Source organism: Parapedobacter tibetensis (assembly GCF_024704835.1).
Lineage (GTDB): Bacteria > Bacteroidota > Bacteroidia > Sphingobacteriales > Sphingobacteriaceae > Parapedobacter > Parapedobacter tibetensis.
On sequence record NZ_JAMXBE010000006.1, the window covers coordinates 1 to 57,671 of the forward strand.

Genomic DNA, 57,671 nt, shown 5'->3' on the forward strand with positions numbered 1-57,671 from the left:
TCCGCTGGCTTTCACCTCGGTATGCCTGGCACAGACCAATTTTTTCCCGCCAAATGGAAACGTAGGGATAGGTGTTGCTGACCCACAGGAAAAATTAGAGGTCAACGGATCGATAAAACTCGGCGGTGCGGCCGAAGTCAAACTCACCCACAGCCTCAATGTCAGTTCACTTAACCCGGGGGTCACCCAACTGGCTGCATCCATCACCGGAAGAATGTGGGGCCATTTTTTGATAGATATCTACGGTAATGATGCTAAAGATGCCTTTGCTGTAAGGACCGACTCTGATAGTGATGGCGTCTTGGACAATATCCCTTTTTTGGTAAACAACTTAGGCAACGTAGGCATCGGCACCATCACGCCGGTTGATAAACTCTCCGTGAACGGCCGCATCCGCGCAAAGGAGGTCAAAGTGGAGACAGCCAACTGGCCGGACTATGTGTTCCACGAGGATTATGCACTACAGCCGTTGCCCGACTTGGAAGCCTATATCAAGCAGCACGGCCGTCTGCNGGAGGTCAAAGTGGAGATAGCCAACTGGCCGGACTATGTGTTCCACGAGGATTATGCACTACAGCCGTTGCCCGACTTGGAAGCCTATATCAAGCAGCACGGCCGTCTGCCCGGTATGCCGAGTGCGGAGGAAGCGGAAGCCGAAGGCATCGATCTGGGTGAAATGAACCGGAGGCTCCTGGAGAAGGTGGAAGAATTGAGCCTGTATGTCATCGAGCTGCGGAAGGAGATCGATGTATTGAGAACAGGGTCAGAGAATATACATTCCCATCAAAATTCAAAATAGGAAATAGACCAATTTTATGGAAAACTTAGAAAACCAGATATGACGAATGCAAGATACATTTTCCTGGTGTGCGGTTTGCTTGCGGACCTTGCGACGCATGCCCAATACGACGGTTCCGTTCCCCAGGTAACCACCGTTACGCCTAATGCGGCAGCTCTGTTCAAGGTGACCCAGCGGCCGCAGGGAAGTTATACCGGCACCACCCCCATCCAGATACCCTTATACCAGGTGACCGCCGGAAGCCTCAGCGTACCGGTGACGCTGAGCTATGCCAATGGCGGTATCCGGGTCGAGGAAATCGCCAGTTGGGTTGGGCTGGGGTTCAGTATTTCGGCAGGCGGGCGCATCACCCGCGTGATGAACGGCGTACCGGATGATGATATCACTAACGGCGGTATGCTCCATGCTTCTTTGAAACCATCCGGTTTTCCGGGAAATCCTCAAGTGTCCAATCTGTCGGATGTTGTCGCGGGGAATTTGGATATGGAACCCGACATGTACTATTTTGACTGCAACGGGATAAGCGGTAAATTTTTCTTTGATGAATCAGGTGAACCCCATATTGTCAGTCAGCAACCGATTAAGATTGAGAAGAAAATGATGAATAATGTCATTAAGGGTTGGATTATTACGGATCAAAGCGGCAATAAATACTATTTTGGAATGAATGGTGAACAAACCGTCAATTATGTAGATTATACTAACCTCTTATATACCAGTGCTTTAGGATATTCTATTCCTAACCCATCCCCAGTATACATCTCTTCATGGCATTTAGCTGAAATCAAGGACATGAGTAGCGAAAATGCCATAAAGTTTACTTACGTGTCCAGTTGGTCCAGTTTCTACACACTGTCTTCCGCTTATAAGCCAATTTCGGGGGTGTGGGGCCTTGATTGTTCTCCGAACGAAGGCTTCGGAGATGAAATTTTCGTTACGAACGAGACGAATGAATATATTCTCACTAAAATCGAAGGGGGAGTGGACTCGATAATATTCCGCTCGTCCTCAAATCGCCTAGACTTTTCTGGTGGCCGTAAGTTGGATGAGGTTTCCCTTTATGCAAGAAATAACCAATTTATAAAGGCACATAAATTTCATTACGGATACTTTAGTAAACCGGGTGAATCTGGTGGAGACAATCAGGTTAAACGTCTCAAACTATCCAAGTTAGTGGAAGTGGGCGACGTCTTAGAGGATAGCCTCACCCACACCTTTGAATATATTGAATCGGTGAATTTACCCCGGAGAGATTCTCGAGCAGTAGACTATTGGGGATATTATAATGGCAAAGACAATAATTCGACATTCATGCCCAACGGTAAATATTATTACTTAGATGCCACATATCAAATTGATAACTTGGCTGATCGTCGGGCATTTCCGCAATTTAGTATTGCCAATACGTTAAAAAAAATCATCTATCCAACGGGTGGTTACCGGGAGTTTATATATGAAGGAAATCAAGTTTTATTAAGAGAGGATTCGCAGATAGGTTCCGATGATTCCAATGTTACCTTTGCAGGTTTTTCTGAAGAGGCTGTACCTTTTGTTAACAGTTACACCCCTGTTATAAACAAGACCTTTACCATAGATAGTGACGAAGGTACTGCCAGTTTTACCTTTTTCTTGCATTTTAATTCCATAATAGGTAATATGGATGTTACCGTTAAGATAATTCGGGTATACGCGGTTGGCGACTATGAGATTATGAGTTTCTATGGGCAAGAGATCGGTGACTGGATTCTTGATAACGGAAATTATCGGATTGAGGTGTATCAAGGTAATGATACGGAGGTTGCCGTTGTTCAATGTCATTGGCCGGAATTGCACCAATCTGATAATTTGATAGGCAGATATGGAGGAGCTTATCGAGCCAATAACAATAATGCAGGAGGGGTCCGCGTGAAATCGGTAAGTGATTATGATCCCATATCGGGAAAAACCAATACGACAAGTTATTTATATAATTTGTTTTCAGATCCATCATTGACAAGTGGCCTGCTGGTTAGTCCCGTGCGTATGGCTAATATTGGAGGATGTGATAATCGGGATTGCAGATATCTTAAACTCAGCGGGCAAAGCACCTACCCATTGGCAGCACAGAACGGCTCTTATGTCGTCTATTCCGAGGTACGCACGATCGAAGAAGGAAATGGCTACGCGGATCGTACATATACTTTTGCGCTTGATGGCTTTCCAGTTGGGGGATATATGTATGATTTTCCGATTACGCCCCAACTTGATGCGAGCTGGAAGCGTGGAAAGCTACAGGAGGAAAAAGTATATAACAACGATGGTCAACTCTTAAAGGAAACTTATTATGACGGGAATGGGTGGAGTATAGATTCAAGTAATGGACCGTATAATGAAAACAGCCAAATCGGATGGAAAGTAGTGGGTTATTTTCAACCCAATGTGGTGTTTTGCTATAGGGATTACATTCTGACGAGTCAGTTCACCAATGTCGAAATTATGCGCGAACGTATATATGACCCGGTTACCGGTACATTCCAGGAGCGGTTGACGGAATATGACTACCATATCGACAATGGATATCCTCTATTAAAGGAAGAAAAGGTTATGCTGAATAACGGTACGGTAAGGAGTACGAACTACCGCTATGCGTTCAATGCTGTTGGTGATTTTACTTTCGGCCTTATCGCTAGCGAGCAGTCTATAAAAAACACGCTAAATGCTCGGCACTATTGGCAGCCGCTGGAAATCGTTGTAACGGAAACGCCAGACGGCGGTACTACCAAGGTCACTGGCGGCGCGAAATATGCATTCGGTATTTTCGCAGGTTCGAAGATACACTTGGCTAACTTGAAGCAATTTACTTCGGCAACGGATTACCGTGAGACCATCTTCTCCTCGTACGATAGCCGGGGCAACCTGCAGGAGAAATACCAGGTGGGAGGCCCACGGGAAGTCTACCTTTGGGGCTACTACGGTACCTATCCCGTGGCGAAGATACTTGGCAGCAGCTACACCACGGTGAGTGCTTGGGTGACGTCCTCCATACTGAACAACCCCGCCAGCGACGCGACCTTGCGTACCCATTTAAATGCCATACGAACCAACCTCAATAGCGGATCGGTACCCGCTCAGGTAAGCACATACACGTATAAACCACTGGTGGGCATGACCAGCGAAACCGATGCCAAGGGCCTTATCCGTTATTACGAATACGACCATTTCCACCGGTTAAACGCCGAAAAGGACAACAACGGCAACCTGGTCAGGAGTATCCAATACCATTACAAACAATAACTTTACAGGCCATGAAGACATTACTGATTAGCATACTGGTGATAGCCGCAGGCTTGCAAACCCGGGCACAGGTACGGGAAGGCCAACGCGACAAGCAACATCCGGACAGCCTGCACCTGCAAGCCGAGCGGATACGCAGCCACACGTTCACCACCGCCGATACCGCCAAGCTGGGTGCCATACAGGATATCCTCCGCGTGTATCAGCTGGCCAAGGAAAAGCTGTCCATCAGCGCGGATATCACCGAACCCCAACGCCTGCAATGGCAGCGGCTTGCGGCCGAGCGGGACATTGCCCTGAGTAAGGTGTTGACATATGATGAGCTCCGGGTGCTTGTGCAGTCGCTCGAACGGGTGCCACCCGCCAGGCGGCCGCTGCCCCCGAAACCGCAGGAAGAAAAAGACAAAACCATTGATCCGAAGCTATGAGAAGTCCCTTCAGTATCCGGAAATACCTCTTTGTGGTCACCGCCGCGTTGTGTTGGTGCCTGCCGTCCAATGCGCAGCTCACGCTCAACCAGCCCAACACAACGGGCACCTATACCGATCCGGTGAGCATCACCCTCGCTCCGGGCTTCCACAGCACGGGTAATTTCCATGCGTTCATCGGTACATCCAGCTCGGGCGTGCTGAGCAACTACAACTACATCCATGCCATCACGTACAAAACGGCAAGCACCACCGTCCCTTCCTCCTTTACCACGGCCAATTCCATACAGGAAGTGCAGTACTTCGATGGGCTGGGAAGGCCGATGCAGTCCATCGTGATCAACGGCTCGGCTGGTACCAAGGACCTGGTGACCCACCAGACCTATGACGATCTCGGGCGCCCTTACCGCCAGTACTTGCCATACGTGGCGTCCACGGTGGGTGGGGCCTATAAGACTGACGGTGCCACTGCTGCGGTAAGCTATTATCAGGGCACCCATGCCGGGGTGGTGCAGACCCCGTATCCCTACAGCCAGCCGGTATACGAGCCCTCGCCGCTGAACCGCATCGCCCAGCAGGGCGCACCCGGCGCGGCATGGCAGCCGTATAATACCGGCATCAGCGGATCGGGCCATACCCAGAAAGCAGACTACGCCACCAATGCGGCCAGCACAATCCGGCTGTGGACGCTGACGGGCAACGGCGCCAGCGGTACGGCGTACTATCCGGCGGGCGACCTGCTGCTCACGGTGAGCAAGGACGAGAACTGGACCACCGGAAAGATCGGCACCGCCGAGGAATATACCGACAAGCGCGGGGCGGTGGTGGCCAAGCGTGTGTGGCAGACCGAGAGCACCGCGCGCATCACCTATTATGTATACGATGCCTGGGGCGGCCTGCTGTACGTGATCCCGCCGGGCTTCACGGCCACCAGCTTCACGGAGGCCGATGCAAACTTCAGCCGGTACATCTACGCCTACAAATACGACGGCCTGCGGCGGGTGACCGAGAAGAAGATACCCGGCAAGGGCTGGGAGGAAATGGTGTACAACAAACTTGACCAGCTGGTGCTGAGCCGGGATGCAAAAATGAAGGCGGCAAACCAATGGCTGTTCAGCAAGTACGATACGCTGGGCCGCACGGTGGTGACGGGGCTGATCAGCAGCAGCGCAACGCGGGCATCGTGGCAAACTATGTTCAATGGCCAGACCCAGAACTGCGAGGCGCGCGACAACGGCAATGCCAGCGGCACAGGTATGGGCTACACGAACAACGTGCATCCCAAGACAGGCATCAGCGCCTACTACACAATCACCTACTACGACGACTACGCATTCCATAGCAACACGCACGGCAACCCCACGGGCAGCCAGCGCACGCAGGTACGGGGGTTGCAGACAGGCGTACGGGTGAACACGCTGGGCACCTCCACGCGCCTGCTGACCAATACCTACTACGATACGGAGGGCCGTGTGGTGCAGACCAAGACCCAGAACCACCTGGGCGGCACGGATGTGGTGACGACGACCTATAATTTCCCGGGGGATGTGGTGAAAACCAGCCGCACGCATACGATGTCCAGCGTATCCACCTTGGTGGAGACCCGCTACGACTACGACCACCTGCGGCGGCGGACGGACACCTACCAGAAGACGGGCAATGCATCGAGCACGGAGGTGTTGCTGTCCCGTCAGGAATACAATGGAGTGGGGCAATTGTACCAGCGCAAACTGCACCGGCTGAGCGGCAGCACGTTCGCGCAGACGGTGACGCACGGTTACAACGAGCGGGGCTGGCTCCGCACGGGCAATGCGGGTTTGTTCCTCCAGTTGGAGCTCCGTTACAACACGGGCACCACGCCGCAATACAACGGCAACGTCGCCAACCAGCTGTGGACAACAGCAGGCCAGACGGCCAAGAGCTACACGTACACGTATGACAGGCTGAACCGGCTGACGGCGGCCACGGCAGGAACGGGTACGCCCGCTTCCTACACCGAGAACGGCATCACCTACGATGCGATGGGCAACATCACTGCATTGAAGCGGGGCAGCGCAGCCGTTCAGACCTACAGCTACACGGACGGCAACCGGCTCACCAGCGTGAGCGGGGGCATCACGCGGAGCTATACGTATGACGTAAACGGCAACGCGCTCACGGACGGCACGAATACCTTCACCTACAATGTGCTGAACCTGCCCGCTACGGTGACGGGCACGAACGCATCCACCTACACCTACGATGCCACGGGGAAAAAACTCACAAGGACGAAGGGCGGCATCGCCACACACTACGCGGACGGTATCCGGTACACGGGCAATACGATCGATTTCGTGCAGACCGAGGCGGGCATCGCAAGGCGGGTGAACGCCACGACCTATGCCTACGAGTACAACCTGACGGACCACCTGGGCAACGTAAGGGTTACGTTTGACATCGATGGCACCACGGCAAGGCGCATCCAATCGGACGACTACCATGCTTTCGGGAAAAGAATCAGCGTGGGGGCAATCTCGGGAACAGAAAATCACTACCTTTATAACGGGAAAGAGCTGCAGGCAGGGCTTGACAGGTACGACTACGGCGCGAGGCTGTATGACCCAGTGATTGGACGATGGGGAAGCGTGGATCCAATGGCAGACAAGTATTATACATTATCACCCTTTACGTATGTTGCGAATAATCCAATTAATGCAATAGACCCAGACGGTAAACGTATCTTCTGGGTCGGAGGTGCAGGTAACGACCAGATAGGTTGGAATTATACAAGTATGTGGCAACGGGCTGTAACTGATGGAGGAATTGGAGGTTTTACCCGTATCAATGCGTCTCATGATAATCCTATATCTTTAAGGAATGGTAGTACACCTACTGGTGATATATACTTTACCTCTTCTGCACGAAGTTCTTCGTATCAACTAACTCCAATTTACAATAGAAGCGATCCATTAGGAAGTGCGCGGGGGATATATAATAAACGTATCCCTGTTCAAGACGCGCAAATAGACAAGGCATATGGAGCTATTTTGAGTAACATACAAGATTCGCCATTAGCTGAGGGAGAGCAATTCAATTTGATGGGGTATAGTTATGGAGCGGTTTTGCAGGCACATGTTGCCCTTAGACTAGCCAACGCTGGACATAAAATAGATAACTTGGTTTTAATCGGCAGTCCAATATCGACAAAGTCTGAACTTTATAAGTCTTTAACGAGTAATAAGAATATAAGACAAGTATTGCGATATGATATTCCGGGAGATAAATTAAGTAATCCAAAAAATATTCTGGAGTTCATACAAGGTAGCCGCCAAAACAGCGACCCAAATAACACGGGCGAGGGACCTCATTATGATTTGGCAAGACCGGGTGATGATACTTATGACAGGATAAGAAATGTTGTGGTAGAATGGTTAAGACAACAAGGAGTACAATAGATGAAAAACAGAATAGCTCTTAAAATATCGCTCATATTCTTCTTGATCTACGGGATGGTTTCAACATTCGGTTCCATATTTTTGGTTAGTTGGGGCGGAAACAGTTATTTCAAAAAAGTTTTGCTGTTTTTTTCCTCGTATCCTGTAAATTGGAACGAATTGATAGATTTGTCTTTGTGGTTCCTGCTGTTGAATATAATCTTTTGGTCTGTGGTCGTTTATCTGCTGGTGTTCTTTGTCATGAGTTTAGTAGCAAAAGCAAGGATTTTTAGGCATAGACAGAGAGTTGAATAACTCGATATACGATTACGGGGACAGGCTATACGACCCCGAAGTGGGTAGGTGGAATGTTTCCGACCCTGCTGCTGAAATGTTCCTTAGCCATAGTCCGTACGTGTACAGCTTCAATAACCCGGTAAATTATGAGGATTTTAACGGAACGGCTCCGGAGCAGGCAAGCAGCACAGACCCGATTAAGTTATTCGGGAAGCAAGTTGACATGTCCAATGCACCCGGGAGCAAAATCAACGCCGCAGGGCATCCCCGAAATGGGGCTTGGTTTTGGCGGCAAATGCTAGATAAGTACCCAGAAATGTTTAGTTCGGATAATGTTCAAAAGATAAGGACAAGAGGCACCCCCACTGTTGATGACCAGTGGATAAAATACAACAAAACCCATGCTGACTATAAGGGCGGGAAATTAATCCACCACCATATAGACCAAGGGAAGATGGCTACAGGCATACCTGAAGCTGCCCACCGGAAATATTTTTCTGACCTTCACCAAAATAGGGGAGGTCGGGCAAGGGGATTAGGTAAAGCCGGTAACGCTTTGGGGATCTTTGGTTTGGCATTGGATATTTTCAGCAGCTTGAGCGGAAACCCACATTCCATTGGCATGCAGTTTACCGCGGGACGGGATTTGAATACGCTATATTTCGACAGTGATACTGAACAATATTTTGAAGTGACAGGCCGTTCCGACGTAAAAGACGATAAAGGAAATGGCGTAGGGACAAAAATCACGTACAATACTTATGGAGGATATCGCTATAACAAGTCCACAGGCAAATACGAAGGGGTTGGCAAAACTGGCACCTATACTGCCATCCGATATGAGGATGAGGAAGATATACGGAGAATTCACCATCAGTTAATGAATGAATTATAGCAATATGACAGCAACCGAATTTGTAACCGCATTGAGAGGAATTCCGATAGAAGCCGACTTATTAAAAGCAAAGGGAGTATCGGACGCTTATATCGAAGACCTGAAAAAGGGCTTCAACGTATTGCCAAAAATGGATGTGTCAAGCTTTTCAACAAATCCGGTATTGGAATTAGTTGAGCGCTACGATTGCTCTATGTTAAGTATCGGAATGATCGAATTTAATACAGCAATAGAAGAAACGGAGGACTATTTTATTTTTGGAAGGTTTGAAGTAGATGAACTAGCAGTTTACCGATTATCTGAAGAAATTGTCATGCTTGAGCTCGGTTCCGAAAATGTCATCTGTTGTTGTGCTTGTAATGGTTCAAGCTTTTTAGATGCCATATCGATAGCCGCTGTGTTTTTCCAAAAAAGTGGACTGGACGATAAAATATATTACGACGAGCAATTAAACATCCAAATGGCCGAAGAATGCGGAGATGCGGCCGGCGGAGAGAAGTACGCTGATTTTTACCGGATGATGTTTGGGGTATAATCCTGTCAGTGTCTCACATTTGCAGGGGGCACCATTGTAATTGAGGATGCCTCTCGATATTCGGAAGCCATGGGGGCGATATTGAATGACGATGGTTACCGACCGACGAGCTTCGATGGCGCTCGTGTTTTTGTTTCTTGGGAAAACCCTTCCGGTATAGGAGCTGTCCACAGTGGGATAAAAAACAAAGATGGAAGTTTCTCCGCTGACTACGGATATGGTTTACCAACGTTGAATGTAGATTTCGATACTGCCCTTGGTTTCAGCAAGGAAGCCCCTAGACAGGGATTCTACGGTCGAGCCGGCAGCGACAAACAACTTTGGCCACGGAATGTTTATTTTTGGCCCCCTAGAACCGTTTGGAAATGCCCAGCTACCGTTTGGAAAAGGCTTATAATAATACGGTTCTGGTGCTTCGGCATACGCCGGCGGGTTATTTCCGTACGGAAATGGCGCATTTCCGTATGGTTTTGGTCTGGAACCGTATGGTTAAGGAGCCCGGTGGGTACCCGGGGGTTATTTCCGTACGGAAATGAAGCGTTTCCGTACGGCTTTAGGCTATAACCATATGGTTTTAGGTTGTAACGGTACGGTGAAGGCGCTGCGGCGTTCGGCTATATGCCTCCGGCATACGGTTTTGGACCGTTTCCGTATGTCAATAACCCGGAACCGTTTTATTCCAGGGTCCCGGCATACGACAATGCCTTCCCGGCGTATGGTTACCGTATATTTCCATACGCCGATGGCTTGGAATAGGATGGTTATGGCGCTCCGGCATACGGTTTTACACCCGCGGCGTTTGGTAATACCCCATTGCCGTATGCCTTTAACCCGAAACCGTTTTATGCTGCCTTACTACCGTATGGTTACCTCCATTTTCCGTACGGTTTGGCATATTTTCCGTACGGTTTGACGCCATATACAAACGGTTCCGGCCCATTTCCAAACGCCGCAGCCCTTAAGACAAACGATTCCAATGCATTTATATGCCCTCTTTCTCTGTGCAGCTATGAAGAGATTTGATGTAGTTGCAACCAAAAAGTTGAGGTCACACTTTACGAAGATACTGTGCGCAATTTCCGAAGCATAATACTTTAAGTTTCTTTTGTCAAATTGATTTTTTTCTTGCTTGCGTGAAAATATATTGTAAATTTAAAGTCTTATATTTATTTCACTAACCATTAAATAATTATGAAAAACTTAAACAAACTCAAATTCATCGCGCTATTATTAACTGCGCTGTTTGTGAATTTTTCTTGTAATAAAGGTGATTTACACGATGAACAAAATTTACAAGAGTCTGAGAACTTCGTCTCTAAAGAAAAAGCACTTGATGTCGTTTCTAAGTTTAGTTGGAGTAAGACTACCGTCCAAAAACAATCAAGTGTAAGCACCCCGCGTAAAAAGATAAAAGAGGTATCTCCCATTATGGACGAAAACTCCGAAGCAGCTTTTTATATTATAAATTACGAAAACGGGGGGTTTGTTATTCTGTCTGCGGATAATAGGGTTTCACCCATCCTTGCTTACTCTGAAACGAATAGTTTTAGAACAAATAATGCCGAATATTTTCCTGGATTAGTCAACTGGCTCGATGTTCACAAAGACTATGTAAAAGCTGTGAGAGAGAAGAACATTGAACAAACACCGGACATAAAAAAACTGTGGGAAAATCCGTCTCTTCTTGTTAATAATGATGTACATCCCCTTGGCGAAGGAGAAGGGCCAGGGCCCCAACCAGCTTGTGAAGACCATGTCGAAGAATATGGCCCACTTTTATTAACGAATTGGAATCAGGATTGCGGCTATAACGACCAAATGCCAGTAGTATCCTGTACTAATACCCCCTGTCTTTTTAATAATAGAGCCTATGCAGGATGTGTTCCGGTTGCAATTGCGCAGGTAATGAGGTACCACAACTATCCTACAAGCTATGACTGGTCTAATATGCCAACAGATAATGGTACTGCTGCTACAGCACAGCTTATCCGAGATATATGGGATACTATACCAAGCCATCTAAGATCGATAGATTGCAACGGTACAGGAGTAAGTAGCAGCCATAATACGGGAGGTGTTTTCTATCATTTTGGTTACTCTTCGGCAACCAAGGCTAATTACAGCTTTGCAACTGTTTTTTCCTCGATAAAAAATAACAGACCGGTAATATTGTCTGGTGCATCAGGAGGGTTTGGACATATGTGGGTAGCAGATGGCGCTATTGAATATTGGCAACAGGTTGGTGTGTGTCCTAATCCTGTTTGGATGGTTTTTAAATATTTGTATATGAATTGGGGTTGGGGCGGTCACGAAAATGGATGGTATTCTGATGGAAACTTTAATCCAGGCATATATAACTTTAACGACAATAGACAAATGGTTACAAGTATTGCACCTTAAATTATTACCACTTATGAAAACTTTCCCCCCCATATTCTAATTATAATGACCGTGTTTGGCTGTAAGAAAACGATAATGGTGATGGTAATTCGGTTGTAATCAATAATTCTATCGAATTGAGTTTAATTGACTCTGGTGGAATGAATCCTTATTCTTATAATATTGTGTAAGTTCTCGCTGCTTCAGGTAAAGGTAAGCTGCGGCTGTTTGCGACTGGACGAAAGCCCTTTCAGAATTTTTTCCCTATTTTTGGGGCATTGCCTATCTCTTGATATTAAATTATTATTAGCTTCCTCATAGCAAAATTGGGCTTTGTCTCCGAAGAGGCAAAGCCCAATATTTATTCATCGCAATGGCCAATCAATACCCAGGATTCTGTTGGCTTTCGATCCCGGGGTTAGCGTCAATCTCTCCCTGTGAGATGGGCAGTATTGTTTTATAGAAACTCCGGTCTATCGTTTTTTCCCGGTGAGGTATAGATATTCCGGCAAAATCATCGTTGAAGGTAATCGATTTATTCAGGCGTATCATATCGAAAAAGCGATGGCCCTCGGCAAACAGCTCTTTGCCTCGTTCATCCAGAATCATATCCAGCGTAATGGTAGCTGCTGTGGCTGGTAGCAGATTAGGTGACCGCTTGCGGATTTCATTCAGGTAACCCGCTGCCGCTGCTGGATTTGTTGGCAAGGCCGCTTCGGCCGCGATCAGATAGATTTCTGATAGGCGGATTACCTTAATGTTTACCGCTGTGCTGTTTTCTGGTTTACCGTCACCTTCCAATGCTACGCTTCCACTGTACTTATAGCAAGACCCCAACCGAGGCGTTTCGGATTCATCTTGGGCCATCACACCCCAGCGCACATCGTCTTCATCTTCCCCGAGCCGGTCAAGGAAATAGTCGCTGGCCATGAACCACCCGGCGGCTGTGGGGCTGTCGCCACGGCGTCTCAAATAGAAGCCCAACGAGCCAGAACCTAAATCTCCTTCGTTCGGAAAAATACCCAATTCAAAGATGGACTCGGTGCCAAACTGTGTTTTCCAGGAGTCAACCCACGCATTGTTGGCGTATAAGGAATAAACACCATCGTTGATGATTTCTTCCGCAGCACTCAATGCCTCGGCATGGTGGCCCATATACAGGTGCACACGAGCCTGTAAGGCTTTGTTTGCATAGTAATTCATGTATCCATTGGATTTTTGCTTTGAAAGCAGTGGAGCGGCAGTGGTCAGGTCGGCCAATATCTGCATGTAGTTTTCCTCTACACTAGCGCGTAATGGCTGCGCGGTATCTTCCAGAGGTTCAGTCACATTCGGAACACCGTACGATGCCTTGTCATCGGTATAAGCCTTGCCGTAGAGCCTTACCAAATCGAAATAGATAAGTGCCCTGGCCGTTAGCGCTCGTCCCTTAGCATTGTCGAAATCTTCAATAGTTCCCTCTTGTTCCAACTTTTCAATGTTTTCAAGCAGGTTGTTCATTTGCAGGATGCCCTCATATAAATGGGACCAATACGTGCCGTAATTATTAGCGGATTGCGTATGGTTAAAAGTGTACAGCGCATCCAACCCCCGCCCTTGAGAAAAGATAGTCAAATCCCCGCCCTTGGCATCACCATACATGACGAAATTACGGCCGTAGTAGTATTGATGGGTCATTCTCCTCATTAGGCCATTGATCACCACCTGCGCATCTGCGGCGGTCTTGATAGACGTGTTGGCATCACCGGCATTGCTGGGTTCTACGTCAAGAAAACCCTCACAGGAAGAGCAAACAACTATCAGCAGCACTATCCATATCATGTTTATCGTTTTCATCGTATTCATGTTTTAATTGTTAGAAGCTAAGTTCGACACCAAACGTATAAATCTTCGCATACGGGGTTTCCCAGCCCCGGGTGCCGAAATGGTTTACCTCCGGATCAGCAATCTTGTATTTGGAAAAAGTCAGTAGGTTTGTGCCGTTGAAGTATATGCGGGCATTTGTCACCCCGATTTTATTCACCACTTGCATGGGAATGGCATAGGCCAGATTGATATTCTTCAAACGGAGGAAGCTGGCATCGTGCATTTGGCGGCTGCTGTACTGCATGGGGTCAGTCAGGTCGTTGCCGTCCAACCGGGGGAGTGAGCCGCCAGTATTCGAGTCGGTCCACCGATTGTCATAATAATATTGCGCACGGATACGCTCCCAATAATATCCATCATCGGCCACATCCTTGAATGCACCATCATAGAGGTGTCCGCCAATTTTATAAATAAAATTGAGGCCAAGCGAGAAGCCTTTATAGGAAACATCCGTGTTGAAGCCCCCGGCTACTTTCGGTAGGGCCGAGCCCAGTATGGTGCGGTACGCACTCGAATAGGTATATGTGGCTCCCCGCCCATTGTAAATGAAATCACCGGCGTTGGGATCTGTCGGATCGTTTACATACCAAACGTTCCTGCCGTTTTCCGAATTTACACCGGCCCATTCAAATCCATAAAAACTCAACATGGATTCGCCTTCACGATAGATAAACTGCGCTCGGGCATCATTACCAGTCGGGTCATTCCAGATTACACCATTGTCCGTGGTCGATTCTTCATTGGCATATAGTTTGGTTACGTTAGACCGGATGAATGAACCATTGATATTTGCACTCCATTTCCAATCACCGGACCGTAAAATGTCGTACCCCAATTCAATCTCAACACCACGGTTGTTTACTTCACCGATATTCTTCAGAATGTCTCCGAATCCTGTTACCATGGAGATGCGTACATCCTGCAACAGTCTTTTGGAATCGCGGTTGAAGTATTCCACGGTACCATATAACCTGTTGTTGAGTAATCCAAATTCCAAGGCCAAGTTTGTCGTATAATTAGCCTCCCAGGCGAGTTCGGGATTGCCCAACGCGGTGATGCGACCACCTGGGGCCCCCATGTAACCATCCTCATAGTAAATCAATGAACGCCAGCCATAATTATCGGTAGGCTGCGTGCCGTTTGCTCCATAAGAAGCGCGCAGGCGTAAGTTGCTGAGGTAATCCATCCCATCCATGAATTGCTCATTGCTTAGGGTCCATGCCGCACCTATTGACCAAAAGTCGCTCCAGCGTCCGTTTGGCGCCAAACGGGAAGAACCATCGCGACGATAGGAAGTCGAAAAGTTGTATTTTTGACCGTAGTTATATTCCGCCCGGGACAGTACAGACATCATGTTGTAGCCCCAATAGTAGGCGTTGGCGTCCAGATCTCCAGCAGTGCTCACTGAAGGCAATGTGCTAGAGGGCAGGTTTGTGCCAGTTGAACGCTGAAAATCCGTTTGGTTTTTCTCCACCTCAAAGCCAGCAAGCAAATTTACGCCGTGCAAGCCGAATTGTTTGCTGTAATTGGCTGTATTGGATGATACCAGTTTCTTATAAGTGGTACTGATTTCATGTATGCTACCTTTATCAGTGACTCCACTGTAATGATTTGAGCTATAATACAAGTGTTCTTTTACCTCATTATTCTCATAAGAAAATACCGATTTTATGTTCAGTTCAGGAAGTATCTGGATATTCAGTGTTTCATTGACGGATAGTCGCAACGACTTTGATTGGTTGTCCCATTCGTTTTCGTAATAGTCAGCATTATAAGCATAGCTGCCATACCTTGCTGTCCAGGGTTCACCGGTTTTGTAGTCGGTGGGCCAGTAGAGTGGCCATAGAAGATTCCGGGTTTGCAGATAATAATTTCCACCGAGGTTACGTGTATCATTATAACCTTCCTGCTGGTTGTTGGATACGCTGACATTCGAAATAAACTCAATATGTTTTCCCACCTTTTGCGACAGGTTTACACGGCCAGCAATGCGATCATATTCATTAAGCACCACCCTGTTTTTGTCTTTGGTGTATGAAAGGGAAGTATAGTATTTGGTGTCTTCAGTACCACCACTTACCGATAGGTCGTTGGTTTGGTACATGCCTGTCCGGAAAAGAAGGTCTTTCCAATCGAAATATGTGCCTTCTCGGTTTACTAAACCATCCGTCATTCCCTTGATTTGCACGTTTTCGTATAGTCCGGCACCATTGGTTTCGAAACGGTAGCCATGACGGTTAAACCGGCTGTTGAGCATGCCGAGTGCCGAGGTATTGGCTTGATCTTCAGTCATCCCACTAGTTGTACGGTAATCATGGAATACCTGATAAAGCATATTCACCTGTTCCTGCACGCCGGCTGGTTCATAATTATCGGTAGCCCAACTTGGCGTAAAGCCAATAGATGTCCGGAAATTAATGGTTGGTTTTCCCAATTTCCCTTTTTTGGTCGTGATGAGCACCACACCATTGGCGGCTCGTGAGCCATATAGGGAAGAAGCAGCGGCATCTTTCAAGACCGTGACAGATTCGATGTCAGCGGGATTTAGTGCGTTTAGTACATTATTTGATGTATACAGGTAGTCTCCCATCTGGCCACCACTTCCCGATACCACGGGAACCCCATCAATGACATACAAGGGTTCGTTGGAAGCATTCATGGAACCGATGCCACGGATACGGATGCTGGGTGCCGAGCCGGCCTGCCCAGATGTGTTAGTAATCTGTATGCCCGGCATTTTACCAAGCAATGCACTTTCAAACGAAACCGTTGAAGCATCCTTGAGCTCCTCACCCCCGATTACCGATGCCGAGCCTGTATAGGTTCCCTTCGTTGTCGTGCCATAGGCTACTACGATCACCTCGTCCAGATTTCGTTTTGTGGATTCAAGCTGCACAGGAATGACAGTGCTGCTGCCTACTCGAATTTCTTGGGTAGCATAACCAATCATTTGGAAGACCAACACAGCATCGCCGCTCGGCACATTAATGCTGTAATTGCCATTTCCATCAGTGGCTGTTGCCGTGTTGGTGCCCTTCACCGTCACGGTGACACCCGAAAGCGGGGTGCCATCGGTAGCGTCCGTCACCCTGCCGGTGACGGCAGATTGCCTGGCCAACGTAGTGGAAACCAATCCACAGCACATCAGCCAAACGGCTAAAAGTAGTCGCTTCTTCATAGTTGTTTAGTTTTTGTTAGTACTTTGGTTAATTATTAAGTGTTGCTTAATTGCGTTATCCCAATCCCCGCCTTGTCTGACAATACTACCTTGCCGTCGACCACCGCCATGCCTTGGTACACGTCGTTGCTGATGAGTAAGGCGCCATCCAAATCCGCCCAATCTACAATGGGCGACAATTGTGCGGCGGCCGATATGGCACATGATGTTTCGGTCATGCAGCCGAGCATCACCTTCATGTCGAGTGCGCGGGCCAATTCGGCCATTTTGTGTGCCTCCCGCATGCCCGTACATTTCATCAGTTTGATGTTGATGCCACTGTATACACCATGGGCTTTTCGTACATCATCCAAACGTTGCACGGCTTCGTCGCCAATGGTGGGAATGGGGCTGTTTTCAGTGAGCCAAGTGTTGTCATCTATCTGCTCCTTGGGCATGGGTTGTTCCAAGAAAACAACACCTCGTTCGGCCAGCCAATGGCTCATCTCCAGGGCTTCGTCCCGTTGTTTCCATCCTTGGTTCACATCCACGCAGAGCGGTTTGTCCGTCACCTCACGGATGGCCTCGATCATCATTTTGTCTGTATCGAGCCCTAGTTTTACCTTAAGTAACTGATAAGGCTCGGCTTCGCTCACTTTCTGCCTCACTTTCTCAGCGGTATCAATACCGATGGTAAAGGAGGTATTAGGTGTGGTTGCCGGATTATAACCCCATATGCGGTGCCAAGGCTGCTGCATAGTCTTGCCCAATAGGTCATGCAGGGCGATATCTAAGGAAGCTTTGGCCGCCGTGTTTTTTAAGGCGATTGCATCTACATATTCCAGTATATGCTCGGTGAGAAATGGGTCATTGAAACCAGTGAGGTCTACCTTGTCTAAAAAAGCCAAGACACTTTCGTGCGATTCGCCCAAATATGGGGGCATGGAAGCCTCGCCGTAACCGACAATACCATCAAATTCGAGCGCAGTAAGCACCACGGGAGTAGTGCTGCGTGAACCAGCGGCGATGGTAAACACGTGTCTCATTTCCAACGTATAGGGTCGGTAACGCAGTGTGAATCTACCCGTTTTCCGCGTGATGGTATTGGCAGTGTTAAAAAGACTGGTCGGTGTATTCGATGCGATTTCAGCGGTCATTGTTATGGGGCTTGGAATTGTCTGTTGGGGTTATTTGCTGGCCATCGGGACTGGCATAGGCCGGGTGTAGCGCAATGGGTCGCAGGGCTATATCTACCTGTCCGAGATACCTGCGTGCCGCCACCAATGTACGCGATTGGAAGTCATCGTAGTTGGGAGCTTGGCTAAGCATGCTATTGATGCGTACCGTGCCCGCTGCATGGATGAACTCGCCATTACCCAGGTAAAGCGCCACATGTGTGATCCTGGCATCGGGAGCGCGGTTTTCCCCTGAAGCGAAAAAGAGTAAATCGGCAGGTTGCAAATTTTTGAGCGCCTTCGCTGTATCCAACGTATCTGCGGAGAGGATGTCGACAGGCTGCCCAGCCAATACCTGCTGCGAGGCATCCCTGGGAATGATTACACCATTCATGTAATATGCCGTTTTGGTGAAACCGCTGCAATCCACTCCTTTTACCGAGGTACCCCCCCAAAGATAAGGGAGTCCCATCATGGTTTTGGCTGTTGCTAATATGTTTTCGGGTGTTGGGTTAAGGGTGCCAAGCCATTCATCAAATGGCCGTGCCTGCTCGTTCTTGATATAGGCCATGCGCCCATCTGGGTAGCCTACCTTCACAAAACCAGCTGATTCATCTTCTAGGGTAAGGATGTTTCCCATCACTAAATCGGAAACCCGGAGGGATTTTTCATCTGGTTCTACATAGGAATGTCCAAAATCAGCCGTAAATATCACTTTTCTGGCTGTTTTCCATTGATGAAGTTCAGATTTGGATTTCGGGGTAATGGAGGATGCGCTTACCCACGAGATGTAGCCTTCAGGTGTGCGAATCCGGAAATACCCATCCTTTTTTTGTAGCAAGTCTACCGGTGTGCCAAGTAACACTTGAGTGGCCAATTCGGCTTGGTTCCGCGGTGTTGTGCGAAGGTTTGCCACAGAGAGGTTTACGATTCCTATAACATTCCCGTTGACACTGCTATCTGGCAAAAGTTTTATAGTTACCTTTGAGGCAGGAATGTGATTTTCTGATAGCAGTTGCCTGAAGTGTTCTTTAGCTTTTGGTTCGGTTGTTTCAATCTGGTAGCTATGAGTAAATTTATCCAAAGCCTGTAATTCAAAAATGGCGGTACGTTTGTCCGGTGCGTATACCTTAATAACTTCTTCGACTATATGCGTGATTTTTTGATATACAGCAGAATCCGGCAAAGTTATTTGGGCATAACTTTTTATACCGAAAACAATACAAAATAGTATTAATATGACCTTACGGTAGGTTTCCATAAAGGGTAAGTTTCCGTCTAAGGTAATATATAATTAATAGGTGTGCAATATTTTTTACGATTAATTCATGGAAACACTAAAATTCATGCATAAACACGTATGCCAAAAAATGATTTTGATTGATTTCGGTTTTTTTTACTCAAATAATAACGTAAAATTTGCGCCTTGAAGCCAAGTAATGAAGAAGTAGATGATTAATAGGAGAAAATTTATTAAAACGGGAGCCATGGGGGCATCAGTGCTTTCTGCAAGCGGGTTATTGGTTGCCTGTGCCAACCGGAGTGGGGGAACTGCCATGGACAACAAACCTATTGTGGTTTCAACATGGGATTTTGGAGTTGTGGCCAACCAGGCAGCTTGGAAAGTGTTGAATGCGAATGGACGCGCGTTGGATGCGGTGGAAGCAGGAGTGCGGGTAGCGGAAGCCGATTTGACCAATATGACAGTGGGCAAAGGAGGATATCCCGATAGGGACGGGCACGTCACCCTGGATGCCTGTATCATGGACGAAGCGGGGAATTGCGGTTCCGTCGCCGCCATACAACATATTGCACATCCCATTTCGGTGGCGCGTATGGTGATGGAAAAGACGCCTCATGTCATGCTCGTAGGGGAAGGGGCTTTACAGTTTGCGCTGGAAAATGGCTTTGAAAAGGAGGAGCTGCTTACGCCGGAAGGCGAGAAAGCTTGGAAGGAATGGCTCAAAGAAAAGAAATATGAACCGGTCATCAATATTGAGAATAAGTCATTCGCCACAGCGAAACTGCCCGGCAATCAATATAACCACGATACCATTGGGATGCTCGCAATGGATATGAATGGCAACCTTTCGGGTGCATGTACCACCAGCGGTATGGCCTTCAAGATGTACGGTCGGGTAGGCGATAGCCCCATCATTGGTGCTGGGCTGTATGTTGATAATGAGATTGGCGCAGCTACAGCCACTGGGGTGGGTGAAGAAGTGATTCGTACGGTGGGTAGTTTCTTGGTGGTGGAGCTGATGCGGCAAGGGCTTTCGCCTCAAGATGCCTGCCGGGAGGCGGTGGAACGCATCATCAAAAAGAAACCGGATACAGCCAAGGAAATACAGGTTGGATTCTTGGCCATGAACAAACAAGGCGAATACGGAGCGTTTTCCTTGCAACAGGGCTTTTCGTACGCCGTATGCGGTAAGGATAAGCAGGATTTGTTGGTGAAAGGGGAGAGCGTGTACTAATTTACGATTTTAGATTGTAGATTTACGATTGTAGATTTACGATTGTAGATTTACGATTTTAGATTTACGATTGTAGATTGATGATTTTAGCATTAGTTTTGCGCGGAAAATAACCAATGGAAAGAAACCGAGGTGTAAATAATATTGACACACAGGGCAATGATTATTTACATCGAGCTCTCATCAACCGATAAAAGAAAAATAATTAGATGAAATTGTAACTTAAAAATTAAGCATTACTTATATGGATAAACAAAATGACAAGCCTCAACTCTCTGGAGTGAAGGAGATAGCGCGTAGAGCTAATGTCTCCATAGCTACTGTCGACCGGGTTATACATAACCGGAAGGGAGTTTCGGAAAATACACGAAAAAAGATTAATGAGATTATTGAAGAAATCGGGTTTCAACCCAACATCCTTGCCAGTCGCCTAGCCTCAAAGAAGGTGAATCGTTTTGTGGTGCTCATTCCTGAATCCCAGGAGACGGATTATTGGGAGTCCCCTTTACGTGGTATAGGACGCGCAGAAGATGAGATAAAACAGTATGGAGTCAGTATCGTACGTTACTTTTATGACCTCAATGACAAAACGACGTTCTCCAAAGCAGCTGAAAAAATCCTGGCTGGCAATTTTGACGGTGTGCTACTTGCTCCTTCATTCATCAGTGAATCTTTGGAGTTTACTGCGACATGCCGTCAACGGGGTCTTCCATATGTGTTTATCAATTCAGACATTCCAGCGCAGCATAGTTTATGTTATATTGGCCCACACCTATATCAGAGCGGTTACCAAGCTGCACACCTGATTAGTTTTGGGTTGAAAGAAGGAAAAATTCTCATTGTGAATATCTCTAAGGAAATTGATAGTTATCATCACCTACTTAGGAAAGAAGAGGGATTTAGGGCCTTTTTCAGTGAAAACGATAAAGTCCTAAACAAGCTAGTCAAGATTGATATCAGGAACACGAGTGAGGCCTCCATCGACGCCGATTTAGATTGGGCTTTTGAAGTACACCATGATATTGATGCTGTTTTCGTAACAAATTCCCGGGTGCAATCGGTTGCCCATTACTTCGAAAAGAAAAATATACAGGATAAAATTTTAGTGGGGTATGATTTCCTTAGCGAGAATATCGAATACTTGAAGCGGGGTATCATTGATTTCTTGATTTGCCAAAAGCCCGAAGAGCAAGGATACATCGGTATTATGTCATTGTTTCAGCATATTGTTATGGGAACTGCCATTGAAAAGGAAAAATTTATGCCAATTGATATCATAACAAAAGAGAACTATGAATTTTATAGCAATTGATAAGCCGGGAATGATGCTTGGGCCTACGATTAGAAAAAATACAGGAATATATTTGGAAGTGTAATTATTATTTCATTATTTAGCGGGTACGTTACCGGTTATAAAATTGTAAATCATTATTTAATGAGTGCTTTTGGGAAAGAGATAGGTATTATGTGCTCCTAACTATTTTCGTGTACGTGCACGTTTTTATAGTAACAATGAAATAACCTAGGTTGGCTATTCATTAAAAAATCAGAAACCATGACAGCGAAAAATTACTCAAGGCGTGATTTCATTGCGAAAAGTTCCCTGCTCGGAGCTGGAATAGCGGTGGCACCTCATGTTTTTTCCTCCACCTTAGCTATCGGTAGTAAACCGGCCATATTGGGTGGTCGCGGGATATGGGCTGATAAACAATGGCCAAAGTGGCCTAGATGGGTGCCTGAAACCGATGAAAAAAAATTGCTTGAGGTGGTCAGGAGTGGAATATGGTCGCGTGCCTCCGTAACAGCCGAATTTGAGAGTGAATGGGCCCGCACGCTTGGTGCAAAAAGGTGTTTATCTGTGGTAAACGGCACCAACGCATTAATCACAGCGCTCAGCCAGTTTCATATTGGCGCGGGCGACGAAGTGATTGTACCACCATACACCTTCATTGCATCGGTGACATCGGTGCTACTTAATGGTGCCATGCCTGTTTTTGTGGATATTGATCCGGAAACCTTCCAGATTGATCCAACGAAAATCGAAGCAAAAATAACGTCGCGCACCAAAGCCATCATGCCAGTACATATCCTGGGCTTACCCGTTGATATGGATCGTATCATGGCCATCGCCAAAAAATATAACCTCTTTGTTATTGAGGATGCATGCCAGGCACATTTGGCTGAATATAATCATAAAAAAGTTGGAACCATCGGCCATGCAGGATGTTTTAGTTTCCAAAACTCAAAGAACTTGCCCATAGGTGAGGGCGGGGCGGTGGTGAGTAACGATGATCAGTTTATTGATCGTTGTTTTTCATACCATAATCTGGGGATTCCCTATGGTACCGCGGTGGGCACTGTTTCGTCGGGGAGTGTCATTATGGGGACTAAGGTGCGTTTTACGGAGTATCAGGCAGCCATTGGCTTGGCCATGCTGAAAAGACTCGATGCAGAGACTACCACTAGGAATGAAAACGCAGCTTATTTAAGTTCGTTACTTCAGCAAATACCGGGCATTGTTCCGTATAAACTGTACGATAAAGTAACACGCGCGGCGTTTCACCTATACCCGTTCCGGTTTATGAAAGAAGCTTTTGGCGGGTTGACTAGAACGAGTTTTATCAAGGCGATGCGGGCAGAGGGTGTGCCATGTTCGAGCGGTTATACGTTGTTAACCGACAAACCTTACCTAAACGATGCGTTCCAATCGGCTGCTTTTAAAGCAATTTATCCGCCCGAAATGCTTGATTTTGATGCGTATGTGGCCGCCAATAGATGCCCTAAAAATGAGCAGTTATGCAATGAAGAGGCGGTTTGGTTAACACAAAATATGCTGCTGGGGCCACGTACTGATATGGATGAGATCGCCGGTGCCATCTCAAGAATTCATAAAAATGCAGCAAGCATTGCAAAACTACATGGCTAAATGGGGACAAGGAGTTTGATTCATAGTAAAGTGGGACAGGTGATTGTATGGTTGCTTGTTGGCATGAGCCCTGTTTTTGCCGATTTTCAGCAAGACCAACCAAAAGGGGTTTGGAATGTAGGCGTAGCAACCACCATCATCACGCCCAAAGAGGCAACATGGCTTGCCGGTTATGCGAGCAGAACTCATGCTGCAGAAGGGAAACTGCATGACCTATGGGCAAAGGCTCTTGTGTTAGAGGACAACGATGGTAACATGGCGGTTATCGTTACGACCGACCTCTTGGGGCTTCCCCGCAACATGTCGAGACGGATCCGGGGTGCGCTTTCCGCGCAGTTGGGCTTGTCGAAAGCCGAAATCATATTAAACAGTTCACATACCCACTCGGGCCCGGTACTGGTAGAATCGCTACGAGACATTTATCCGGTTAAGCCGGAAGATCTGGAACGCATACAACGCTACTCCATATGGTTGGAAGAACAGCTTGTGAAGTTGGTAACGACGGCAGTTAAGCAGATGGAAACGGCTATACTAACATCGGGACAGGGGGTGACACGCTTTCAGGTAAACCGGCGGAATAATGACCAAAAGAATTTAGAGAAGTTAACGGAACTAAAAGGGCCTATTGATCATTCCGTTCCTGTATTAAAAGTGACCACCCCTTCGGGAAAATTAAAAGCCATACTCTTTGGGTATGCCTGTCACCCTACCGTACTGGATGGCTATCAGTATTCGGGTGACTATGTTGGATTTGCCCAGTTGGAATTGGAGCAACGTTATCCAGGTGCCGTTGCCTTGTTTTTTCAAGGAGCCGGAGGCGATCAGAACCCACTACCTAGGCGTAGCATCCCATTGGCTAAACAATACGGCAAGGAACTGGCTGCTGCGGTGGAGCGTGTTTTGGAGGAGGATGATCTAAAAATGCTCGAACCACGGCTGAGAACGGCCTACCAGGAAGTGGAATTGCCATTGGAAGATCCGCCAACAGCGGAAGATTTAAAACAGATACTAGGGAAAGAGGGGCAGATTCCCTATGTGTTGGCATGGGCTGAAAGGATGCTTGAGCGACTGCAAAATGGGGAGCGGTTGGAAAGAAGCTACGCATATCCCATTCAGGCTTGGCAACTGGGCGATCAGCTTCTGGTTAGTTTGGGTGGTGAACTTGTGGTGGAGTATGCCATTAAGCTGAAAGCAAAGTACGGACAGGATACCTTTGTGATGGGGTATTGCAATGACGTGATGGGGTATATTCCGTCGGCCACCATTTTAAGGGAGGGTGGTTACGAAGGGGATACCGCTCAGAAAGTGTACGGGCTTCCAGCAAAGTGGGGTGTTACGATTGAGCAGCTAATCGATGAAGGCTGTGACCGGGTGATTGGGCAACTTTAACATGTTAATTTTACGAATGATTCAGGAAAAAATACTTACAGCAAAGCGCTATTACTCCGGGTTCAAGCTGGCGCACGATACGTATAATGCCATTTCTGTGGCCAGCGATGGAAAAGTTTACTATGTACTGTCGTCGGAATCGTATGATATTGGAGGTCAGATTTATGTGTATGACCCACAAACAGACAAAACATCGTTTTTGGCTGACTTGACTGAAATTTGTGGCGAAAATGGTAGGAAAACGATCCCGCAGGGGAAAAGCCATGTCAGGTTTTATGAATTTGAAGGCAAACTATACTTTGCCACCCATGTGGGTGTGTATGATATGCGCGATGATATGGAGCGACTGCATGAGGTTGCCCCTAGTGGTTACGCGCTTTATCCGGGAGGGCATTTGCTTTCGTACGATCTAGCTTCGGGCACTTTTGATGATTTGGCTATTACCCCTGAGGGAGAAGGGATTTTGACGATGACGATTGATGGGGGCAGGGGACACATCTACGCCCTCACTTGGCCCATGGGATGTCTCCTTCATTACGACATGAAAACCCGAACCATAAAGAAAATAGGGTTGCCATGTGGAGCGGGAGAGGCTGGCAAAGTGGGCGACGATTACCGGGTGATTTGTCGCTCCATGTTTGTTGATCCCCAGACGGGCACACTTTACTTTTCCACAGCGGAGGGAGATATAATGACCTATCGCGCCGGAGAACCTTCTTTTTCTATATTGGAAGGGGTTGATATGCGGCTGGACTACTTTGGGAAATATGACCCAACTCGACCAGGCAGCATGGGATACAATTGGCGCAAAATTTTTTGGCATGCGCCGGAACAGGTAGCGTATGGGGTGCATGGCAATTCGGGGTATTTATTCCGGTTTGACCCGGCGACGCCTTCGTTGGAGATTGTTAGGCGCATAACCTCAGTGCCATCTCAACGCAGTGGCATGTTTGATCAGTTTAGTTACGGCTATCTGGGTTTTCAGCCGGGGAAAAATGGGGAAACCATTTATTATTTAACTGGTGGGCCTATTTATGTGGATGGGCAACGAATAAAGGGGGCGAACGAAATTGCGAAAGGGGCGGCAAAGGGCCTTGAAAACCTCCATTTGGTTACCTATAACATTCGGCGGAAAGCGTATCGAGATCATGGTGCTATTTTTTACGAGGATGGTACGCGGCCAACGTATGTAAACTCCATTGCCATCGATGATCATGGGGATGTGTATGTGCTTGCGCGGTTTGAACAGGAAGGCGTGGAAGTGGAAGATTTGATAAAGATTGCTAATCCATTTAATTAAGAGGCTATGAACAGAATGATTACGGCTTATTGCGTTGCATTGCTTTTGCAGGCCTGCGCTGATGAGGGTCGATACAAAGAGGCGCTTACACCCGACGAAGCGTTGAAGCGGTTTGAATTGCATGAGGGGTTCACGATTGAAAACGTTGCTTCAGAGCCTTTGGTGATGGATCCGGTGGAGATGGTCTTTGATGAAGATGGACGAATATACGTGCTGGAGATGGGAGATTATCCATATAAACCGGAGCAGGGACAAGGCCGAGGTAAAATACGTTTGCTAAGCGATACCAGTGGCGACGGGAAACTGGATGATGCTGTTATTTTTGCAGAAGGATTAGCGGATGCAACCAGTATGCTCCCTTGGAATGGTGGATTGATTGTCACCTCGGCGCCGAATATTTTATTCTTGAGAGACACCACCGGTGATAACAAAGTTGATGTGAATGAGGTGTTGTTTACCGGTTTCTTCGAGAATAATTCGGAAGCGCAGATCACGAACCTGCGGTATGGGGTCGATAATTGGATTTATGCGAATAATAACGGTCAGAAGGGAGAGGTGAAATTTAACAGAAAACCGGATTTGCCTGCCCTACCGGTTGCCGGTGGCGATTTTAGGTTTAGGCTGGATAAGAATTTGTTTGAAGTGGAATCGGGTGCGGGGCAATTCGGACTGGCGATGGATGATTGGGGGAATCGTTTTTTTACGCAGAATACCTTGCATATCCAAATGGCACCGATCCCCTGGCGGTACTTGCATAGGAAGAAGGGCTTGCCTTCTTATGCAGGAGTGGCGAATATCTATGCACACGATTTAACGGTGTTTCAGATCAGTGAGCCACCCTATTGGCGGACGGAACGGAGTAAGCAACGGCAGCAACAGTATGATGAGGCTGGGCTCGATCGGGTGGAACATATTGAGGGGCATTTTACCGGGGCTTCCGGCGGGACGCTGTACGCGGCTGATTTGTTTCCGGCGTCTTTTTATGGGAATGTGTTTACGGGCGAGGTGGCGTGTAATTTGGTGCATCGGGATGTGATTGAGCCGACGGATAAAGGTCCTTTCTTTTCGGCGAGGCGGGCTGCGGATGAGACGGATAGGGAGTTTCTGGCTTCGTCTGATCCTTGGTTCCGACCGGTGAATTTTACCGTCGGCCCTGATGGGGCTTTGTATATGCTGGATATGTACAGGCAGCATATTGAGACGCCTGTTTCCATTCCTGAAGAGCTGAAAGCGGATATGGATTTTGTGCATGGTAATCAGTATGGGCGGATTTATCGGATCTATCCGACGGATAAAGGGGTTCCTGAACTGCGGAAGCCTGGTTTGGGCGACAAGCCAGTGGCTGAGTTGGTTCCGTTGCTGGCGCATGCGAATCAGTGGTGGCGCTTACAGGCACAACGCTTACTGGTTGAACGCCAGGATCAGTCGGTTGTACCTGCCCTCGAAAAATTATTCAACGAAAGCACAGACCCTCGTGCTCGATTGCATGCCATGTATACACTAGAAGGATTGCAGGCTTTAACGAGTCCGGTTGTTGAAAAAGCGCTATATGATACCAACGCGCAGGTTAGGAGACACGCTATTATGCTGGCTGAGCAGTTTCCGGAGATGTTGGATAAGCTAGTGAACATGCTGGATGACCCAGCGCCCCAAACGGCATTTCAGGCTGTCTTGAGCGTTGGTCAGTTTACCAGAAGCACAGCAGTAACTGCGTTGGCAAAAGCGGTGCTGCAACATAGCGAAGATGAATGGTATAGAAAGGCGGTGTTAAGTGCGGAAAGCGGAACGTCTGCTGCTTTATTGGAGGCTCTGCTGGCCAACGGCTTTTTTGAAACGGAGGCCGATGGGAAAATTAAATTCATGACAGATTTTTCAACCGCTGTGGGGGCAACGGGGAAACTTCAGGATGTCCTATCGATTATCAATAAGCTGACCCAGCCGGTACTGGCTCAACAAGCCGGCTTCCAACAAGCTGTGCTATCCGGCTTCTTAAAAGGGGCTAAGAAGACCACGCTGAACGACGCGGATAAAAAGAAGCTGATAGCAGCCTTGCAAAAACAAGGGACAGCGATAACCTCCGCAGTTTCCAAAAAAGCAATCGAGGAAATTACAACGGCTCTTAACGGGCCTAGCAATAATTAATATGATGGCACCGAAACAAGAAAACACACGGAGAGCCTTTATACAGCAATTGGTCACATCGGGTTTTTATGTCGCAACTGGTGGAATATTTATAGCCGGATGCGGCAATGCCACCAATAAAAAGAAGGAAAAAGAGGAGGAGCTGAGCGACAGGTTTGGTGGGGATTGTGGCGACTACTCCAAACTTACGAAAGACGATTTTAAGATAAGGAAACAACTGGGGTACGAAGAAAAATCACCAATGGAAGATACGCAGTGTCAGCTGTGCAATTTATGGCTTCCGCCAAAGAAAGGTCAAACTTGCGGCGGCTGTACATTGTTTAAGGGGCCGATTGAGCCGGAAGGGACCTGCACCTATTGGGCACCCAGGCAACAATGAGGTAATCACGGTAATCCATGTCAAAATAATGGCGAAGTATGCATAATAAAGCCGGAATAACAGCACTTAGAAGCGCACGGTATTGGTTAATCTTTACGGTGGTTATTGGCATGTATATAACTCCGTCCCAAATAGCTGCCCAGGATATATCAGATAGCCTCCGGATAAGTACGTTTGATGTGGATGCAACGCCACCTGTCGGTAGCTACCTTACCTACGATCGGATGACCCATACTTGGGATATGGGATTGCGGGCACGGGGTGTGGTGCTTATGGGAGCAGGCCAGCCCATTGTTTTATGCGCGATAGACTGGATCGGTATTGCGAATGAAGGGCAAGACGAGTTCAAAAGCGTAATGGCACATGCGGCAGGTACCGTTCCGGATCGGGTGGTTGTTCATACTGTACACCAGCACGATGCGCCAACCTGTGATTTTACAGCAGAAAAGCTATTGAACGCTAAGGGACTTGATCCCATTAATTTTGAAGGTAGTTTTGCACGGGAAGTGATTCATAGACTCGACTCAGCCATTCGCATTTCACTTAATCAAAGCCAACGGGTAACACACATAGGTTTGGGGGAATCGCCGGTTCATGAGGTAGCTTCCAATCGACGACTACTGGATGCCCATGGAAAATCAACGGCCAGTCGTACTTCGGCCACCAAGGATCCGGCATTGCGGGACAGGCCTGAAGGGCTGATTGATCCAATGGTGTCCTTGATCAGTTTTTGGAACCAGGATAAGCCGCTGGCCGTGCTCAGTTACTATGCCGTTCACCCGCAAAGTTACTACCGTACCGGTACGGCCAATCCGGATTTTCCCGGAGTAGCCCGCTTCATGCGGCAAATGGCGGTTCCGGATGCGTTACATATCCATTTTAATGGAGCAGGAGCAAATATCACCGCTGGCAAATATAACGATGGCGCTAAAGAAAATCGACTAAAACTAGCGGAACGATTGGCAGATGGAATGAAAAGAGCCTGGGATGCAACTGAAAAGCTACCCATTACACCTGGTGATGTAACCTGGCAATCGGAACCCGTTGTCTTTCCCATGGCTAAATATGCAGAACAATTGGAACATGAACTCACCGAGCACGATGCGGTATATTTGGCCAACAATGTGTATAAGCTGGCCTGGGCCAAACGCCAGAAGCAAGGGAAGTATATTCAAGTCTCCTGCCTGGGATTAGGGAAGGCGAGCATTCTGCACTTGCCTGGAGAGCCTTTTGTGGAGTATCAGCTTGCGGCGAAGGCCATGCGCGAGGACCGTTTTGTGGCAGTAGCTGGGTATGGCGATTATGCGCCGGGATATATATGTACGGCCAAAGCATATGAAGAAGGGGGCTACGAGGCTGGTCCAGCTTCGGGGGTAACCGCTGAGGCTGAGAAAATACTGATGGATGTGATGGAAAGATTGCTAAAAAAATACTAAAACGAATCAGATGTTCAGAAAGGACTATTCCAGACGTGAATTTATCCTTAAAAGTTCCTTGGCTAGTCTCGGCGTAGCTGCTACGGCGGCTGTTCCTTCGCTGACAATGGCGGCTAACCCCTTTAGGGAGGAAGAAGAGTCTTCCATGTTTTTTGACGGATTCACGCTAATCGGCCCGAAAAAACATAAACATCCGGCAGAGCGGTGGAGCCTGAAGCATTTGGTGGATGAAATGGACCACTGTTCCATATCCGGAGCATTGGTGGCCTCAACCCTTGCCGTTAACTACGATCCGATGTATTCCAATCTGGACCTGAGTAAATTGATCAAACCGTATCCCTATCTGTTTGCCATTTGGAATGCCATGCCGCATCACACAGGTGAGTTCCCCCCGCCGGCTGAATTAGGGAAACTAATGAAAGCCCATCATGTGCGGGCGATAACGATTCACCCCGCCTCGAATGGATGGGATTGGCAGGCCGAGCAAAGCCAGGAATTGCTCCACTGGTTAAACGATAATCGCATGTTAACCATCATCAGGGTAGAAGAGTTTGGCGGGCTTGGGGGGGTGAAAAAATTACTACTTCAGTACCCCAATTTGTTGGTTTTATTAACTGGTGTCACCTGGGCTTTCCAACGGCTTTTGCTACCTATGATTGCCACGTACCGCAACTTGCACATTAGTTTTGATAATTTTCAGATCAACGAAGGGCTGGAAACGCTTTATCAGGATGGATTTATCGATCAGCTGGTCTTTGCATCGAACGCCCCAACGATGTCGGCAGGTGCGCACAGGGCTTATATAGATTATGCAAGGATACCCAAAACTGCAAGAGACAAGATCGCAGGAGGGAATCTGATCAGGTTGCTTCAAGGACAGCAACCGCCATCAGTCCGGGTGAATAAACAGGAGGATGTGTTAATGGCGGCAATTCGCCGAGGGAAGCCTGTGCCAACGCCGGTGATTGATATGCACATGCACATACTCCATGAAGGGTTACACGGAGCTGGATGGCACTATCGGATGCACAACGGCGGACCAAGTGGTGTTTTTGACCTGGTAAAAAGATTGGGGTACGAAGGAGGGGGGATGATGAGCTGGAATGGCGTGGTAAGTGTGGATTCAGTAGCTGGAAATGTAACGACAACAGCCGCATTGGATGCTTCCCCCGGAGGTTATTGGGGCCTGGCCAATTTTGATCCATCTCATTATACGCAGGAAGAATTGGCACAGATGATTCCCGAGGTGTATAAGGACAAGCGATTTATCGGGATGAAACCTTATGTCCACTATGGCATCCCTTACCACGATAAATCATACGATGTTTGGTGGGAATACGGAAATGAACATCATTTTTATGGACTGCTTCATAATACCAGGTCCGATTTGCAAGAAGTCGAGACGTTGGCTCCAAAATACCAAAATGTGCGCTGGGTAATTGCACATGCCGGTGGAAGTTTCAAAATGGCGGATATGGCGATTGCTGCCATGAAAAAATACCCGAATATCTATGCCGAGATCACGCTGACACCCGTGCACTTAGGCATTATTGAATACCTGATTGAAGGAGCCGGTGAAGATCGTATACTGTATGGATCGGATTTGCCGATGAGGGATCCTCGACAACAACTCGGATGGGCGGTTTTTACAAGGCTCCCACTTTCGACAAAAAAGAAACTTCTCGGAGGAAATGCATGGCATGTAATAAAACCATGTCTTAATAGGTTGCCGATAGAAAATACCCCGAAGAGTTTTTTGTTGAAATAGGTTTTGGTTCGCTGGGTCGGGTAAAGCTATTGTAAAGCGAACCTCCATAAAAAAACAAAAAATATTTGGAAGTGTAACTATTATTATTGTACTTAGCGGGTACGTTACCGTTAACCAATTGTAGGCACCTGTTAGCTGCTGGGAGATTCTTGTTGAAAAGAAAAAATGGATGATTATCACATTGAATATGATCGTTGTCGTGTGCGTAATGTCTTGAAAAATGAGTTATGGAATATAAATACAGTCGTAGAAATTTTATTCGAAATACAACTATGGTAGGACTTGCTTTTTCATTGGGCGGAGCGAAAGCCGGAATTGGCCGTGATGCCCCATCGGGGAAACGAGTTGGTATCATCGGCCTTGATACGTCGCATAGCGTAGCCTTTACCAAAGCATTAAATGCTGCAGAAGCCGACCCCAAATTAAAAGGTTACAAGGTGGTAGCCGCCTATCCATATGGGAGCAAGACCATCGAGAGTAGCGCCAAGCGCATACCGGGCTACATCAAGGAAGTTCAAGAGCATGGGGTAAAGATTGTCGATTCGATATCCGAATTACTGGAGCATGTGGATGTGGTACTATTGGAGACCAATGATGGCCGTTTGCATTTGGAACAAGCGCTTCCCGTATTCAAATCCGGCAAACGCCTGTTTATTGACAAACCTATTGCGGCATCATTTGCCGATGCCGCAGCGATCTTTCAGGCTTCCGCGCAGTATAAGGTGCCCGTGTTTTCATCTTCTTCACTTCGATACGTTGAAAATATCCCCATGATTCGCTCCGGTAACCTGATAGGTCCAGTCACCGGAGCAGACACATTCAGCCCAGCTGTACTCGAACCTTCTCACCCTGATTTGTTTTGGTATGGCGTCCATGGCGTTGAGATGCTTTACGCGATTATGGGTATGGGGTGTGAGCGCGTAACCCGGGTGCACCATGCCAATACAGATATCGTAGTTGGCATTTGGACAGATGGGCGCACAGGAACATTCAGGGGAACCCGTACGGGGAAAAATGGTTACGGTGGCACCGCCTACGGCGAAAAAGGGCATGTTGCTGTTTCGGAATACAATGGGTACAATCCATTGCTATACAAGATCGTGGATTTTTTCGAAACCGGAGAGCCACCTGTGGATGCGGCGGAAACCTTAGAGCTCTTTGCCTTCATGGAGGCAGCTGATGAAAGTAAGAGGCAAGGCGGAAAGGCAATCTTGATTCGAGATATATTAGGGCGTGAATGATGGTTTAAGTATGCTTAAAAGATTTGATTAACATGAAGGATAATAATGGATTGGTTTCAAGAAGACATTTTATAGCGTCTAGCTCGTTGATGCTTGCAGGCATGGCGGCTTTCCCTGCTGAACTGCCCTTTGGGAGTTACCGTTCGGTCAGCGGGGAAAGCATACGCCTAGGTATCATCGGTGTGGGCAGTCGGGGGAGCGGTATAGCCAATATTTTGCGTAACCTACCAGCACTTGAGGTGGTGGCATGTTGCGACATAATCAGCGAACACCTCCAGCATGGATTGGATATAACAGGAGGAACAGCTACCGCATATTCGGATTATCGGCGCCTGTTGGATGACCGTTCTGTGCAAGCTGTCATCATTGCGCTGCCCGAACACCTTCATTATCCTGTCGCCTGTGCAGCGTTGGATGCCGGCAAACATGTCTACCTGGAAAAAACAATGGCTCATTCCATTGAAGAAGCGGATGATTTGGCAAGGTTTGTAAAAAACTATCCGCAGCTTGTCCTGCAGGTGGGGCATCAATACCGGTATTTTGCATTGTACCATAAGATAGCAGAGATCATGGAACGTGGATGGTTAGGTGAAGTGCTCCAGTATGAATGCCAATACCACCGTAACTCAGATTGGCGAAGACCGGTACCCCGCCCCGAACTCGAACGGCAGATCAATTGGCGAATGTATAAGGAATATTCTGGAGGGCTGATGACTGAGCTTTGCTCACATCAAGTCGACATCGTTAATTGGTTGACCGGCAGTCATCCACTGAGGGTAACTGCAATAGGTGGTATTGATTACTGGAAAGACGGACGAGAAACCTATGATAATATCCGGGCATTGTATGAATATCCTGATGGCGTTAAAGCAAGTGTAAGCTCGATTTTGAGCAATGCCTATAAAGGATATTCCCTAAGGATACTGGGGACAAAGGCGACCATAGAAGTGCAACAATCCAAAGCATTTATTTACGGCGAATCGGTAAAGAAAGAGCTAACTACGGTAGATGGCGTGACGGGTGCTACGGCGGAGTCTTGGGGACAAGGGGAAGCGGTGCCCATAGATTTCGTAACGCCGGATGGAGAGAATCGTGATCCTACCGCTTATGCGTTGTTGGATTTTGCGGCATGCATCCAGACAGGTAAAAAACCGTTTTCGAATGTGGAAACTGGGAGGGAATCCGCTATTGCTGTACATCTAGCCAATAAAGCTGCCGATACAGGTGCTTTCCAGCAATGGCCGGGATTACCGGAAGGATAATGATGCATATGGGCAGAGAGCTGCATTGATGATAACAATTGAAGTGCAAGTAGACGGATCTTACTTATAGTAAGGACGTATGCGGTATATGCAATCTGTGTTATGTTATCAGTAAGTTACGGTAACGTAAACGTAATTTTAAGTTATTGATAACCAGTGTATAACTAAATTAAATCAATTGACACCAAATGATATGCTAATGAAAATTTTAAAGAATGTAACGTACACCACTGGATGGCTTGTTTGGCTTATGCTATTTTGCTTGCATACTGGAATGTTACAGGCACAGACGAGGACTGTCAGCGGTACGGTGACAGACGGACAAGGACAGCCACTGCACGGAGTTACCGTTACCTTAAAGGGCACCTCCACGTCTACCCAAACAGATGCCAAGGGTAATTTCAGCATTCAATCCGCTAATGAATCCGTTGTGTTGGTATTCAGTCTCATTGGGTTTGAAAAGCAGGAAGTAATCCCTAAAGCAGCAACCCAATTGCAAGTCACCCTCGTCGAAACCAATAGCCGCTTAGATGAAGTGATTGTAGTGGGTTATGGTACGCAAAAGAAAAGGAATGTGACGGGGTCCATTGTTTCGGTGAGTAGCGAGGATATTGCTGAACGACAAGCACTCAATGTTTTCGATGCCTTGCAGGGCATGGCGTCCGGTGTGCAGATTGCCCAGGAATCAGGTAGACCAGGGGCGGAAAGTTCCGTACGGATCCGTGGAACAGCCACGATGGAAGGAGGTGCCAATCCATTATATATCGTGGATGGGGCCCAAGGGGTGGATATCAGCAGCATCAATCCGGATGATATTGAATCCGTGGAAATATTGAAGGATGGTGCTTCTGCAGCCATATACGGCTCGCGGTCTGCCAATGGCGTAATCATCATCACTACGAAAAGAAGCAAAGCTGGCCAACCTCAGATAAAAGTGAATTATTTGAATAGCTACAACAACCTTTCCCACAAGGTGCCTCAAGCTAATGCGGAAGAGCGTAGATTGTATGAACGTAAACGCGGAGGGTCTGGCAATACCTCGATTGACTCCCTCAACCCAGCTTTCAATGCCGATAACGATATGCAGGATCTGATTACCCAGACGGCACAACGCCATCAGGTAGATCTGAGCATGAGCGGCAGTAGCGAGAAATTGAATTATTACAGCAGCTTGGGGTTACTTGATGAGGATGGAATTATTCTGAACAGTTGGTATAAAAGGCTCACAGGTAGGCTCAATATGGATTACACCCCCAATAAGCGATTCACTTACGGAAACCGTTTGCAATTTTCGTATCGCAACGATAATCGAATTCATGAAGGGAATACACTGGCACAAGCACTACGGCGGCCTCCGACTTTTGCTGTATATTTTCCAGATGGCACCTTGGCGCCAACCATTTCCGGTGCTAGGAATCCATTAGCCTGGGCTTTGCTTAATGAAGACGAATTCGATATTTACGATGCCAATATCTATAATTATTTCAAATTTAATATCATTGACGGGCTCAAGTTTACCGCCGACGGTACATTTCGATTCAATTACGATCATAACCGAGAATTTACACCCAAGTTACTAAACACCAATACAGGAGCAACGGTAACTGCGGTCAGCAACGGAAGTGAACGGGACGATATTACGAGTTATTGGATGGTTCAGGGTTTTTTTAATTACGACAAAAACTTCGGTGGTAGCCATGATGTGACTGGCGTACTGGGGGTAAGCGCCGAGCGGGAGTCGTTCCGGCGTGTCAATATCGCCGGAAACAACTGGGTGTCGGAAGAAATCCCCAGCATGAACGCTGCCCAAGAACTTATACTGAATCAAATTTATACCAATGGAATACGCAGTACGCAGGCTTCGGCCTTCGGGCGGCTGGGGTATAGTTTCCGAGATAGGTATATCGTAGAGTCGAATTTCCGTTTGGATGGGTCTTCCCGTTTCGGTAAGGATAGCCGTTGGGGATTCTTTCCTTCGATAGCTGGAGCCTGGCGGTTCTCCGATGAAACATTCATGCAGGCAACCCGTAAATTTTTGGATGATGCAAAAGTGCGGATTAGCTACGGTGTGACAGGTAATGACCGTATCGGGCAATACGATGCCATACAGCGGTATGTCTTTGGTAGTAATTTTTACAATGGAGTATCTGGGGTGGTACCTAACACGCTTTTCGGTAACAGTACGTTGAGTTGGGAAACTACTAAACAACTCAATACCGGTCTGGATTTAAGCTTTTTTAAAGGACGACTGACCATTGAAGCGGATTATTACGACAAAATCACAGATGATTTGTTGTATAACGCCCCCCTCGCTTCTGAGACAGGGTTTGACAACGTAAGGGTAAATCTGGGTTCTATACAGAATAGGGGAGTGGAGTTTACCGTGGGTGGTTCTCCATTGCGCAAGCAACATTTCAACTGGCATACATCCATCAATTTTTCGCGGAATCGAGGCACCGTTCGCGAACTGGCAGATGGCACGCAAATGATCGTTTCGGGAATCTGGTTGGTGGAGGAAGGCCAGCCGCTGGGTAACTTCTATGGATGGCAGCAGTTAGGCGTGTATGCTTATGATGAATCCAATGCGTGGTCAGAAGACTGGCAACAACTTACTCCGAATTTCAGCGATGCGGGAGAGTTTTCGCATTACACCTTAAACGGACAACTCTACAACGGCAATATCAATCAATTGGAAACGACCGGTTCGGTATCCAAAGGGGGTGATGCCATTTGGCTGGATGCCAACGGGGATGGAATTATTGACGAAACCGATCGCATCATTCTGGGAAATGCCCAGCCTAACTGGATGGCGGGATGGAACAATTCATTTACCTATAAAAATTTCGGCCTGTCTTTCAATTTCTATTTCAGCTATGGGGGATCCCTGTATAATCAATCAAGGTGGCTGAACGGACGGTTTACGACAAGCGGTGCAACCCCGGATCCATACATCATCCACAATGCCTGGTGGCATCCGGGAGACGTGACCGATGTGCCCTTACCGCGAAATAACGGAATGGATAATATGCGTGAGCTGAATAGCTTTTTTGTGGAGGACGCTTCGTTTATCCGGCTGAGAAACGCCAAGTTCACCTATAAGTTGCCTGCCAGGTGGGTTTCACCTATAGGAATTTCGCTTGCCAATGTCTATGTATACGGCAATAACTTGTTTACCTGGACGAACTATTCCATGTATGATCCTGAAATTTCTTTTGGAAACCCACTTCAAATGGGAAGGGATACCGGGCGTTACCCTCGGAAGCGGGAAATAGGTGTGGGCTTGAATATTAATTTTTAATGAAATAAACCATGAAAACACTAAATAGATTTAGTCATCCAATGAAAAGGTGGTTTGCTGTTGCAACAGTAGGTTTTACTTTGCTGCTAATGAGCGCTTGCGAGAGTTTTCTTGACGAACAACCAGTTTCGGATCTTTCAAGTGATAAGTTTTGGAATACTCCAGATGATGCACGACTTGGGGTGGCCGGTATTTACAGTAGGGTCCAATCCGTTTTTAGCGTCGATTACATCCGTTGGGGGGATGCGCGTTCGGATAATTTTACGTATAGTGGCACTGGAACGGCCCAAATAAACATGTCTGTCAATGCCTTGAATTCTACCGAGGCAAGCGCCAATTGGTCCAATTTGTATAAAGCCATTGCGCAGGCCAATCTGGTCATCAAGTACGTGCCGAAGATCGAGGGGCTCAATGAAACAACCAAAAACCACTACTTGGCCCAAGCACATGCCATACGTGCCTATATGTATTTTTTTATCATACGGCTTTGGGGGGATGCCCCCATCTGGTTGGAACCTTACGAAGATATCAATGAAGACCCCAATCGGCCGCGGGATACGAAAGAACAAGTTATCCAAGAAGTCATCCTGCCAGACCTGAATCTAGCGCTGGATTTGGTCGATCGTTTAGAAACCAATGTTTGGAAAGTGAATTTAGGGGGTGTTTTGGCCATGCTGACCGATGTGTACATGTGGATGCATGATTATGAGCGGGCATTGGAGGCTTCGGCTCGATTGATGGAACTCAATCGCTATAACCTGGCCCCCGGAAGCCAATGGAAAGAACTGTTCCTTGAGCCTTCCACAAGTAAAGGCAATATCTGGAGTCTCCGGTGGGATTATGTACAGGATGGTCCAGACGAAACCTCCCGATTGATCGGGGCAGGTAACCTCGATCCGATGTATGTGATGGATTTGGCCGTCATCGAACGTTTTCATCAAGACCCGAAGGACATCCGTGCTCACCTGACCTTTGACTCCTTATTGTTTGATGGAGCCCCCGATCCCAATGCGCGAACCAAAAGACTTGGGAAATTTGCCGTCAGGAATGCCGATGGCACGTTTGAGTATCCACAGACCACACAAAGTGAATATAAATTGACTATGTATCGCTATGCTGATATCTTGCTGCTCAGAGCGGAAGCACTGAATAAAACCGGAGATAAGACCGGCGCATTTGCGTTGCTCAATGCTGTGCGTAGCCGAGCAGGATTGGATCCCTTGGATGAAGCGGATTATGCTGATGAGCGGGAAGCGGAAACGGCGATATTGGATGAACGGCAATTGGAATTGTTTGCCGAAGGTAAGCGGTGGTTCGATTTGGTGCGAACAAACAGGGTGTTGGAAGTCATGGATCCAGTGGTTCGCGAACGCCAGGAAATATTGGGAATGACCCCGAACGGATTTACTGATGAACGCAAAATTCTGTTGCCAATTCATCGGAATGTGTTGATCAATAATCCTAAATTGGAACAAAATCCAACGTATTCGCACTAAGATTAGGAGATAACCCGGGAATGTAGAACCGGTAATCAGCTAACAATTGTTAACGTTAAACTATACAATGATGGACAAGTTAAAGATACAAAATAGCCTATCGCGTTACTTGGCGATTGCGACGTTGGTACTATCAGTTTCAGCATGTACCTTCATGGGGCTGGATCTCCAAGAAGACCACAAACATAAAGTCACGATATTGGAACCTGATATCCATATGACCGCTTGGGAATTTATCAACAAGCCATTGGAAGATACATTGAGAAGCTTTGAATTAATACGTGATGCAGTGGTTTATGCTGGACTGGAAGAAGAATATTCAAAGCCAGGCCGCACGTTTCTGGTATTTAATAATCAATCCGTCTTGCGGTACGACAGCAATGGCGCCGTCAATTCAGGTTGCTATTTTGGCAGGGAGGGGGTACCTGAGCTCGACGAAAATGGGGATCCTGTCCTTGATTCATTAGGCCAACCCATAACCTGCCCGGGGCGTAATTGGGAAGATTATCCGGTCGAACAAATACGAAACCTCTTGCTTTACCATATTGTGGAAGGAGAATATTCGTATCATAACCTGGGCCCAGACAATACCATTGCCCAATCACTGTCACCGGTTGATACAGCAAATAAGGTTCATTTGCGAATTGAAAATGATAGGAATGCGAAGCTTCGGGTCAACGATTTTCACGGTACCATCCAGTCTTCTATTGCCCGCACCGCTAACCTCAAGGCAACCAATGGTTTTATACATGTATTTGATACTTATCAGCGATACGGCGTTCAATAAGGTGTTATTTTAAGTAGATGCGGATCAATATAAGAAAGGTGCTATGGCTTGTTTTGCTTGTTTTCCATGCAGGAGGTGGGTCTTTATATGCTCAACACCAAGCGACAGATTACCAAGTGGTTGCCGACGATGCAGCTTGGTGCTGGTTTTCTGATCCAAGGGCGGTTTACCATGCGGGAGTGCATGAGCGTATTTATTATGGATATATAACGAGCAGGGGAGATGTGGCAATTGGTTCAAAGGATTTAAATACGGAGGAGATAATCTCCTTTGTGCTCCATCAGGAACTGCAGGTGGATGACCATAATGTACCTTCCATTTTGGTATTGCCCGATGGGCATATACTGGCATTTTATACCGAGCACAATGGGCGCTTTTTTATATGCAAAAGTAGACACCCTGAAGATATCAGTGCTTGGGAGGCGGAACGTATCATCCCATTCGGAGGCTCAAAAATCACCTATTCTCATCCGGTTATGTTGGCAGAGGAGGGTAACCGTATATATGTATTCTGGCGTGGGAGCGATTGGCGGCCTGCTTTCGCATTTAGCGACGACCTTGGTGATACATGGAGTGAGACAAAAGTCTTGATCGATAGCAAAGGAACAAAAAACCGACCTTACCTCAAAGTCAGTTCCGATGGCCAGAATCGGATAGATTTTGCCTTTACGGATGGGCATCCGGCCATCGAGCCGACAAATTCCATTTATCATACCTATTATGAAAATGGGGAGTTTTACCAGACCGATGGTCGCCACATTGCTTCTATCACTGGGTTGCCCCTTTCACATAGCGATGTACAAAAAGTATATGACGGTGCGGATAGTGGTATCAGGAGTTGGGTGGCGGATGTGGCGTCGGGCAAGGATGGACTTCCGGTTATTGCGTATACACGCTATCCTGAAGACATAGATCATCGGTATCATTATGCTCGTTGGGATGGAAAAAGGTGGCAGGATGAAGAGATTTGTAAGGCGGGAGGGCGGATGCCGGAAGTGAAAATCGGCGAAGATGTTAGGGAACCTCATTATTCCGGAGGCATTGCTATCGACCATAGCAATCCGGAAAATGTCTATTTGTCCCGCGAGATCAATGGAAGATTTGAAATCGAACATTGGAAAAAAGAAAAGAAACGATGGCAGGTCAATAGGTTGACAGTGCAATCAGACGTAAACAATATGCGTCCCTATGTAATCACATTACCTATGGATAGATCTCCGATTGTGCTATGGATGACAGGACGTTATAACCATTATACCCGATTTAATACCATGTTGCGCATAAATGAATTGGCCGAAAAAAAGGATGAGCTGGAAAATTGACTCCGTTTTCTCAGTAATGTATAGTGCATAGACAAAAAAGCAATGGGCGATTATACTAGACAATGGACTAGACGAAAAATACTCACAGCTTTCGGCCTGGGTGGGTTGGCACTTGGTCGTGTAAGCGGCAAATCCCCGGTTTTGGATAAAGAGGCTGGGCTTGATACATTCCATACCGTACAATCCATGGTCAATAGTTTTGCATTGCGAGAAGGGAATATTGTACGCACACTAGGTTATCGTGAAGTTGGCGACCTTGGAGGGGCTATGTACAGGATAGTTAAGGAAACAGCTGGTCAAGATGACCAAGGTGTTGGAAGGTTACGGTTGGCCAACGGCCAAATGGCCGAATTAATCAATGCGGATGCGGTTAATTACCAGATGTTTGGTGCCATTGGCGATGGCCATAATGATGATGGGAAACAGGTGAAGGAAGCACATGATTATGCCAATCGCATGCAAATCCCAGTAATTAACATGCAGGGTGAATTCTGGATCAAGGAAACAACGGACATCATCATCCAGACCAACGTGCAATGGGGCCACTCTGTATTTTACATTGACGAAAGCTTCAATTCCCGAACGGCGCCCCGGTTTACGATAAAAAGCAGGAAAACCAAGAAAACCATCGAATGGGATGCTGCGACGAAGCGTAAGTTTCTCGATGCATTGAAACCTGGTATGCAGATTTTTCCTGAGCTCGCTCCTTTTCGAAACTCGCTAATCAACGTACGCGATGAAAATGATCGCATCGGATTCCGTGCTGTCAAGCGTGACAGAGAACAGTCAAACGCTAGGGAAGAACTGTTTTATGTAGAAGAACATGGCCGGATAATTGGCGATATCGCATGGACATTCAACGATTATACCAGCTTGGTGGCCTATCCATGCGACGACAATTATTTAGTGGTTGATGGCGGCACATTCTATTTATCTGGTAGTAGTCCTGGCCGGAATTATGAGGGATATTGGAAAAACGGCTTCAGCGTTACCCGTAGCCGAACAATTATCAGGAATCAATGGGTTGGGCTGGAAGAATCTGGTCGCGACAAGGCTTCGGATCCTAGATCCGGATTTTATTCGTTTTCCATGGTGTATGACATTACGTTGGAGAATGTGCGCCTGCTGCCCTGGGAAAAAGATCGAGGAAATAGCCAAGAAAACGTGCCTGCGGGGACCTATGGGATTAGTGCTTCGCGGATGATCAACGGTACATTCAGGAACGTGACGGCTGAAGGTGGTCCAGTTCATTGGGGTGTGTTTGGAACGAATGTCAATAAGAATTTCAGGATTTACCAATGCCGATTAAACAGGGTGGATGTCCATTTTCATTGCTGGAATCTACTCATTCAAGATTCAACCATTGGTTATCGTGGTATTTCCGTAACGGGGGGTGGCGATTTAGTGATTGAAAACTCCACCTGCCATAGCAGGAATTTCATTAATTTCCGAAGGGACTATGGAGCAAAATGGGATGGGAATATCCGGTTGAACAATTGCAGATTCATCCCGGCTTCCTATGATCCAACTGGCGTGCTGGCTTTCATGCCCGCTGATTTCAATTATCGGTACCCCATCGGGATTGCCCGGTCTATTCATGTGGAAGACCTGGTCATTGATTTCAGTGCTGTCCCATCATCTACCGCCCCATGCTGGCTGGTCAGCACCTCCGGTTTCTCCAAAACAAGTACGGGTGCACGGTTATTTTTCCCGGAAAACCTAATCGTTAAGAATGTTATGGTCATCGGAAGGGAACAGGGGATACGGTTAATGGAAATAAGCAATCCCGAAAGCTATTTCGTCCAAAAGCTGGGGATGTATGATGAGGTGAGCATAACGACCAATTCCCGGATATGGTTTGAAAACATCCAATTAGAAAAACTGAGCGGCGCATCACAAGGAAATCGGCGCGAATCCCACTTGTCCGTTAGGTCAGTGGGGCCGGCTACTTACCTTGATGGTAACAGTCTGTATCTCGATATCCGCATTCACGACTGCCAGAATTTCGTTGGTGTTTTTAACGGATGTATCGCCCGTCTTGTTATCAACCATACCACGGTTGCAGCATTACACTGTACAGGAACAGATGGCATGTCAGGGTCAGTATCTTTTCAGGATTGCGCCTTCCTACCAGTTTTTGAAGTCGAGAAGCCCGATTTCTATCGTTTAGCTACTACACTGGGAACAAGCTTCGTGAACTGCATGGTGCATGTGCCCAAGATAGGTGGTGCACTTCGCCCTGACCTGTTGAGCGGTTTCGACTTTATTGCCATCAATAAGTTTTTGAAATACAACCATGTGAATACCCGTCTAGGAAGGGATTTGATCAAGTACTGCGAAGATGCGAATGAAGTGGTCAGCAACGCATTCATCGCCATGTTGAAAAACCATCATGACATGGAGGATAATCATGGGTAGCATGGCAACACGTTTGGCAGCTTCCTTATGGAAAAACATGCGGGCATTGGCACCGGGGATTGTCACGGCTGCGATTGTATTTGGCCCGAGTAAAATTACCATCACATCCAAAATAGGTGCCGATTATGGATATAGCCTACTGTGGATTGTCGTTGTAGCTATCTTTTTTATGATGGTGTTTACAGCAATGGGAGCGCGTATTGGGAATTTCTATAAGGGGCTGCACGATCGTGGCTGCGAAAATTATAGGGTAACGGGTAGACAGACCGTGAGCATTATATGTTTAAATCAAGCGGATTAATAGCCAGTCTTCGCAAATATAGGATGAATAGCGATGATGTAAACATAAGGTTTGTAAAAGAAAAAGTTTCCCGCTTAACCAATTATATGCATAAATATTAAATTATGTTTGGATTATTAAAATTAAATTATTTATATTGCGGTTACGTAAACGATGTGAGTTTTTCGAATATAAATCGTTGCGGGCATTGGCTACAAATTAAGTTAGGAAAGTTTGTTAGCTATTTCCCGGCCAAGCTAACCGGTTCAATTTCGATCAGGCAAGTGGCTTCAAACTGCGCGACCCGCATTGAAATATCGAATCCAGATGGATAGTTTAATTTTGAATATACGCCAACAATTATAAACATCATGATTAAGTACATAGCGGGAGAAATGTGTTTGTTGTTTTTTAATCCATTTTAACGGTAACGTTACCGTTAAAAATGTAATAGATATAACTTGTTGTTTTTCAAATGTATATTATTGATTAATGGCTGCCTGCACCATGGATAGACATGGCCTACGGTGATGTGGCTTTTATGTACAAATGGAAATAAGACTCTACATACGTAAAATTTGAAAATAAAGCGGAGATCATGAGACTATCCGTATTGATGATGCTTTGGATGTATGCGTTGACCGTCTATGGACAAGACCTAACGATCTGTGGCCGTTTGTGCGATTGGTAAAACGAATCCAAAATCCCGGCTGGCAGTAGGAAGCACAACATTGATTGAATGATTTAAGTGGAAACAATTAACTATTGACAACATGAAACACGATGGACTAAACCGCCGCAACTTTATCGGTAAAGTTGGGTACGGCACTTTAGCAGCACTTGCAGCAACCTCTATTCCTTCTTACGGGTCAATTTTTTCAAAAGATACGGACAAGCTTGCTATTTTTGGCGGGAAACCGGTGAGGGGCAACAAGCCGTGGCCAAGGTGGCCGTACGTCGATGAAAAAATCGTTGAAAAGGTGACTGAAACGACCCGTAGCGGTATTTGGTGCCGCATCCAGTCGGCTACGGGAACCGTGCCAACTTTCGAGCAGGAGTATGCCAAACTATTGGGCACATCATATTGCGTAGCCACAGGCTCGGGCACACAAGCACTCAGTACCTGTGTAGAAGCATTGGGTATTGGCCCGGGAGATGAGGTGATTACTTCCCCGTATACCGATATGGGTACCGTGTCTGCTATCCTCACCAGCCGGGCACTCCCGGTACTGGCCGATTTAGACCCTGATTCCTACCAATTGGATCCCGATGATGTCGAAAGGCGCATCACCCCCAATACAAAAGCCATTATGCCGGTACACATCATGGGACAGCCCTGTGAAATGGACCGCATCATGGCCATTGCCAAAAAGCACAATCTCCGGGTTATCGAAGATTCCTGCCAAGCCCAGCAGTCGATCTACCGAGGACAGAAGCTTGGTACGATTGGAGATTTAGGCTGTTTCAGTTTTCAGAGTTCGAAAACAATGCCATGTGGAGAAGGGGGAGCGATCGTAGGCAACGATTATGATCTGATGGAACAATGTTTCACCGTGCAGAACCACGGTACTTCTCGGCAGGGTAGGCACGTCACGATTGGCCCCAAATATCGGATGAACGAATTTGAAGGTGCCGTCTTATTGGGTCAGCTGGACGGTATCGTAGACCGCTATAATAAACGCAATGAAAATGCACGGTATTTGACGGAAAAGCTCAAGGATTTTCCCGGATTAAGACCCCAAAAACTCTATGAAGGCACGGAGAGCGGCTCCTATTACCTATATGCCCTGTCTTACAAGGAAGCGCATTTCAACGGTGCTACCCGCGCTCAGTTCTTGAAAGCCTTGTCTGCCGAAGGAATCGGATTAAGCCCATATATCTCAAATGGCTTGCATAGAGAACCCTGGATAGACCACATCGTTGGCCTTGATTCCTATAAAAAAATGTACGGTGAGCAGCGCCTCGAGGCATTTAAGGCTGGCATGGACCTGCCCAACTGTGATCGGGTCTGCAATGAAATGGCCATGTTGTGGGCGTCCGGGCCATTATTGGCAGAGCGAGAAGATATGGATCATATCGTGGATGCCATTATGAAAGTATACGAGCATAGGGACCAATTAAAATCAATATAAGGGAAGTGATGCGGAACGCATGAATCCCGCTATACTCCTAAAACAATACAGCGATGTATCCGCTTTTGAAAAGCATCGCGAAAAAATCGCCTCCACTTTGGACTGGCTGTTGGGCGACTCGGGCAGTATGTTGAGCGACTTCATTAAAAGTGCATTAACCAAAGTTTTAAACCCAACAATACAAACTTAACGATTTCCACCGGAAACGCCTGTATTGTTCATGAACTAAAAAAATGAACAACAAAAGACTTCGACACCACCTTGGTTGTTTGGTATCATCACAAACTTATTTGGCCATGAAACTGACCATTGTCATATTTTTTGCATCCATCATGGTTTCTTTGGGTAACGTCCATGCGCAGCGCGTCAGTTTGGGTCACCATCACGTTCCATTGAAGAAGATATTGATGGAAATCAGCTGGCAATCGTCAATAGCTACTGGTAGCGCGCAAATGCCGGTTTTGGTACAGGAACGAACGATTAGCGGTCGTGTAACGGACGAACAAGGTAGGCCATTAGAAGGGGTAAGCGTGCGGGTAAAGGGTGCCGAAGAAGGAACGGTTACCGCCGCGGACGGTACGTATCGCATTACCGTCCCTGCCGCAAGCAGTGTGCTGGTTTATAGTTATGTGGGTTTCGCCAGGCAGGAAGTTGCCGTAGACGGGCAAACAGCTATATCCATCGTGTTGGCAGGACTTGTCAGCGACTTGGAGGAAATAGTGGTCGTAGGCTACGGCACGCAGAAGAAGGAAAACCTCACCGGCTCGGTCGATGTTATTTCGGGGGACCGATTGAAAGACCGTGCGGCAAACAATGTAGCCGACTTGGTAAAAGGCGCCTCACCCAACCTCAGCATCTCGATGAATATGCGTGGCGGCGAACCGGGGTCGGCGAGCGGTTGGAACATTCGGGGAATGGGGTCTATCGAAGGTAATGCTTCGCCATTGATCCTGGTGGATGGTGTGGAAATGAACATCAACAACGTTGATCCGGAATCCATAGAAAGTGTTTCGGTATTGAAGGATGCTTCGGCTTCCGCGGTTTATGGATCACGAGCTCCTTTCGGGGTGATTTTGATCACGACCAAGAAAGGGAATAACACGGGAGGCGTCACGATTCAGTATACCGACAATTTATCGTTGAGCAGCCCTGTGCGGTTACCGAGCTTTGTCGATTCGTATACGTGGGCAACCGCATACAACCAAGCGGCTGCAAACGCCGGGGCAACTGCGGTGTACAGCGATGAACAAATGGAACGGATTCAAGGGTATTTAGATGGCTCATTCCCGTATGAATATGATCCAGACAACCCAATAGACAATTTGTGGGCTGGCCGTCGGAATGGTAATGCCAACAACGATTGGCCGCAGTTGTTGATGCGGGATAATTCGTTCAGCCAAAAACACAACATCAACGTATCAGGGGGTAACGAACATAACCAATACTACGTTGCAGGAGGGTATGTGGAAGAGAATGGGCTATATCAATGGGGTAACGATAATTATAAGCGCTATAATTTTATGGGTAACTATAATACCACGATTACCTCTTGGTTGAGATTCAACTCCAGCGTAAAGTATACATCCAAAAAGACGGATTACCCCATTGGTTATACGACAGTAGGACGCGAACACTTCTTTAACGGGCTACTGACGTTTGCCCCGATGATGCCGTTTTATAACATCAATGGTACGGTGCAAAGTCCGTTGGTGAGGTATTTGGAGGGCACTGGGCGGGATAATGGCCATACCAGTGATTTTTTCCTCACCTTGGGCGGGGAGTTGGAACCTATCAAAGGGTGGAAAACCTCGTTTTCCTACAATTACAATAATCAAGGCTTTCGGAGTACATCCAACCCGCGACCCGTACCGGTTGAACTGGGTAACGGCGAATTTGGTAATATCGGCAAACCTGTTGCCGGCTACGGGTCGGCATTCTCCCAGAATATATACACGCTGATCAATGGGGTGACATCGTATGAAAATACGTTCGGTCGGCATTATTTTAAAGGGATGGCGGGCTATGAACAGGAATACCGCTATTATACAGGGATTACGGGGTCAGGAGCCAATCTGATCAATATCGACGTGCCTTCCATTAGTACGTCGCTGGGTGAACGGGTTTTGGAAGACCAGATTTACCATTGGGCAACACAGGGTGTCTTCGGCCGGATTAATTATAATTTCGATGAAAAATACCTCGTTGAGTTCAGTGCACGGTACAACGGTTCTTCTCGGTTTGCATCTGGAAAACGTTGGGGATTTTTCCCGTCGGCTTCCGTCGGATACGCGATTTCCAAGGAAAGTTTCTGGGAACCGATCAAGGGCTATGTGAATAACCTGAAATTCAGGGCTTCGTATGGTGCTTTAGGAAATCAAAACATCATCCAAAGCGGGCATCAAAACGTGAGGAATTACCGCTACTTGGCTACCATACCTACGGGTAGTCAGCTAAACTGGATTATCGATGGTGAGCGGCCAGCATATGCCGACGCCCCTTTATTGATCAGCGACGATTTGACTTGGGAAACCATTACCTCCTTTAATGCAGGGGTCGACGCGGCATTTTTGAATAACCGGTTGAACCTGACGTTCGACTGGTACAATCGGAAAACCTCCGATATGGTGGGTCCGGCCATTACGTTGCCGTACCAGCTTGGAGCGGCTCCTCCGCGTACGAACAATGCAGAGCTATCGACAAAGGGCTTTGAACTCGTGTTGTCATGGGAAGATCGGCCATCGCCCCAGTTTGGGTATAATGCCAGCGTAAGTTTCGGTGATAACCGCACGGAAATCCTCCAATACCGCAACGATAAAGGGACGGTGGATACGTGGTATGCAGGAAAACAAGTGGGTGAAATCTGGGGTTTCGAGAGCGGCGGATTGATCCAGACCGAAGGGGAGGCTATGGCAGACCAGTCTAAATACTGGGATTCTTGGGGCCCTGGCGATATGAAGTATCAGGACTTGAATGACGATGGTGTCATTAATGATGGCCAACGGACGTTGGATGATCATGGCGATCTGACCGTCATCGGCAATGACCAGCCGCGCTACAACATCGGTATTACCGGGGGCGTAAACTGGAAACAGTTTGATTTTTCCATGTTCTGGCAGGGCATAGGTAAGCAGGATTATTACCCGGATACCGGTTCGCCGGTGTTCTGGGGGTTGATCAATTCGTGGGCGGGATCAGCCATTTTTAATGACTCACCCAATCTGGACTATTGGCGCTCGGCCGACGAGACGAATATCCTCGGCCCCAATACCGATGCTCACCTACCCAAACCCTACTTTACAAACGAAACGGGTAAGAACCGACATACCCAAAGCCGGTATTTGTTGAATGCGGCTTATTTGCGGCTTAGGAATGTACAGGTTGGCTATACGCTGCCGGGCGATTTCCTGAATCGATTTAAGATCAGTAACGTACGGGTGTACTTTTCCGGGGAAAACTTGCTGCTGATCACAAGTGTGCCTAAAGTCGCTGATCCGGAAACGATGATTGCTTCGGATAAAGATTTTGGAGGCTACCAAACCACTGGTATGATATACCCGCAGACCAGATCATTTTCGTTTGGACTGAATCTTACCTTCTGATTTTTAAATAAACATGTTATGAAACCATCATGATTTATTCAACCACACAGGGGAATGAATAAATCAGATAGCTTCATCACCGTTAAAAACAAATTATATACAGATGAAAAAGTATTGTATCATCATAATTATATTGTTAGCACTGTTTAACAGCGCTTGTGATAAAGACTTCCTCGATCGCAGACCGTTGGATGCTACCACGTCCGATGTTTTCTTTGAAACGCCCGATCAGATGCGTGTATATATCAATACGTTCTACAACTCCGCCAATTTCCCTAAGTATGCTAACCACGGGAGTGACTACGATAGCGATAATCAGGTTACCGGTACTCCCAACCAACGGTTGCAGGGTACGCGTACGGTGGCGACCTCGGGTTCCATTGGATTCGGTGATGTACGGCGGATCAATTTTTTCTTCGATAATTACCGAAGGGTAGAAGAAAACCATGAGTTGGAAGAATATCAGCAATACTTGGGCGAAGCTTATTTCTTCCGTGCTTTGGTATATTTTAAGTTGTTGCAGAGCTATGGAGACATACAGATCGTCACGAAAGAGTTGACTGTCGATTCGCCCGAACTGTACAACCCACGGGATCCGCGAAATGCCGTTGCCGATTTTATCATTGGCCAACTGGATTCTGCTGCTATGTACTTAACTGCCGAAAAGACTTCTGGTGCCGGACGGATAAACCGTTGGATCGCCTTATTGATCCAAAGCCGGGTAGCACTGTACGAGGGGTCATGGGAGAAATACCATGACGGCACACCCTTTGGCGTGGATAACCCTGATCCGGATAAGTATTTTACAAAAGCGGCGGAGGCTGCCGAAGAGGTCATCGATGGAGGGGTGTACAGCGTGTACAGCACAAGCAATCCGGAGTCAGATTACAAAGACCTGTTTGCTCAGTTGGACTTCGCGACCAACAGCGAGGTGATGTTTTGGCGCAAGTACGACAACAACTTGACAGGGGGTGACGGGGACTTTACCAATGACCGTTTTTTCCGGATGGAAACCCCAACAAACAAAACCATCACCAAGGAGTTAGCAGATGCGTACTTGTGTACCGATGGCAGTCCCATTAGTGGCAATGCCCTGTTCGGCGGGCACAATACGCTAGCTTCCGAAACCGAAAACCGCGACCCCCGTTTTTATCAAACCATCGCTACGCCGGACCAGGTCTGGAAGATCCATGACAATGGTGACACCGAGTACTGGAGCGGCGCCTATGACCGACTCAATTCTTCCGCCGATTATAACGCACCCAGCGGTTACATCATTCAAAAAGGGTACAACCCGAACTTGGTATACCATGTGCAGCAGTATGAAGAGTCGCCCGGTATGATCTACCGGTATGCCGAAGTCCTACTCAACTACGCGGAAGCCAAAGCTGAATTGGGCAAGCTTACACAGGATGATATTGACAAATCCATCAAACCCCTAAGGGAGCGCGTGGGTATGCCCAACTTGGTGCTGGCTGATATCGCCACAGATCCCAATTGGGAATTTCCTGATTTGTCGCCTGTGATCAACGAGATTCGGCGCGAACGCAGGGTGGAATTGGCTGCTGAGGGCTTCCGTTGGGATGATATTGCCCGCTGGGCGGCGGCAGATGAGCTGATTGTGGGCGAACGGCCAAAAGGATTCATGGCTGCCCAGATTTCGAAAAACCCGTATCCGGTGGATGAGGACGGTTTCCTCGACCCTTATCAAAACGCTATGCCTTCCGGTTACGGCTTTAAATTGGACAGGGATTACTTAAATTCGATACCGGAGAGTGAAATTGTACTCAATGACAACCTGACCCAAAACCCAGGTTGGTGAGAAATGTAGTCGCGGCGGTACTGCTGAGTGTAGCAATAGCCTGTACACCCTCGAAAGACGAGCATGATACCGTTAATGTAACGCATGATGAATAGGAGGTGTTTTTTAAAGCAGGGTGTACTTTGATGATGAACTTTACCGGAAAAAATAGCGTTGTTGGCCTGATGCTTTTGGTCTGTGTTACTTCCTGCCGGACAGCGGACGAGTTCAAGAAGGAAACGGTTGATTATGTGAAGTTGGAAAAATCGTACCTTGAGGTAGCTACGGTAGCCGATGGATTGCATGTCCCTTGGGGGATAGATTATTTTGATGGGAAGCTCATTTTCACCGAAATCACGGGCAAGGTGAAACAACTGGATTTGGAGACGGGAAATGTTTCGATATTGCTGGTGCTGGATGAGGTGTTTCAGAAAAGGACGACGGGCCTTTTGGACATCGCGGTACAACAAACGACCGACGCCAACCCCTTTGTTGTATTGAATTATACCGCTGAAGAAGATTCGATGATTGTGTCTAACCTGGTGCGGTATACCTATACGGGTGATACGCTGCTCGACCCCAAAAAACTATTGGTTGCTAAAGGGTACACCGGACACAATGGTGCACGTGTGATCATTGATAAGGGCGATATCATCTATTGGGCTACGGGTGACGTTGCTGATAACACCCAGGCTCAGGATTCGACAACGTGCAACGGCAAGATCCTCCGCCTGCAACTGGATGGTTCCATACCGGCAGATAATCCCATCCCAGACAGTTATGTGTATGCATGGGGGTTCCGGAATATACAAGGGCTCACTTTAGGTGGACAGGGCAACCTATTTACTTCGGAACACGGTGATGCCATTGAAGATGAAATTAACCGGATCCAGCCGCTGCATAATTACGGTTGGCCGCAGATCGAAGGAATGCATGATACACCGGAGGAACTTGCAATTGTGGAGAACCATCGCCGTACTGAACCGATCAAATCGTGGACGCCGGTAATTGCACCGGCGGGTTTGGCCTATTATAACCATTCCGGGATACCGGAATGGCAAAATACGTTATTACTGGTCACCCTGAAAAGCCAAACACTGCGGGTATTGCTACTGAATGAAGACCACACGGCTATAACCGGAGAAAAAACCTATTTTTCGGATCGGTATGGTCGTATCCGGGACGTGCTCGTGGCACCGAACGGCGACGTGTATCTGGCTACCAGCAATCAGGATTGGAATCCGCAACCCGGCTTTCCGTTGGACACCGACGACCGGATCTTGCGCATTCGGAAGACACCGGATATCCCTGACGCCGAAGCTTATGTAGAAGCAGATGTATACGAAGATACCAATGCGTTGGATGGCGCTGCAATATACAAAAACTATTGTGCGTCCTGCCATAAAGATGACGGCATGGGGGTGGCAAACAGTTTCCCACCGTTGAAAGGATCGCGCAGTATAAATAACACGGCAGCATTTATCGATATCCTCCTGAATGGAACAGACGGACAGCAGCGAATAAATGGTGTGACGTATGATCAGCCGATGGCCAGTTTCTCTTTTCTAGAAGATGAGGAGCTGTCGGCCATCATCAACTATGTAAACACGGCCTTTGGAAGCGGGCGGTTGATCCTTACGAAAGAAGTAACAAATCAAAGACAACGCGAGTGATGAATAACAAGAAACATATAAACTGGTTGTCGGTACTTGGTCCCGGCGTGATCACAGCGGCGCTGGTATTCGGCCCCAGCAAGATGACCATCACCTCTAAAATGGGTGCGGATTTTTCCTATTCGTTGTTATGGGTTATCGTGGTAGCCATCTTTTTCATGATGATTTTTACCAACATGAGCGCCCGCATAGGCCAGCACAACCGGGAATCCCTATTGACCCTGATACGGAAGAAAACCGGTCGGTTTGGTAGTATCTTCATAGGTGTGGGTGTTTTTTTGGTGGCTACTTCATTCCAGGCGGGCAATTCGACCGGATTGGGCATTGCTATCGGGGAGGCCACCGATTCGAACCCCAAAATCTGGATCGTCGTATTTAATGGATTGGGTATCGTTTTATTGTTTTTCCGATCTTTTTATAAGTTGATGGAAAAAGTGATGCTGGCCTTGGTGCTCCTGATGCTTTTCAGTTTCGTAACCACAGCCATTGTGGTGAAACCACCTATCGCAGCAATATTTTCGGGATTGATGCCTTCCTTACCTGATAAATCGGTGGGTCTCGTCGTCGCGTTCATCGCTTCCTGTTTTTCGTTGGTGGGTGCGTTTTACCAATCGTATCTGGTGCAGGAGAAGCGGAAGAGCCAAGGTTTGGAAGCAGGCGCCGGAGGCCATGCTCAATTGAGTAGTACAATGGGGATTGTAATTTTGGGGCTGATGAGTGCCGTGGTACTGATCTGCGCGGCAACGGTTTTGAATTCACAGGGCATCAAGGTCAATTCGATCGCGGTTGGCCAAGACGGAAGTATCTATTCGCTAGCGCGCTTTGTGCATGGAGGTGAAGAAATAGAAGATTTAATCAAAATTCCTAATCCTTTTGAACAAAATTAAACATGAATAATATGATGAATATAAAAGCAACTATTTATTTTTTTGCTGTTCCTTTATTTTTCTGCATCCTTCTGTTGTCCTGTGAAAGTGCGCGATATGACGACGCATTGAGCCCAGAAAAAGCGCTGGAAAGTTTTACCATAGCTGCGGGTTTTACCATCGAAACATTTGCATCCGAACCTTACATTATAGATCCAGTGGATATGGTCTTTGATGAGTCTGGCAATATCTATTTAATAGAAATGGGGGATTACCCCTACAAACCGGAACTGGGAGAAGGTAAAGGAAAGATCAAACTATTGAAAGATGTCGATGGCGACGGGAAAATAGATTCCGTGGTGGTATTTGCCGAGGGGATCCAAGATGCGACAAGCCTGCTGCCTTGGGACGGCGGCGTGATCGTGACCAGTGCACCGGATATCTTGTACTTGAAGGATACCGATGGGGATGGTATAGCCGATGAGCGAGAAGTATTGTTTACAGGTTTTTTTGAAAATAATTCGGAAGCGCAGATTACCAGTTTACGCTATGGGGTTGACAATTGGATTTATGCAAACAACAACGGTCAAATAGGTGCCGTGAAATTTAATCGGTTGCAGGATGCCCCGGCGGTGTCCGTGGGGGGGGGAGACTTTAGGTTTAGGCTTGACAAAAACCTGTTTGAAGCCGAGAGCGGAGCCGGGCAATTTGGTTTGGCCGTGGATGACTGGGGCAACCGTTTTTTTACACAGAACACGCTACATATTCAAACTGCACCTATCCCCAGGCGGTACTTACATAGGCATGGATACCTGCCTTCCTATTCATCGGTTTCAAATATTTATGCGCATGATTTAAGGGTATACCAGATCAGCGAGCCCCCCTACTGGCGGGTGGCGCGCAGTACACGCCGCCAACAGCAATATGATGAAGCGGGCTTAGATAGAACAGAGCATATTGAGGGGCATTTTACCGGAGCTTCAGGAGGCACCCTGTATGCCGCCGATCTTTTCCCGGAATCCTTTTACGGCAATGTGTTTACGGCTGAAGTGGCCTGCAACCTGATCCACCGCGACGTCATTGTGCCCATTGACGAGGGACCATTCTTTTCGGCAAGACGCGATTCTTCTGAATTGGAACGTGAATTTTTAGCGTCAAAAGATACCTGGTTTAGACCCGTCAATTTCAGTGTGGGCCCCGATGGAGCACTGTACATCATTGATATGTATCGGCAACACATTGAAACTCCTGTTTCCATTCCGGATGACCTGAAAACGGAAATGGATTTTTTATATGGCAACCAATATGGCCGGGTTTATAAGGTATATCCGGAAGACAAGACACCACCTGCACTAGCGAGTCCAAACCTGAGGGACGTACCTACAGCGGAATTGGTTGATTTATTGACCAGAAATGACCAATGGTGGCGTATCCAAGCCCAGCGTTTGATTGTAGAACGGCAGGATAAATCAATTATCCCGGCATTAGAGGAGATGGTTCATCAGCATTCGGATCCCCGTACGAGGTTACATGCCTTATATAGCCTGGAAGGGCTGGATGCATTGACAGGCTCAATCGTAGAGAAGGCGTTGGATGACCAGGATGCACAAGTGAGGAGACATGCCATTGTATTATCAGAGCGCTATCCGGAAAATGTTCGCTTACTCGCCACCAAAGTTGACGATCCAGCATCCCAAACCGCTTTCCAGGCAACATTAAGCATCGGGCAGTTTTCGGATGAGGTCGCCGTAGCCGTTTTAGCCAAAGTTGTACAGCAGCATGGTGGTGACGACTGGTTTAGGAAGGCTGTATTGAGTTCAGAAGCAGGTTCTTCGGTAGCGCTTTTGGAAATGCTATCGAAAGCGCGATTTTTCGATCAATCGGGAAACGACAAAATCAGTTTCCTCACAGATTTTGCCTATGTGATCGGTGCGCGTGGCAAGTTAAACGAGATTCAATCCCTTGTGCGTGTTTTGACAAAGGCAAATAACGAAGATAGCGAAAAACTACAACTGGCTTATTTGGCTGGTCTTGCAAAGGGAGTGGGAAAAGCAACGTTTTCAGGTGACCAAAAGCAGCAGATGATTACATTGCTTGAAGCGCAAAAGAAGACTTCCGCTGATGTTGAAAAAGCAGTTGACGGTGTGGTATCGGCCCTCAGTCAGGATAACGGTTAATTACATGTTGAATAATGGAGAGACCAATGAATACGCGACGGTATTTTTTACATAAATTGATTGCTACAGGGTTCTACTTCCTTGCTGGAAGTACAGTCTTAAGTGCTTGCAAAGGAGGAAATAAGAGAAGCCAGGAAAACGGTAAAGAAGCCAGTGACCGGTTCGGTGGCAACTGTGGTGATTTTTCAAAATTGACTGAGGGTGATTTTCAAACCAGGAAGAAATTGGGATATGTCGAAAAATCTCCTGCGGAAGATACGCAGTGCCAGTATTGTAATCTCTGGCTCCCACCGAAAGAAAATCAAACTTGTGGGGGGTGTACGTTATTTGCAGGACCAATCGAAGCAGAAGGAACCTGTACGTATTGGGTGCCAAGGCAACAGTGACGGATCGGTGCATGGTCTCTCGTACGGAAATTAAACAACACTGATGAGCAAATTATTTACGACTACCGGGTTGATGATCTCCATGCTTTTTAGTGGAATTGCCTTTTCAGCGGATCGGCCAAACCGAGCTGAGGCAAAGAGAGCAATACACTCACCGTTAAGCCAGCAATCGATGGTAAAAATTGTTGCATTCGGCAACTCCATTACTGCACCCCGAAAATCCGTTGATCAAGTTTTCGCGCAACGTTTGCCAGCGCTGCTGGCAGCTAAGGGAATTGTATGCGAAGTCGTCAATTCGGGTGTGGGAAGCAGTCATACTGGAACCCTTGCTGATAATGATTTTGCCAAGGTAAAGCATGGACTTGAACGATTTGAAACAGACGTATTAGCTCACAACCCGGACATTGTGATTATCGGATTTGGGACAAATGATGCCTATATCGATGAAAATACACCAAACGGAACATCACGTATAAATGTGCCCAAATACCAGGAAAATCTGGCATACATGGTGGAGCGTTTGCAACGAAAAGGCACCATTGTCATTTTGACGGCTCCCAGCCCATTGTCATTTCCACGACCGACATTTCAAAATGACAGGCTCTATCAGTATGTCAAAGCCGTCAGGAAACTGTCGAAAAAATACGATACGGGTTTGGCGGATAATTATAAATTGTATATGGAGTACAGAAAAGATGGAGAAGGATACGAAGTGTTGCTGCCCGACGGAGTTCATCCCAATGATGAAGGACACCGGATCATTGCTGAAAATCTGGTCAACTGTATCACAAAAGAATTAAACAGGCAACAAAATCGCCAAAAAATCCGAGTACGTAATTTGGAGAATAGCATACGGCCGTTTCCGCCATGATCACTCCAATTACGCCAAATGTTTTTTT

The 57,671-nt window shown here is 47.2% G+C and carries 36 protein-coding genes; 32 read left to right on the forward strand and 4 right to left on the reverse strand.

What is annotated here, in order from left to right; all coding sequences use genetic code 11:
- Positions 1-838 precede the first annotated feature (838 nt).
- The 7 genes from NF543_RS11585 to NF543_RS11615 all read left to right on the forward strand — a co-directional run bounded on the left by NF543_RS11585 (position 839) and on the right by NF543_RS11615 (position 12,040).
- Positions 839-4,072 carry a hypothetical protein gene (locus tag NF543_RS11585; protein ID WP_257668290.1) on the forward strand — a complete coding sequence of 1,078 codons (3,234 nt, stop codon included), beginning with the start codon at positions 839-841 and terminating at the stop codon, positions 4,070-4,072.
- 11 nt (positions 4,073-4,083) lie between these two features.
- Positions 4,084-4,500, forward strand: coding sequence for a hypothetical protein (locus NF543_RS11590; protein ID WP_257668291.1), 417 nt, complete (start codon positions 4,084-4,086; stop codon positions 4,498-4,500).
- Positions 4,497-7,934, forward strand: a complete 3,438-nt coding sequence (locus NF543_RS11595) for a DUF6443 domain-containing protein (protein ID WP_257668292.1) — start codon at positions 4,497-4,499, stop codon at positions 7,932-7,934. The genes NF543_RS11590 and NF543_RS11595 overlap by 4 nt, the downstream gene beginning before the upstream one ends.
- Before the next feature lie 274 nt (positions 7,935-8,208).
- Entirely contained in the window at positions 8,209-9,105 is an 897-nt protein-coding gene (locus tag NF543_RS11600) for an RHS repeat-associated core domain-containing protein (RefSeq protein ID WP_257668562.1), read from the forward strand.
- Between the two features lie 4 nt (positions 9,106-9,109).
- Complete coding sequence (locus tag NF543_RS11605) at positions 9,110-9,640, forward strand: hypothetical protein (RefSeq protein WP_257668293.1); 531 nt, start codon at positions 9,110-9,112, stop codon at positions 9,638-9,640.
- Between the two features lie 365 nt (positions 9,641-10,005).
- Positions 10,006-10,176: a hypothetical protein gene (locus NF543_RS11610; RefSeq protein ID WP_257668294.1), complete on the forward strand. Its 171-nt coding sequence runs from the start codon at positions 10,006-10,008 to the stop codon at positions 10,174-10,176.
- A 655-nt stretch (positions 10,177-10,831) separates the two neighbouring features.
- Complete coding sequence (locus tag NF543_RS11615) at positions 10,832-12,040, forward strand: C10 family peptidase (protein ID WP_257668295.1); 1,209 nt, start codon at positions 10,832-10,834, stop codon at positions 12,038-12,040.
- 360 nt (positions 12,041-12,400) lie between these two features.
- Here the strand turns inward: NF543_RS11615 and NF543_RS11620 are convergent, their stop codons facing one another.
- The 4 genes from NF543_RS11620 to NF543_RS11635 are packed head-to-tail and all read right to left on the reverse strand — an operon-like array spanning position 12,401 to position 19,301.
- A complete protein-coding gene (locus tag NF543_RS11620; protein WP_257668296.1) occupies positions 12,401-13,855 on the reverse strand; it encodes a RagB/SusD family nutrient uptake outer membrane protein in 1,455 nt (484 codons plus the stop codon).
- Positions 13,856-13,874: 19 nt separating this feature from the next.
- On the reverse strand, positions 13,875-17,063 hold the full coding sequence (locus tag NF543_RS11625; RefSeq protein WP_257668297.1) for a SusC/RagA family TonB-linked outer membrane protein: 3,189 nt from the start codon (positions 17,061-17,063) through the stop codon (positions 13,875-13,877).
- A 35-nt stretch (positions 17,064-17,098) separates the two neighbouring features.
- Positions 17,099-18,199, reverse strand: coding sequence for a dipeptide epimerase (locus NF543_RS11630; RefSeq protein WP_257668298.1), 1,101 nt, complete (start codon positions 18,197-18,199; stop codon positions 17,099-17,101).
- Positions 18,189-19,301 carry a C40 family peptidase gene (locus NF543_RS11635; RefSeq protein ID WP_257668299.1) on the reverse strand — a complete coding sequence of 371 codons (1,113 nt, stop codon included), beginning with the start codon at positions 19,299-19,301 and terminating at the stop codon, positions 18,189-18,191. Before NF543_RS11635 ends, NF543_RS11630 begins: the two co-directional genes overlap by 11 nt.
- Positions 19,302-19,668: 367 nt before the next feature.
- On the opposite strand from NF543_RS11635, the gene NF543_RS11640 reads away from it, so the two are divergent.
- The 25 genes from NF543_RS11640 (at position 19,669) to NF543_RS11760 (ending at position 57,643) form a co-directional block, all read left to right on the forward strand.
- Positions 19,669-20,694 (forward strand): glycosylasparaginase, encoded by a 1,026-nt coding sequence (locus tag NF543_RS11640; RefSeq protein WP_257668300.1) that lies wholly within the window; start codon positions 19,669-19,671, stop codon positions 20,692-20,694.
- Positions 20,695-20,938: 244 nt separating this feature from the next.
- A complete protein-coding gene (locus tag NF543_RS11645; RefSeq protein ID WP_257668301.1) occupies positions 20,939-22,006 on the forward strand; it encodes a LacI family DNA-binding transcriptional regulator in 1,068 nt (355 codons plus the stop codon).
- 243 nt (positions 22,007-22,249) lie between these two features.
- On the forward strand, positions 22,250-23,620 hold the full coding sequence (locus NF543_RS11650; protein WP_257668302.1) for a DegT/DnrJ/EryC1/StrS family aminotransferase: 1,371 nt from the start codon (positions 22,250-22,252) through the stop codon (positions 23,618-23,620).
- Positions 23,621-25,009: a neutral/alkaline non-lysosomal ceramidase N-terminal domain-containing protein gene (locus NF543_RS11655; protein WP_257668303.1), complete on the forward strand. Its 1,389-nt coding sequence runs from the start codon at positions 23,621-23,623 to the stop codon at positions 25,007-25,009. It abuts the gene before it with no gap.
- A gap of 16 nt (positions 25,010-25,025) precedes the next feature.
- Positions 25,026-26,309 (forward strand): NHL repeat-containing protein, encoded by a 1,284-nt coding sequence (locus tag NF543_RS11660; protein WP_257668304.1) that lies wholly within the window; start codon positions 25,026-25,028, stop codon positions 26,307-26,309.
- A 6-nt stretch (positions 26,310-26,315) separates the two neighbouring features.
- Positions 26,316-28,451, forward strand: coding sequence for a PVC-type heme-binding CxxCH protein (locus NF543_RS11665; protein WP_257668305.1), 2,136 nt, complete (start codon positions 26,316-26,318; stop codon positions 28,449-28,451).
- 4 nt (positions 28,452-28,455) lie between these two features.
- On the forward strand, positions 28,456-28,830 hold the full coding sequence (locus NF543_RS11670) for a hypothetical protein (protein ID WP_257668306.1): 375 nt from the start codon (positions 28,456-28,458) through the stop codon (positions 28,828-28,830).
- 38 nt (positions 28,831-28,868) lie between these two features.
- Complete coding sequence (locus NF543_RS11675; protein ID WP_257668307.1) at positions 28,869-30,266, forward strand: hypothetical protein; 1,398 nt, start codon at positions 28,869-28,871, stop codon at positions 30,264-30,266.
- Positions 30,267-30,276: 10 nt separating this feature from the next.
- Positions 30,277-32,034, forward strand: coding sequence for an amidohydrolase family protein (locus NF543_RS11680; RefSeq protein WP_257668308.1), 1,758 nt, complete (start codon positions 30,277-30,279; stop codon positions 32,032-32,034).
- Between the two features lie 272 nt (positions 32,035-32,306).
- Positions 32,307-33,275 (forward strand): Gfo/Idh/MocA family oxidoreductase, encoded by a 969-nt coding sequence (locus tag NF543_RS11685; RefSeq protein ID WP_257668309.1) that lies wholly within the window; start codon positions 32,307-32,309, stop codon positions 33,273-33,275.
- Positions 33,276-33,307: 32 nt separating this feature from the next.
- A complete protein-coding gene (locus tag NF543_RS11690) occupies positions 33,308-34,537 on the forward strand; it encodes a Gfo/Idh/MocA family protein (RefSeq protein WP_257668310.1) in 1,230 nt (409 codons plus the stop codon).
- A gap of 199 nt (positions 34,538-34,736) precedes the next feature.
- A complete protein-coding gene (locus tag NF543_RS11695; protein ID WP_257668311.1) occupies positions 34,737-37,835 on the forward strand; it encodes a SusC/RagA family TonB-linked outer membrane protein in 3,099 nt (1,032 codons plus the stop codon).
- Positions 37,836-37,846: 11 nt separating this feature from the next.
- Positions 37,847-39,331: a RagB/SusD family nutrient uptake outer membrane protein gene (locus NF543_RS11700; RefSeq protein ID WP_257668312.1), complete on the forward strand. Its 1,485-nt coding sequence runs from the start codon at positions 37,847-37,849 to the stop codon at positions 39,329-39,331.
- A 67-nt stretch (positions 39,332-39,398) separates the two neighbouring features.
- A complete protein-coding gene (locus NF543_RS11705) occupies positions 39,399-40,118 on the forward strand; it encodes a fasciclin domain-containing protein (RefSeq protein WP_257957478.1) in 720 nt (239 codons plus the stop codon).
- A 17-nt stretch (positions 40,119-40,135) separates the two neighbouring features.
- A complete protein-coding gene (locus NF543_RS11710; protein WP_257668314.1) occupies positions 40,136-41,440 on the forward strand; it encodes a BNR-4 repeat-containing protein in 1,305 nt (434 codons plus the stop codon).
- 42 nt (positions 41,441-41,482) lie between these two features.
- Positions 41,483-43,858, forward strand: coding sequence for a hypothetical protein (locus NF543_RS11715; protein WP_257668315.1), 2,376 nt, complete (start codon positions 41,483-41,485; stop codon positions 43,856-43,858).
- Position 43,859: 1 nt separating this feature from the next.
- Positions 43,860-44,159, forward strand: coding sequence for a divalent metal cation transporter (locus NF543_RS11720; RefSeq protein ID WP_257668316.1), 300 nt, complete (start codon positions 43,860-43,862; stop codon positions 44,157-44,159).
- A 752-nt stretch (positions 44,160-44,911) separates the two neighbouring features.
- Complete coding sequence (locus tag NF543_RS11725) at positions 44,912-46,270, forward strand: DegT/DnrJ/EryC1/StrS family aminotransferase (protein ID WP_257668317.1); 1,359 nt, start codon at positions 44,912-44,914, stop codon at positions 46,268-46,270.
- Between the two features lie 233 nt (positions 46,271-46,503).
- On the forward strand, positions 46,504-49,869 hold the full coding sequence (locus NF543_RS11730) for a SusC/RagA family TonB-linked outer membrane protein (RefSeq protein ID WP_257668318.1): 3,366 nt from the start codon (positions 46,504-46,506) through the stop codon (positions 49,867-49,869).
- A gap of 103 nt (positions 49,870-49,972) precedes the next feature.
- Complete coding sequence (locus tag NF543_RS11735) at positions 49,973-51,691, forward strand: RagB/SusD family nutrient uptake outer membrane protein (protein ID WP_257668319.1); 1,719 nt, start codon at positions 49,973-49,975, stop codon at positions 51,689-51,691.
- A 125-nt stretch (positions 51,692-51,816) separates the two neighbouring features.
- Positions 51,817-53,343, forward strand: a complete 1,527-nt coding sequence (locus NF543_RS11740; protein ID WP_257668320.1) for a PQQ-dependent sugar dehydrogenase — start codon at positions 51,817-51,819, stop codon at positions 53,341-53,343.
- A complete protein-coding gene (locus NF543_RS11745) occupies positions 53,343-54,230 on the forward strand; it encodes an Nramp family divalent metal transporter (RefSeq protein ID WP_257668321.1) in 888 nt (295 codons plus the stop codon). Before NF543_RS11740 ends, NF543_RS11745 begins: the two co-directional genes overlap by 1 nt.
- An 11-nt stretch (positions 54,231-54,241) precedes the next feature.
- Complete coding sequence (locus NF543_RS11750) at positions 54,242-56,386, forward strand: PVC-type heme-binding CxxCH protein (RefSeq protein WP_257668322.1); 2,145 nt, start codon at positions 54,242-54,244, stop codon at positions 56,384-56,386.
- A 26-nt stretch (positions 56,387-56,412) separates the two neighbouring features.
- Entirely contained in the window at positions 56,413-56,772 is a 360-nt protein-coding gene (locus NF543_RS11755) for a high-potential iron-sulfur protein (RefSeq protein ID WP_257957479.1), read from the forward strand.
- 43 nt (positions 56,773-56,815) lie between these two features.
- On the forward strand, positions 56,816-57,643 hold the full coding sequence (locus NF543_RS11760; protein WP_257668324.1) for an SGNH/GDSL hydrolase family protein: 828 nt from the start codon (positions 56,816-56,818) through the stop codon (positions 57,641-57,643).
- Positions 57,644-57,671: the final 28 nt, after the last annotated feature.

Excerpts from the sequence above, each read along its gene's own strand:
- NF543_RS11755 (WP_257957479.1), top strand. The coding sequence starts at position 56,413 with ATGAATACGCGACGGTATTTTTTACATAAATTGATTGCTACAGGGTTC.
- NF543_RS11690 (WP_257668310.1), top strand. The coding sequence starts at position 33,308 with ATGAAGGATAATAATGGATTGGTTTCAAGAAGACATTTTATAGCGTCT.
- NF543_RS11740 (WP_257668320.1), top strand. The coding sequence starts at position 51,817 with ATGATGAACTTTACCGGAAAAAATAGCGTTGTTGGCCTGATGCTTTTG.
- NF543_RS11695 (WP_257668311.1), top strand. The coding sequence starts at position 34,737 with ATGAAAATTTTAAAGAATGTAACGTACACCACTGGATGGCTTGTTTGG.
- NF543_RS11725 (WP_257668317.1), top strand. The coding sequence starts at position 44,912 with ATGAAACACGATGGACTAAACCGCCGCAACTTTATCGGTAAAGTTGGG.
- NF543_RS11650 (WP_257668302.1), top strand. The coding sequence starts at position 22,250 with ATGACAGCGAAAAATTACTCAAGGCGTGATTTCATTGCGAAAAGTTCC.
- NF543_RS11670 (WP_257668306.1), top strand. The coding sequence starts at position 28,456 with ATGGCACCGAAACAAGAAAACACACGGAGAGCCTTTATACAGCAATTG.
- NF543_RS11655 (WP_257668303.1), top strand. The coding sequence starts at position 23,621 with ATGGGGACAAGGAGTTTGATTCATAGTAAAGTGGGACAGGTGATTGTA.
- NF543_RS11665 (WP_257668305.1), top strand. The coding sequence starts at position 26,316 with ATGAACAGAATGATTACGGCTTATTGCGTTGCATTGCTTTTGCAGGCC.
- NF543_RS11720 (WP_257668316.1), top strand. The coding sequence starts at position 43,860 with ATGGCAACACGTTTGGCAGCTTCCTTATGGAAAAACATGCGGGCATTG.
- NF543_RS11745 (WP_257668321.1), top strand. The coding sequence starts at position 53,343 with ATGAATAACAAGAAACATATAAACTGGTTGTCGGTACTTGGTCCCGGC.
- NF543_RS11630 (WP_257668298.1), bottom strand. The coding sequence starts at position 18,199 with ATGACCGCTGAAATCGCATCGAATACACCGACCAGTCTTTTTAACACT.
- NF543_RS11715 (WP_257668315.1), top strand. The coding sequence starts at position 41,483 with ATGGGCGATTATACTAGACAATGGACTAGACGAAAAATACTCACAGCT.
- NF543_RS11610 (WP_257668294.1), top strand. The coding sequence starts at position 10,006 with ATGCCCAGCTACCGTTTGGAAAAGGCTTATAATAATACGGTTCTGGTG.
- NF543_RS11625 (WP_257668297.1), bottom strand. The coding sequence starts at position 17,063 with ATGAAGAAGCGACTACTTTTAGCCGTTTGGCTGATGTGCTGTGGATTG.
- NF543_RS11700 (WP_257668312.1), top strand. The coding sequence starts at position 37,847 with ATGAAAACACTAAATAGATTTAGTCATCCAATGAAAAGGTGGTTTGCT.
- NF543_RS11605 (WP_257668293.1), top strand. The coding sequence starts at position 9,110 with ATGACAGCAACCGAATTTGTAACCGCATTGAGAGGAATTCCGATAGAA.
- NF543_RS11590 (WP_257668291.1), top strand. The coding sequence starts at position 4,084 with ATGAAGACATTACTGATTAGCATACTGGTGATAGCCGCAGGCTTGCAA.
- NF543_RS11660 (WP_257668304.1), top strand. The coding sequence starts at position 25,026 with ATGATTCAGGAAAAAATACTTACAGCAAAGCGCTATTACTCCGGGTTC.
- NF543_RS11680 (WP_257668308.1), top strand. The coding sequence starts at position 30,277 with ATGTTCAGAAAGGACTATTCCAGACGTGAATTTATCCTTAAAAGTTCC.
- NF543_RS11750 (WP_257668322.1), top strand. The coding sequence starts at position 54,242 with ATGATGAATATAAAAGCAACTATTTATTTTTTTGCTGTTCCTTTATTT.
- NF543_RS11585 (WP_257668290.1), top strand. The coding sequence starts at position 839 with ATGACGAATGCAAGATACATTTTCCTGGTGTGCGGTTTGCTTGCGGAC.
- NF543_RS11760 (WP_257668324.1), top strand. The coding sequence starts at position 56,816 with ATGAGCAAATTATTTACGACTACCGGGTTGATGATCTCCATGCTTTTT.
- NF543_RS11620 (WP_257668296.1), bottom strand. The coding sequence starts at position 13,855 with ATGAAAACGATAAACATGATATGGATAGTGCTGCTGATAGTTGTTTGC.
- NF543_RS11645 (WP_257668301.1), top strand. The coding sequence starts at position 20,939 with ATGGATAAACAAAATGACAAGCCTCAACTCTCTGGAGTGAAGGAGATA.
- NF543_RS11640 (WP_257668300.1), top strand. The coding sequence starts at position 19,669 with ATGATTAATAGGAGAAAATTTATTAAAACGGGAGCCATGGGGGCATCA.
- NF543_RS11705 (WP_257957478.1), top strand. The coding sequence starts at position 39,399 with ATGATGGACAAGTTAAAGATACAAAATAGCCTATCGCGTTACTTGGCG.
- NF543_RS11595 (WP_257668292.1), top strand. The coding sequence starts at position 4,497 with ATGAGAAGTCCCTTCAGTATCCGGAAATACCTCTTTGTGGTCACCGCC.
- NF543_RS11615 (WP_257668295.1), top strand. The coding sequence starts at position 10,832 with ATGAAAAACTTAAACAAACTCAAATTCATCGCGCTATTATTAACTGCG.
- NF543_RS11735 (WP_257668319.1), top strand. The coding sequence starts at position 49,973 with ATGAAAAAGTATTGTATCATCATAATTATATTGTTAGCACTGTTTAAC.
- NF543_RS11710 (WP_257668314.1), top strand. The coding sequence starts at position 40,136 with ATGCGGATCAATATAAGAAAGGTGCTATGGCTTGTTTTGCTTGTTTTC.
- NF543_RS11675 (WP_257668307.1), top strand. The coding sequence starts at position 28,869 with ATGCATAATAAAGCCGGAATAACAGCACTTAGAAGCGCACGGTATTGG.
- NF543_RS11685 (WP_257668309.1), top strand. The coding sequence starts at position 32,307 with ATGGTAGGACTTGCTTTTTCATTGGGCGGAGCGAAAGCCGGAATTGGC.
- NF543_RS11730 (WP_257668318.1), top strand. The coding sequence starts at position 46,504 with ATGAACAACAAAAGACTTCGACACCACCTTGGTTGTTTGGTATCATCA.